Origin of the sequence: Candidatus Enterococcus willemsii (genome assembly GCF_009933335.1) — a bacterium.
GTDB classification, from domain to species: Bacteria; Bacillota; Bacilli; order Lactobacillales; family Enterococcaceae; genus Enterococcus_F; species Enterococcus_F willemsii.
On the sequence record NZ_MAEL01000032.1, the window covers coordinates 1 to 56,417 of the forward strand.

A 56,417-nucleotide genomic window follows, 5' to 3' on the forward strand; every position below is an offset into this window, starting at 1 on the left:
ATTTCTAATAAAATAAATAAAGCAGATTATGAATTGTTAGGTGTTAATGATGAAATGAAAATCGAAATGAATGATACCCAAAGGCTGTATATGGAAAATCATAGAAATTCGTTTTATTAGATTGATTACAATGAGTAACAGATAAATGTATTTAATCTATCCACTTAAAATAACAAAAGACAAACTTCTATGTGAGATTTAAATTGCTTCGTAAAATATGGATTGTTACTTTTTGCATAAGAAAACCTCTGAAACCCTTGATATAAAAGGATTTCAGAGGTTGGAATTATTACTCCCACTCCACAGTTGCAGGTGGTTTACTTGTAATATCATACACGATGCGGTTGACGTGATCCACTTCGTTTACGATGCGGACAGAAATTTTTTGCAAGACATCCCAAGGGATACGAGCGAAGTCGGCTGTCATACCATCGATTGATGTTACGGCACGGATACCAACTGTGTAATCATAGGTACGACCATCACCCATGACACCAACTGAACGGATACCTGGTAAGACGGTAAAGTATTGCCAGATGTCGCGGTCTAAACCAGCAGCAGCGATTTCTTCACGTAAGATAGCATCAGAATTGCGAACAACTTCTAATTTTTCTTCGGTGATTTCACCTAAGACACGGATACCAAGACCAGGACCAGGGAATGGTTGGCGCCATACGATTGAGTCTGGCATGCCTAATTCTGTTCCTAATGCACGAACTTCATCTTTGAACAATGTATTTAATGGTTCAATTAATTCAAATTGCATTTCTTCAGGAAGTCCACCAACGTTATGGTGAGATTTGATTGTTTGTGCTGTTTCAGTACCAGATTCAATGATATCTGTATACAATGTACCCTGAGCTAAGAAGGCAACACTGCCATCGCTGGCGATTTTAGTTGCTTCATCGTCAAAGACATAGACAAATTCATTACCGATAATTTTACGTTTTTGTTCTGGATCAGAGACACCAGCTAATTTATTTAAGAAACGTTCGCGAGCATCGACTTTGATGATGTTTAAGCCGAATTTTCCGCCTAACATATCCATTACTTGTTCTGCTTCGCCTTTACGCAATAGACCGTGGTCAACGAAGATACATGTTAATTGGTCACCAATTGCTTTTTGTAGCAATACACCAACAACTGATGAGTCAACCCCACCAGATAAACCTAGCAAGACTTTTTTGTCGCCGACAGTTTGTCTGATTTCTTCGATTTGCATGTCAATAAAGTTTTCCATGCTCCAGTCAGCTGCACATTCGCAGACATCTAAAGCGAAATGTCTTAATAAATCATTTCCGTATTCCGAATGACGGACTTCTGGATGGAATTGAACGCCATACATATTACGTTCAGTATTTTGAATAGAAGCGATCGGGCAGTCTTTGCTAGTTGCGACAACATCAAAACCAACTGGTGTTTGTGTAACTAAGTCTCCATGACTCATCCACACTGTTTGTTTTTCAGGTGTGCTAGCAAATAAATGGGCATTTGAACTAGTAATTTCTAATTCAGCCTTGCCATATTCTTTATTAGCTGCCGGTTCAACTTTTCCACCTAATTTGTGTGTAATTAGTTGCATCCCGTAGCAAATTCCTAATACTGGAATGCCTAATTCTAAAATTTCTTCATCGATACCAAAAGAACCTTCATCATAAACACTGTTCGGTCCGCCAGATAAAATAATTCCTTTTGGATTGATGGCCTTTACTTCTTCCGCAGTAATACGGTGGCTCATTAACTCTGAAAAGACACCAAATTCACGGATACGACGTGTAATCAATTGATTATACTGGCTACCGTAATCCAAAACGATAATCTTTTCAACGCTTGGTAAATGGTCAACGTTTGTCACTATAAATTACCTCTATTCTATTTGATTTATGAAAAATAAATTTTCAAACTGAATTGAACTGCCTTCATGATAAATGAGGCCTATGAAATTTGCAAAAACAACGGACTGATACTCAGTATTTTCTTAGCAAGACGTAATCAATCATATGTTTTTCGGTTTTATGAAGAATAATATCTGCCCGACTGCGTGTGGGTAAGATATATTCTGTTAAATTCTTGAGATTGACATTCTTCCAAACCGACTGTGCCATTTTAATGGCATCTTGTCGATCGCCAATCGCGAACTTGTAATAGTAGTTTGTTGGGTCTTGAAAGGCAGTATCTAGCAGTGATTCGAATCGTTCAAGATACCATTTTTCAATTAATTTTGGTTCAGCATCCACAAAAATAGAGAAGTCAAAAAAGTCACTAATATAAATTTGTTGGTTTGCCGGGAGCTGTAAGACATTAATTCCTTCCACAATCAGAATATCTGGTTGTGAAATCGTCTGATACACACCTTCGACTATATCATATACACTATGCGAATACGTAGGAATCTGAATATTGTCTTCTCCTGATTTGACACTGTTCAAAAATTGAATCAATCGTTCCATATCATAGCTTTCTGGAAATCCTTTGCGTTCCATAATCCCACGTTCTTGCAAAACATGATTGGGATGCAAAAAACCATCGGTGGTAATTAATTGTACATTTCGTCTTGGAAATAATCGAGAAAGCAAGGTTTGTACAAGTCGAGCTGTTGTACTCTTACCCACTGCCACACTTCCAGCAATCCCGATAATAAATGGAGGGACTTTTACATAGCGATGTAAGAATAATCCTTTACTCAATGTCAATGACTCAAACTCTTTCATATAAAGATGAATCAAATGACACAAAGGGATATAGACATCTTCTACGTCTTGCATTGAAATACGGTCATTTAAACTTTTAATGCTATCTAATTCTTCTTGCGTCAATGGCATGTGTGCACGTGTATAAAAACTTTGCCATTCTTCCCGAGGAATTTGATAATAATTCATCTGTTCCTTCATAGGAAACCTCCTTCAATCACTGGCAATAGTGTAACATAAAAAACTTTTGTCTTACAGAAGAACTCAAGAAAAAACAAAATTTCTTCGCTTGAACAAGGAAAGATAGTTTACAAGGAGAAATTTTTCGGTATGATGGAAGAAAACAACAGATAAAAGAGGGACGTTATGAGCAATCATTATTACAGCCAAAAACCAGATACTGCGCACGATTTCGAAGAATGGTCATTTGAATTAAAAGGGAAAACTTTTCGTTTTGTAACTGACAGCGGAGTGTTCTCAAGAGATACCGTTGATTATGGATCACGTGTATTAATTGATGCATTTACTTGGGAAGAATTACCCGAAGGCACAATTTTAGATTTAGGGTGCGGTTATGGGCCGATTGGGTTATCCATTGCTTATGCCAGTGGTCGTCAAGTAGAGATGGTTGATGTCAATGAACGAGCACTGGATTTAGCACAACGAAATGCGCAACGCAACCAAATTGATACGGTGGATATACATGCTTCATATATTTATGATAACTTGAATCAAACGCAATACGCTGCGATTATCAGCAATCCACCTATTCGTGCAGGAAAACAAGTGGTCCATCAAATTTTGACCGATAGTTATCCTCTACTAAAAACTGGTGGTACATTAACAATTGTCATCCAAAAGAAACAAGGAGCGCCAAGTGCGCAGAAAAAAATGCAAGAAACTTTTGGCAATGCTGAAATTATCAAAAAAGATAAGGGATACTACATCATTCAAAGTGTGAAAGAGTAGGAGGAAAAAGATGAAGCTAACGATTCGACAAATTGCGGAAATGGCAGGTGTTTCAGTCACTACTGTTTCGCAAATCTTGAATAACAAAGGAAGTCGTTTTAGTGATGCTACGCGAAAGAAAGTTTGGGATATTGTTAACGAGCACCAATATAAACCTGATTTTTTTGCTTCTAATTTAATTACACGTCACTCGAAAACAATAGGTATGATTGTGCCAGATGTAACAGATTTTTTCTTTTCTAAAATTGTTGAAGGAGCAGAAGCCTACATGAATCCATTAGGCTATATGCTGATTTTATGTAATTCTCATCAAACGTTGGAAAAAGAAACTCAGCTTTTAAGACAATTGGCACATCGTTCAGTCGATGGCATTATTTTGGCAACGCCGAATCAGTTACCAGAAGAGTATTCACTCAAAAGTGACCGATACAAAAAAATGCCCTTAATTTTAGTCGATCGGGGAATCAATCAGCGCGAAGCAGGTCGCTTAATTGTCAAAGAGTATGAAGGTGCTTATCAAGCAGTTTCTTATCTCATCAAAAAAGGACACCGTGATATAGGTATGCTGAAAGAAAGTACCGGCTACTATCAGTTAGAAGAACGGTACAATGGGTATCGTCATGCCCTGAAAGATGCAGGTATCCCTTTTCGTCGACAATGGGTTGTCCCAGGTCCATTAACCATTGAAGGAGGCTACAATGCTGCAAAAGAATTGGTGCGCAAAGGAGTAACAGCGATTTTTTGTGGCAATGATGCGATGGCAATGGGCTGTTACCAAGCTATTTATGAGCAAGGAAAAAAAATTCCTGAAGATATTTCTGTCGTTGGCTTTGATGGATTAAAGCTTTCTCAATATACGACCCCACCGTTAACCACTGTCGAGCAACCGACGTTTGATATTGGCTTTACAGCTGCAAAATTTTTAGTTGATGCGATTGAGTTTCCAGAGCATCGTATCCCTAATAAAATCTTTGATACAAAATTAATAATTCGTGAGAGCGTGAAAGATAAAACAATTGAAAATGATGAGAGATGAAAACGGTCAAAGATTATATTTGACAATTCATTTGTCATCATGTATTCTTTCTTTGAAAAGGTTTACAATTGTTTGTTTCGTTAAGTAAAACAGTTTACTAAAGTGTTTTACCGAAGTAGAAAATATTGTATAATACAAGGGATATAGGAAGAGAGGTTCAAGTCTATGCGAATGGTGGATTTGATTGAAAAAAAACGCGATGGGGGCGTGTTGTCAGAGCAAGAGATTCGTTATATTGTCGATGAATATACTAAGAATCAAATACCTGACTACCAGATGAGCGCTTTACTCATGGCGATTTTTTATGAAGACATGACAGATGAGGAAATTACAGCACTGACCTTGGCAATGGCAGAATCGGGAGAAGTAATTGATTTGTCTTCAATTGCAGGGATTAAAGTAGATAAACATTCAACAGGTGGTGTGGGCGATACAACCACCTTAATTCTTGCGCCATTGGTGGCAAGTGTGGGAGTACCAGTTGCAAAAATGTCTGGACGTGGCTTAGGGTATACCGGTGGTACATTAGATAAATTAGAATCAATTCCAGGATTTAAAATTGAATTATCTGAAGCAGAATTTATTCGGTTAGTCAATGATTCGCAAGTCGCAGTAATCGGTCAATCAGGTAATTTGGCACCTGCGGATAAAAAACTTTATGCCTTACGTGATGTGACAGCGACAGTCAATTCGATTCCATTAATTGCTAGCTCGATTATGAGTAAGAAAATTGCAGCTGGAGCAGATGCGATTGTATTAGATGTGACGACAGGCGATGGTGCGTTTATGAAGAATTTAGATGATGCTCGTCGTTTAGCACATACGATGGTACGAATTGGTAAACTAGCAGATCGTCAAACCATGGCAATTATTTCTGATATGTCACAACCGTTAGGAGAAGCGATTGGGAATAGTTTAGAAATTGTTGAAGCGATTGAAACCTTACAAGGAAAAGGCCCTGAAGATTTAGTGGAAATGTGCTATGTCTTGGGTAGTCAAATGGTTGTGTTAGCGAAAAAAGCCGAAACGCTAGAAGAAGCTCGTCAACTACTTGAAGAAGCATTGAATAGTGGTGCTGCTTTTGAAAAATTCAAAGAAATGATTCGTCAACAAGGTGGCGATGTCACATATATCGATGAACCGGACCGCTTGCTAACTGCCACACACCAAATTGAGTTGCCAGCAAAACAAACGGGTGTGGTGACGAAACTTGTTGCCAATGAATTAGGGATTGCTGCCATGATGCTTGGTGCTGGACGACGGACAAAAGAAGAATCAGTTGACCATGCTGTTGGTCTGAAATTACACAAAAAAGTTGGTGAAGCTGTCCAAGAAGGTGAAGCGTTATTGACGATTTACAGCAACACAGACGCTATCGACGACGTCGTAGAGCTGTTATACCAAAACATTGAAATCGGTCAAACTGGAGAAGAACCTCCATTGATTCACGAAATAATTACAGAATAGGAAGTGCAAAACATGGAATTAAATCGAATGATGGACCATACTATTTTAAAAGCTGATACACCAAGAGAAGAAGTACTACGAATTATTGAAGAAGCGAAAAAATATCACTTTTACTCTGTCTGTGTGAATCCAGTATGGGTATCACTAGCAGCAGAAGAATTAAAAGGTGAACCAGTAGCTGTTTGTACTGTAATTGGTTTTCCTTTAGGGGCAACAACAAGTGAGACGAAAGCATTCGAAACAGAAAATGCGATTAAAAATGGTGCGGATGAAGTGGATATGGTTATTTCTGTCGGTCAATTAAAAGCCGGCGAATATGAAGCTGTTCAAAAAGATATCGAAGCAGTTGTTGCTGCAGCGAAGGATCGTGCCTTAGTCAAAGTAATTATTGAAAGTTGCTTATTAACAGATGAAGAAATCGTAAAAGCTTGTGAATTAGCAAAAGCAGCGGGAGCAGATTTTGTTAAAACATCGACTGGTTTTTCAACAGGAGGCGCAACGACGGACGCTGTTCGTATCATGCGTGAAACAGTTGGACCTGAAATGGGTGTCAAAGCTTCTGGTGGGATTCACAACGAAGCAGAAGCTTTATCAATGGTTGAAGCTGGTGCAAGCCGCTTAGGAACAAGTGCAAGTGTTGCAATTATTTCTGGTAGTAACGGTACTGGATATTAAAGAGGTGTAAAAATGTCAAAAGCGCAGAAACAATGGATTGATACAGCAGTAGCAGCATTAGATAAAGCGTATGTGCCATATTCTAAATTTCCAGTGGGAGCATGCTTAGTCACAGAAGATGGGAAAATCTACCAAGGTTTAAACATTGAAAATGCTTCGTATGGCTTGAGTAATTGTGCTGAACGTACAGCAATTTTTAAAGCTGTTTCTGAAGGGGAGCGAAACTTTCAGCATTTAGTCGTTGCAGGACATACACCGAACCCGATTTCACCATGTGGGGCTTGTCGTCAAGTAATCGCAGAATTTTGTTCGCCGGATATGGTTGTTACCTTGATTGGTGACAATGGTGTTGAAAAAGAAATGACGGTTGCAGAATTATTGCCGTATTCGTTTACAGATGAAGATTTATAACAGATTTTATGGCTTTAAATTCATACAGTCAGTGGCTGTTGAAAAATAAAAACTATTTTATAGGGGGCTTTACAGAGATGAAAAAAGCAAAGTTATTTAGTTTAGGCGCAGTAGCAATGGTCAGCGCGTTAGTATTAGGCGCATGTGGCAATGGTGGCACAGATGATTCAAAAGGTGATTCATCAGAAAAACCAGCAGCAACAATCGCATTAATTACCGATACTGGTGGGGTTGACGACCGTTCATTCAACCAATCAGCATGGGAAGGATTCAAATCATGGGGGGAAGCGAACAAGCTTTCTGAAGGAAACAATGGCTACAAATACTTCCAATCTTCAAATGAATCTGATTATGTACCAAATATCGACCAAGCATTAAATGCAGGTTTCAATACAATTTTCGGAATTGGTTATAAATTAAAGCCAGCGATTGAAGAACAAGCTGGGTTAAATCCAGATACGAACTTTGTAATTGTCGACGAAGTAATTGATGCACCAAACGTGGCTTCTGCGACATTTAAAGACCAAGAAGCTTCTTATTTAGCAGGTGTAGCAGCTGTGTATTCAACAAAAACAAATAAAGTTGGTTTCATCGGTGGGGTAGAAAGTACGGTTATTGACCGTTTTGAAGCTGGTTTTAATGCAGGTGTGAAAGATGCATCAGCGGAATTAGGCAAAGATGTTAAAGTAGAAAATCAATATGCCGGCGATTTTGCTGCCCCAGATAAAGGTCGTTCAATTGCACAAGGTATGTACGCACAAGGCGCAGATATTATTTTCCATGCATCAGGTGGTACTGGTAATGGTATCTTCCAAGAAGCAAAAGCCCGCAACGAAGCTGGTGGCGAAAAAGTTTGGGTTATCGGTGTTGACCGTGACCAATCAGATGAAGGTGGCTACAAAGTTGATGGTAAAGAAGAAAACTTCACGTTAACTTCAGCATTGAAACAAGTTGGAACAGTTGCTCAAGATTTAGCGCAACGTGCATTAGATGGCAAATTCCCTGGTGGCAAACATGAAGTGTACGGTTTAAGTGAAGATGGTGTTGGCTTAACAGATGGTCAATTATCTGATGAAGCAAAAGCAGCAGTTGAAGCAGCGCGCGAAAAAATTGTAGCTGGTGAGATCGAAGTACCAGAAAAACCTGAATAGTTATTCAAAAAAACAAAGATGTAGCAAGTTTACAGGGGGATTTAACACAAATGAAGAGAACAAAATTATTTGGCTTAGGCGTCATGACAATGCTAAGTGCGCTTGTTTTAGGTGCATGTGGCAATGGCGGCACAGATTCATCTGACAAAGAAGTATCTGAAAAACCAGCAGCGACAATTGCGTTAATTACTAACGCAGGAGGTGTAGATGACCGTTCCTTTAACCAATCAGCTTGGGAAGGATTCCAAGCTTGGGGGAAAGAAAATGGTTTTTCTGAAGGAAATGATGGTTACAAGTATTTCCAATCAGCGAACGAATCTGATTATGTGCCAAATATTGACCAAGCATTAAGTGCAGGCTTCAATACAATCTTTGGTATTGGATATCGTCTAGCACCAGCGATTCAAGAGCAAGCAGAATTGAATCCTGATAAAAACTTTGTCATGGTGGATGAAGTGATTGATTTACCAAACGTAGCCTCTGTAACCTTTAAAGACCACGAAGCTTCTTATTTAGCAGGTGTGGCAGCAGCCTATACGACTAAAACCAATAAAGTTGGTTTTATCGGTGGGATTAAAGGTGAAGTAATTGGACGCTTTGAAGCAGGGTTTAACGCTGGTGTTCAAGATGCAGCAAAAACTTTAGGTAAAGACATTACAGTCGAAAACCAATATGCAGGAAGCTTTGACTTACCAGATCGTGGACGTTCTATTGCTCAAGGCATTTATGGTCAAGGTGCAGATGTCATTTTCCATGCGTCAGGTGGAACGGGTAGTGGAATCTTCCAAGAAGCTAAAGCACGCAATGAGTCAGATAGTGAGAAGGTCTGGGTAATTGGGGTTGATAGTGACCAAGAATCCGAAGGTGAGTATCAAAAAGATGGAAAAGCGGATAATTTTACGTTGACATCAACACTAAAAGGTGTAGGAACAGTTGCGCAAGACTTAGCTCAAAAAGCATTAGATGGTGAATTCCCTGGTGGTGAGCACCAAGTATATGGCTTGAAAGAAGACGGTGTCGATTTAACCGCTGGACATTTATCAGATGAAGCGAAAGCTGCAGTTGAAGAAGCCCGTGAGAAAATTATTTCAGGTGAAATTGAAGTACCAGAAAAATAAGCAGTAATCAATCATCGTCTTGTAAAAGACAAGGCGATGATTGTCTTTCAAAAGAGCTCTTTTTTTAAAAGAGTTCTTTTGAGAGAAGACCTCTCAGTTATTGCTATTATTGATTTGTTATTGTCGTTGTATTTATAAAAGGGATGTGAGAATTGTGGCAGAAGAAAACTTTGTCATAGAAATGCGGAACATCACCAAAAGTTTCGGAACATTCAAAGCAAATGATCAGATTAATTTGCAAATTCGAAAAGGTGAGATTCATGCATTGCTTGGCGAAAATGGGGCTGGAAAGTCCACGTTAATGAATGTCTTATCAGGGTTATTGGAACCAACATCAGGCGAAATTTTGATGGATGGCAAGGCGGTGAATATCACAAGTCCTACAAAAGCAAACCAGCTGGGGATTGGCATGGTACATCAACATTTTATGCTGGTTGATGCTTTTACAGTAACTGAAAACATCATTTTAGGTAACGAGCCTAATCGTTTAGGTGTACTTGACCGTAAAAATGCGCGGAAAGAAATTCAAGAATTGTCGGAACGTTATGGTTTATCGGTCAATCCGGATGCGTACATTCGTGATATTTCAGTTGGAATGCAACAACGTGTGGAAATCCTAAAGACATTGTATCGTGGCGCGGATATTTTAATCTTTGATGAACCAACAGCAGTGCTAACACCACAAGAAATTGATGAATTAATTGTCATTATGAAAGGTTTAGTGCGTGAAGGAAAATCAATCATTTTAATTACGCACAAATTAGATGAGATTAAGGCTGTGGCCGATCGTTGTACTGTTATTCGTCGGGGACAAGGGATTGGTACGGTTGACGTGGTGGATGTTTCTTCACAAGAATTAGCCGATATGATGGTTGGTCGTTCGGTATCGTTTAAAACGGATAAAAAAGCAGCGAATCCACAAGAAGTCGTTCTTTCTATCGAAAATCTTGTTGTGAAAGAAAATCGTGGTATCGAAGCAGTTAAGAACTTAAGTTTAACTGTTCATGCAGGTGAAATCGTTGGGATTGCTGGAATTGACGGCAATGGTCAATCGGAGTTAATCCAAGCATTGACTGGTTTGAGAAAAGTCGAAAGTGGTCGGATTTTATTAGAAGACAAAGATATCACGAATTTACGTCCGCGAAAAATTACTGAAGCGGGCGTCGGACATGTGCCAGAAGATCGACATAAATATGGCTTGGTATTAGATATGTCTTTAGCAGAAAACATTGCTCTACAAACCTATTATCAAGAACCATTCAGTAATATGGGAGTTTTAAATTATACAGAAATCAATGACCATGCCCGTGATTTGATTCAAGAATTTGATGTGCGGACGGTCAATGAAGTGGTTCCAGCCAAAGCATTATCTGGTGGGAATCAGCAAAAAGCGATTATTGCTCGTGAAATTTATCGTGACCCAGAATTATTAATTGTTGCGAATCCCACTCGTGGATTAGATGTTGGTGCGATTGAGTTTATTCATAAACGTTTGATTGAACAACGTGATCGTTTTAAAGCTGTTTTATTAATTAGTTTTGAATTAGAGGAAATTTTAAACGTTTCGGATCGGATTGCAGTCATTCATGATGGTGAAATCGTTGGTGTTGTGAAACCAGAAGAAACTTCAGAACAAGAATTAGGCTTATTGATGGCAGGCTCCTCTTTAGAAAAAGCAAAAGAAGAATTAGCAAAACAGGAGGTGGCAGTCAATGAATGATCGTAATGAAAAAATTCGTAATCTACTTGTACCGATTTTATCAGTGGTTATTGGCTTATTATTAGGTGCAATCATTATGTTGGCGTTTGGCTATAATCCAGTGACTGGTTATAGTTCAATGTTAGATGCAGCATTAGGTACGAAACGTGGGATGGGTGAAACCTTGCGTCAGGCGACACCATTGATTTTTACGGCATTAGGTTTTTCTGTGGCAAACTCAGCCGGATTTTTCAACATCGGGTTATCCGGACAAGCACTTTGTGGTTGGATTGTAAGTATTTGGGCGGCATTGGCCTTTCCAGATTTACCGAAAGTTGTTTTGTTGCCACTAGTTGTTATTTTAGGAGCTTTGGCTGGAGCGATTGCAGCAGCAATTCCAGGTTTGTTACGTGCATTCTTCGGTACAAGTGAAGTTATTGTAACGATTATGATGAACTATATCTTGCTATATTCAAGTACATTTATGTTACAAGATGTGATGCCTGAAAGTTTTCGTTCAAGTTTAGATTCAACGGTACCAATTCCTGAAGGTGCTAGCTTACGCTTGCCTTGGTTAACGCAATTTTTTGCTGGCTCACGTGTAAGTAGTGGGTTGTTCTTAGCGTTAGTGATGTTAGTTGTTGTTTGGTTCTTAATGAAGAAAACAACTTTAGGTTATGAAATTCGTTCCGTTGGTTTGAATCCATTTGCTTCAGAATATGCGGGGATGAGCAGTAAACGGACAATTGTGTTATCAATGGTAATTTCAGGAGCGTTAGCCGGCCTTGGTGGTGTGGTGGAAGGTTTAGGAACTTACCACAATTTCTTTGTTCAAACAGCTTCTTTAAGTATTGGTTTCGATGGTATGGCTGTTTCCTTATTAGGTGGCGGTACCTCAATCGGTATTTTACTTTCAGCATTATTATTCAGTATTCTAAAAATTGGTGGCTTGGGTATGCAGACAGTTGCAGAAGTGCCATTTGAAATTGTCAATGTGTCAATCGCCTTGATTATTTTCTTTGTTGGTATTAACTTTGTCATTCGTCTAGGATTGGCAAAATTATGGCCAGATAAAAAGCAAGTTGAAATCGTAGAGACATTAGAGACACCAAGTGATCAAAGTCAAGAAGGGGGAGAATTGTAATGTCAGTAGTCGGATTATTCGCTTTGATTTTAACTTCTACCTTAGTATACTCAACTCCTTTGATTTTGACTTCTCTGGGTGGTACATTCTCTGAGCGTAGTGGGATTGTTAATGTAGGATTAGAAGGAATTATGGTTATGGGTGCCTTTAGTGCGATTGTTTTCAATTTAACAATGGCTAGTTCGCTAGGCGCATGGACCCCATGGCTTGGTATCTTAGTTGGTGGTGCGGTTGGTGTGTTGTTTTCTTTACTCCATGCTGTGGCAACAGTTAGCTTCCGTGCCGATCATATTATTAGTGGGACAGTGATTAACTTGATGGCACCGGCTTTAGGTGTGTTTTTAATTAAAGCTTGGTATGGAAAAGGGCAAACGGATAATATTTCCTATAATTTAGGATATTATTCTTTCCCAGTGTTAAAAGATATTCCGGTCATTGGTGAAATTTTCTTTAGAAATACCTTTTTACCAGCGTATTTAGCGATTTTAGTAGCGGTGCTTTCTTGGTATATTATCTTTAAAACGCGCTTTGGTTTACGCTTGCGTTCTGTTGGTGAAAACCCACAAGCTGCGGATACGTTGGGAATCAATGTTTATAAATTCCGCTATGCTGGTGTATTAATTTCTGGTTTATTAGGTGGTATGGGTGGTGCAATTTTCGCTCAGTCTATCTCAGGAAACTTCTCGGTCGGCACGATTGTCGGACAAGGGTTTATCTCAATGGCTGCGATGATTTTTGGTAAATGGAATCCATTAGGAGCGATGGGCGCAGCATTGTTCTTCGGTTTTGCTCAAAGTTTGAGTATTATCGGAGCGCAGTTGCCAGTTATTTCTGCTATTCCATCCGTCTTACTACAAATTGCGCCATATCTATTAACAATTATCGTGTTAGTTTTATTCCTAGGAAAATCTTCAGGACCAAAAGCTGGCGGTAAAAATTATATTAAATCAAAATAATGTTTATCAAAGGGTGGGACTAAGGGACAATGTTGCTTTGTCCTGCCTTTTTCAATAAAATAGTGTTAGGATAAACTTAAGAAAGTAGGTTGAGAAGATGTTTAAACGAGTACATTTAATCGTCATGGATTCTGTGGGAATTGGGGAAGCTCCTGATGCAGATAAATTCAATGACAAAGGTGCGGATACATTAGGTCATATTGCTGAAGAAGCTGGATTAACCATTCCGCATTTGGAACAATTAGGTCTAGGTACGATTCGTCCGTTAGAAGGCGTGCAAGCTGTGGAAGATCATCAAGGGTATGCGACTAAGTTAGAAGAAATCTCTGTTGGTAAAGATACTATGACAGGGCACTGGGAAATCATGGGCTTGGATATTCAAACACCATTCCGTGTTTTTCCAGAAGGATTTCCAGAAGAGTTATTAAAGAAAATTGAAGAATTTTCTGGTCGTAAAATTGTCTGCAACTTACCTTATTCAGGAACGGCAGTTATTGACGATTACGGCAAACACCAAATGGAAACAGGGGATTTAATTGTCTATACATCAGCAGATCCTGTTTTACAAATTGCAGCACATGAAGACATTATTCCGTTGGAAGAATTGTATCGTATTTGTGAATACACTCGTGAAATCACCAAAGATGATCCATACATGATCGGTCGTATTATTGCGCGTCCGTATGTAGGTGAACCAGGAAACTTCAAACGTACAAGCAACCGTCATGATTACGCCTTGGATCCATTTGGTAAAACAGTCTTAGATTCATTGAAAGACAACGGCAAAGATGTGATTGCAGTTGGGAAAATCAATGATATTTTCAACGGACAAGGAATTACTGAATTTGTTCGTACAAAAGACAATATGGACGGCGTAGACAAATTATTAGAAGTCATGAAAAAAGATTTTACAGGGCTAAGTTTTACGAACCTTGTTGATTTCGATGCGTTATTTGGGCACCGTCGCGATGTCGAAGGGTATGCTCGTGCAATTGAAGATTTCGATGGCCGCATCTCAGAAATTTTAGCAGCCATGGAAGAAGATGACTTGCTAATGATTACCGCAGACCATGGGAACGACCCAACTTTCCCAGGGACCGATCATACAAGAGAATATGTGCCATTGCTAGTTTATAGCAAAAAGTTTGCAGGACAAGGCAAATTGCCACAAGGATTTTATGCAGATATTTCTGCAACGATTGCGGAGAACTTTGGTGTGCCAGCCACTGAAAATGGTGAAAGTTTCTTAAACAATTTAAAATAGGAGTGACGACATGACAAAATTACAAGAGCAACTAGTAGACACAACCAAGTTTTTGAAAGAACAGGGCGTCAAAGAGATTGAGTTTGGTTTAATTTTAGGTTCAGGTTTAGGTGAATTAGCAGATGAGATTGAAAATGCAATTGTGATTCCTTACCATGATATTCCTCATTTTCCAGTATCGACTGTTGTTGGCCATGCGGGGCAATTAGTTTACGGTACATTATCAGGTAAAAAAGTATTAGCGATGCAAGGTCGTTTCCACTATTATGAAGGACATTCTATGCAAACAGTGACTTATCCAGTCCGTGTCATGGCAGCAATGGATGCTCATTCGATGATTGTGACAAACGCATGTGGTGGCGTGAATGAAACATTTGCACCAGGTGACCTAATGCTGATTACTGACCACATTAATTATACTGGTGATAATCCATTAATTGGAGAAAACGTAGAGGAAATGGGTCCACGCTTCCCTGACATGAGTCATGCCTATACACCAGAATATCGTGACATTGCCAAAGAAGTGGGCGCTAAGAAAGGTCTGCATCTTAAAGAAGGTGTTTACATGGGATGGTCTGGTCCAACATATGAAACACCAGCTGAAGTTCGTATGTCACGTATTATTGGGGCAGATGCTGTGGGGATGTCAACTGTTCCTGAAGTGATTGTAGCTGCTCATAGTGGTTTGAAAGTCTTAGGTATCTCATGTATTACGAACTTAGCTGCTGGCATGCAAGCGAGCTTGAATCATGCAGAAGTAGTAGAAACAACAGAACGTGTCAAAGCAGAATTTAAAGCGTTAATTAAAGAAACATTAAGCGCGTTATAATAGACAAGGAGCGGAGAGAATGAGCGTCCATATTGAAGCACAAGTCGGTGAAATTGCCGATAAAATTTTGTTACCAGGAGATCCGTTACGTGCAAAATACATTGCTGAAACTTTTTTAGAAGATCCAATTTGTTATAACAATGTTCGTGGGATGTTGGGTTATACCGGTGTCTATAAAGGCGAACGTATCTCAGTTCAAGGGACTGGAATGGGTATGCCATCAGCAACTATTTACGCCCACGAACTAATCAATTCTTATGATGTGAAAAAATTAATTCGTGTAGGAACGTGTGGTGCGATTTCTAAAGATGTTCATGTACGTGACTTAGTAATTGCCCAAGGTGCAGTAACGAGTTCATCAATGATTCAAAAGAATTTTAACCAATTTAATTTTGCGCCAATTGCTGATTTTCAACTATTGAAAACAGCGTATGAGATTGCCCAAGAACAAGGATTCACAACGCATGTCGGCAATATTTTGTCAGAAGATAGTTTTTACAAAGATGACATGACAGAAACATTGAAATTGGCCGAATTAGGTGTAATGGGTGTCGAGATGGAAGCTGCTGCGTTGTACTATTTAGGTGCGAAGTTCCATGTCCAAACATTAGCTATTTGTACAGTCAGTGATCATATTATCACTGGGGAAGAAACAACTGCTGAAGAACGCCAAACAACATTTGATGATATGATTAAAGTTGGGTTGGAAACAGCGATTAAATAAACAATAAAAGATTGGAGATTTCTTCAATCTTTTTTGTATTTACAATTAAGGAGGAATTTTGATGGAAAACTTTAACTTTCATGTGACAACCGATATTCGTTTTGGAAAAGACCGTTTATCCGAATTGCCTGAAGTATTAAATGTTTTTGGAAAAAAAGTGCTACTTGTTTATGGTGGTGGAAGTATTAAGCGTAATGGATTATATGATAGAGTGGTTCAATTACTAACCGATAATGGTAGTACAATTGTTGAGCTGTCAGGAGTAGAACCAAATCCACGAATTGAAACAGTAACAAAAGGTGCTCAGCTATGTAGAGCGCATCAAATCGATGTGATTTTAGCTGTTGGTGGTGGCTCTGTAATTGATTGTAGTAAAGCAATTGCTGGCGGAACCTTTGTTGAAGGTGACTTGTGGGAAAATCTGGTTTTGAAACGTCGCTATAATGGACCAGCGCTACCATTAGTAACTATTTTGACATTAGCAGCCACTGGTAGTGAAATGAACAGTGGTGGGGTCATCTCCAATATGGCAACCCAACAAAAATTAGGAATGGGTGGTAAAAACTTATTACCAAAAGCCTCGTTCTTAGATCCAACGAATACGTTTACGGTGAATGCTTATCAAACCACAGCCGGTTCGGCAGATATTTTTAGTCATTTGATGGAGAATTATTTTAATGCCACTCCGGGAACGGATGTACAGGATGGCGTAGCAGAAGGTTTGATGAAAACAGTGATTAAAAATTTACCGATTGCATTAAAAGATCCTGAAAATTATGATGCACGTGCTAATTTAATGTGGGCGAGTACCTTAGCGTTAAACGGTTTAACAGGAAGTGGCAAGCAAGGAACTTGGTCTTGTCATGCCATGGAGCATGAATTGAGTGCTTTTTATGATATTACGCATGGAATGGGCTTAGCTATTTTAACCCCGCGTTGGATGGCGCACATTTTAAATGACGTAACAGTGCCAAAATTTGCCCGTTTTGCTAAAGAAGTCTGGGGCATTCAAGACGAAAACCCGGAGCAAGCTGCGAAGAAAGGTATCCAAGCACTATATGACTTTTTCTTAGAAAATGGGGTGCCAATGACGTTACCAGCAGTTGGTATTGACACGGAAAAAGATTTTGAAAAAATGGCCCAACAAGCGGTCGCTCACAGTACCATTGCTACAAGTGCCTTTGTACCATTGAGTGAAAAAGATGTTGTTGCTATTTATCAAGCGTGTATGAGTGAATCAACATTTGTATAAATGAAAATCCCCTCGACCTAATGTGGCCGAGGGGATTTTCTATTCTCTTATAAATAATATTTTTCAATTACTGTCAAATCATCATTTAATTCATAAACAAGTGGTTTACCCGTTGGAATTTCTAAGTCCATGATATCTTCATCAGAAATACCTTCAATGTGTTTTGCTAAGGCACGTAAAGAGTTACCATGTGCAGCAACTAAAACTGTTTTACCATCTAATAAAGCTGGGGCAATTTGATCTTGCCAGAATGGCAATGCGCGTTCTAACGTTACTTTTAAGTTTTCTCCACCAGGAACATCACGAGGGTCTAAGTTTGCATAGCGACGATCTGGAGTAGCGTCAGATAATGGAGGTAACGTATCGTATGAACGACGCCAGATGTGAACTTGTTCGTCACCATATTTATCACGAGTTGCTTGTTTGTTTAATCCTTGTAACGCACCATAATGGCGTTCGTTTAAGCGCCAAGACTTGATTGTAGGCACCCATAATTGATCAGAGTACTCTAAAATGTAGTTACAAGTTTTGATAGCACGAGTTAATACGGAAGTATAAGCAATATCGAATTCGATGCCTGCTTCTTTAATTTTACGGCCACCTTCTTTAGCTTCTTCTACACCTTCTGGGGCTAAGTCAACATCTGCCCAGCCAGTAAACTGATCTAATTTGTTCCATTCACTTAATCCATGACGAGAAAATACTAATTTTGGCATATAAAAATCTCCTTTATACATATAATTAAAATTCCGTTTCATATTTATTATACACCTGATGTCTGGATAATTGCCAATATTTCTATTATTAGGTGGCAATTATTGTGATTAGCAAACTATTTTTTATTAAAAACACCACAAGGGTATTTTACTAACAAACTAATTAATGATATTATAGTAACGCTGAATATACGTCTGTAGAGGACCTTTTATACAAAGGAATTAAAACTCAGCAAGCAGTGCATATTTTTATAAAATGTAGATGAAAAACACAGAAAGTAGGAGCAAAATGCAAAAGAAACCTGTAATTTTAATGATTTTAGACGGTTATGGATTAAGAGATGAAACAGTCGGAAACGCTGTTGCATTAGCTGACACACCAAATTTTGATAAATACTGGAAAAACTACCCTCACAGTACATTAAAAGCATCTGGACTAGATGTAGGTCTGCCAGAAGGGCAAATGGGTAATTCTGAAGTAGGGCATACAAATATTGGTGCTGGACGTATTGTGTACCAAAGCTTAACTCGTATTGATAAATCTATTTCAGATGGTGATTTTTCAACACAACAAGTGATGTTAAATGTGTTTGATCACGTGAAAAAGAATCAATCAAACTTACACTTAATGGGATTGGTTTCAGATGGTGGTGTGCACAGTCATATCAATCATTTATTTGCTTTAATTGAAGAAGCAAAGAAACATGAAGTGCCTGTATTCATCGATGTTATCTTGGATGGTCGTGACGTATCGCCAACTTCTGGTATCAAATATGTCAAAGAACTACAAGCGAAACTAGCTGAATTAAACTATGGTAAAATTTCTTCTATCTCAGGAAGATACTATGCAATGGACCGTGACAAACGTTGGGAACGTGTGGAACAATATTACAACGTTGCTGTTCATGGCGAAGGTCAAACAGGAACAGATGCCGCAGAAATCGTTGAAAAAAGCTATGAAGCTGGTGTAACAGATGAATTCTTATTACCAACAGTTCTTGTAGAAAATGGTCAACCAGTTGCACCAATTTCAGACAATGATGGTGTGTTATTCTTCAATTTCCGTCCAGATCGTGCATTACAAATGTCTCAAGCATTAACTGAAACGGACTGGGAGCATTTTGATCGCGGTGAAGCACCTAAAAACGTAAAATTAGTGACAATGACTCGCTATGCAGATACGTTGGATTGTGAAGTAATCTTCCCGCCAATTTCAATGGATAATGTATTAGGGAAAGTGCTTGAAACAAATGGCATGAATCAATTAAGAATTGCAGAAACAGAAAAATATCCACACGTAACCTTCTTCTTTAATGGTGGTTCAAATGATGTCTTTACAGGCGAAGAACGTATCTTAATTAACTCACCAAAAGTTGCAACATACGACTTGCAACCTGAAATGAGCATTTATGAAGTCACAGATGCATTAGTAAATGCCATCAATGAAGACAAATACGAAGCGATTATTTTGAACTTTGCAAACCCTGATATGGTTGGTCACTCTGGCATGGTAGAACCAACAATCAAAGCTATTGAAGCGGTAGATGAATGTCTAGGACGCGTTGTAGAAACAATTTTAGGCAAAGAAGGTTTTGCAATCATTACTGCAGACCACGGAAATTCAGAAACATTAATCGATGAAACTGGCAATCCACATACAGCACATACAACAGTGCCAGTACCAGTTATCGTTACAAAAGATGAAGTTGAATTACGAACGGATGGTCGTCTAGCAGACTTAGCGCCAACAATGTTAGATTTATTAGACATTGAGTTACCTGCTGAAATGACTGGTGAAAGTTTAATTAAATAGAACAAAAAAACCAAAATCGATTCGATTTTGGTTTTTTCTCTTATTTGTTGCCTAGTAAGAGTTGGGCATCTTCTTCATTCAAATGAATGTATTTGTAACATGTGCCGATTGATACTTGGCATAAAGTGGCAATCGTTTGAATCGATTCTTTTTTCTCGAAGAAAAGGAAACGAATTTTTGCAACAGTTTTGGGATCGATTTTTGGTCGACCACCGATTTTTCCTTGTTGGCGTGCTTTATTTAAGCCGACCAATGTGCGTTCTTTTAGTAATGCACGTTCCATTGTTGCCATGTGATTCATCCATTGGAAGTACAATTTACCGGCTGCTTCACGAGTATCAATCTGTTCGTTTAGGCATACAAGATTGAGTTGTCGCTCTTCTAAAATCATCATCCATTCTGCTAATTGTCGAGTGGACTTTCCTAAACGTTGCAATTGATCCACAACGATTACATCCCCAGCTTGCATTTCTGCAAGAACTGTCTCAAGTGTGACTGGTCCTGGGTTTACGCAGTCTTCGTGGAAAATTTTTGCACAACCGTAAGCTGTTAATTGTGCTAGCTGTGCTTGTGGATCGCCGTCAGTGATTGTTGTGCGGATATATCCAAATAAATTCATGTTCATCCCGTCCTATTATAGAAGATAAATAATATGAAGAATAGCACAAAAAGTAAGAAATAGATAGTCTTTTTTTGTGTGAAATGAAAATATTTTTTTGTTTAACGAATCGCCTCAATCGTCTCTGCGCCAGTTGTTCGACCAACAATGACTGTTTCTACTATGTTTAAAAATAGTCCGTGTTCCACAACGCCAACCAATTGGTCTAATTCTGTTGCTAAAGCTTCTGGGTTTTCAATTGTTTCTAAATGTAAGTCAATGATAGAATGTCCACAATCAGTGACTTTCTTTTCTGTTTCTGTCGCCATTCTAAAGGTAGGGTTGTAGCCTTTTTCTTTAAATAAGCGGAAGAGTTGTTCTTCGCCATAAGGAACGACTTCAACGGGTAAGGGGAATTTTCCAAGTGTTTGGACCATTTTCGATTCGTCCACAATCCAAATGGTATGATCAGAGTAAGTAGCAACGACTTTTTCAAATAATAAAGCTGCGCCACCGCCTTTGATACCGTTGAAGTTTTTATCAATTTCATCTGCGCCATCAATAGTTACATCAACCTTCTGTACTTCATCAATCGTTTTAACAGGAATGCCTAATTCTTGTGCTTGTTCACGAGAAGCAAAGGAAGTCGGAACACCAACAATCGAAAGGTTTTCTTCCTTCACACGACGTCCTAATTCTTCAATCATGTAGTAGGCTGTTGAGCCTGTACCGAGACCAACTGTCATCCCGTCTTTTACATAACTTGCTGCTTGAATACCCACCATTTTTTTTAAATTCACGCGATTCGCCACCTTTGGTTAGTTAAATTTATTACTATCCATAGTATAGCGTGATTGTTTTCAAAAGGGTAGTCAATGAAATGAAAAAAGTTATGAAAAAAATAAGTAAAAGTATTGACGATGTAGAAAAACCATGCTATTCTACTAGAGGTGCTTTATGAACAGGTCTCTGGATAGAGACGTGCTGACTGTAAATCAAAGTACAATCTGATAAAGGTGCAAGTTATTGCATTATTTTTTATCGCCAAAAAAGAACCACCTGGATGTGTGGAACTATAAAGCGAATCAAGGAAGGAGGAAAACAAGGAATGCCTACAATTAACCAATTAGTACGTAAACCTCGTAAATCCAAGGTTGAAAAATCAAATTCACCTGCATTGAACAAAGGATATAATAGTTTCAAAAAAGCTCAAACAAACGTGAGCTCACCTCAAAAACGTGGGGTAGCTACTCGTGTCGGAACAATGACACCTAAAAAACCGAACTCGGCTTTACGTAAATATGCTCGTGTTCGTTTGTCTAACTTGATTGAAGTAACAGCTTATATCCCAGGTATCGGACATAACTTACAAGAACACAGCGTGGTATTATTACGCGGTGGACGTGTAAAAGACTTACCAGGGGTACGTTATCATATCGTTCGTGGTGCATTGGATACGGCTGGTGTAAATGACCGTAAACAATCTCGTTCTAAATATGGTACGAAAAAACCTAAAGCTTAATTTAATCTACAAACTAAATCGACTATTTAAATAAAACCACTTTCGGAAGGAGGAGTTACGGATGCCTCGTAAAGGTCCTGTTGCAAAACGTGATGTATTACCAGATCCTATTTATAACTCAAAATTAGTAACTCGTTTAATCAACCGTGTAATGGTTGACGGTAAACGCGGAGTTGCTGCGAATATCATCTACAACTCATTTGATATTATTAAAGAATCTACAGGCAATGATCCATTGGAAGTCTTTGAACAAGCAATGAAAAATATCATGCCAGTATTAGAAGTAAAAGCTCGTCGTGTTGGGGGTTCTAACTATCAAGTGCCCGTTGAAGTTCGTCCAGAACGTCGCACAACATTAGGCTTACGTTGGGTTGTTAACTACGCTCGTTTGCGTGGAGAACACACAATGGAAGAACGCTTAGCGAAAGAAATCATGGATGCTGCTAACAATACAGGTGCTTCAGTTAAAAAACGTGAAGACACTCATAAAATGGCAGAAGCTAACCGTGCATTTGCACACTATCGTTGGTAAGATTCTGAATACTTGTTTAAGTATCAGATATATTTACTACAATCAGAGAGGAGAACAATCTCACAATGGCAAGAGAATTTACGTTGGAAAACACTCGTAATATTGGTATCATGGCCCATGTTGATGCTGGTAAAACAACAACAACAGAACGTATCTTGTATTACACTGGTAAAATCCATAAAATTGGTGAAACTCATGAAGGAGCTTCTCAAATGGACTGGATGGAACAAGAACAAGAACGTGGGATTACGATTACTTCTGCTGCAACTACTGCACAATGGAAAGGTAACCGTGTAAATATCATCGATACACCAGGACACGTGGACTTCACAATTGAAGTACAACGTTCTCTACGTGTACTTGATGGAGCTGTAACTGTATTGGACTCACAATCAGGTGTAGAACCACAAACAGAAACAGTTTGGCGTCAAGCGACTGATTACCGTGTACCACGTGTTGTATTCTGTAATAAAATGGATAAATTGGGTGCTGACTTCTTATATTCAGTATCTACATTGCATGATCGCTTACAAGCGAATGCACATCCAATCCAATTACCAATTGGTGCAGAAGATGACTTTACAGGAATTATTGACCTTGTAAAAATGAAAGCTGAAATTTATACAAATGACTTAGGAACAGATATCGAAGAAACTGATATTCCTGAAGAATACGTTGAATTAGCTGAAGAATGGCGCGAAAAATTAATCGAAGCTGTAGCTGATACAGATGAAGATTTAATGATGAAATTCTTGGAAGGTGAAGAAATCACTGAAGAAGAATTAAAAGCTGGTATTCGTAAAGCTACTTTAACTGTTGATTTCTTCCCAGTTATGTGTGGATCAGCCTTCAAAAATAAAGGTGTACAATTGATGTTGGATGCAGTTATTGATTACTTACCAGCACCAACTGATGTACCTGCAATCAAAGGGATTAACCCTAAAACTGAAGAGGAAACAACTCGTCCTTCTTCAGACGACGAACCATTTGCTTCATTGGCATTTAAAGTTATGACTGACCCATTCGTAGGTCGTTTAACATTCTTCCGTGTTTACTCTGGTGTACTTAACTCAGGTTCATACGTATTAAATGCTTCTAAAGGCAAACGCGAACGTGTTGGACGTATCCTACAAATGCATGCGAATACTCGTGAAGAAATTCAAACAGTTTATTCTGGTGATATCGCTGCAGCTGTTGGTTTGAAAGACACAACTACTGGGGATACTTTATGTGATGAGAAAGCACCAGTTATCTTAGAATCTATCGAGTTCCCTGATCCAGTTATCGAAGTTGCTGTTGAGCCGAAATCAAAAGCTGACCAAGATAAAATGGGTGTTGCTTTACAAAAGCTTGCTGAAGAAGATCCATCATTCCGCGTAACATCTAATGTTGAAACTGGTGAAACAGTTATCGCTGGTATGGGTGAACTTCACTTAGACGTCTTAGTTGACCGTATGCGTCGTGAATTTAAAGTGGATGCGAACGTTGGTGCGCCTCAAGTATCATACCGTGAAACATTCCGCTCTGGTACACAAGCAGAAGGTAAATTTGTACGTCAATCAGGTGGTAAAGGTCAATACGGTCACGTATGGATTGAATTTACACCTAACGAAGAAGGCGCTGGTTTTGAATTTGAAAATGCAATTGTCGGTGGTGTGGTTCCACGTGAATACATCCCAGCAGTTGAAAAAGGTTTAGAAGATGCAATGGCAAACGGTGTATTAGCTGGTTACCCATTAGTTGATATTAAAGCTAAACTTTATGATGGTTCATACCATGATGTCGATTCAAATGAAACAGCCTTCCGTGTTGCTGCATCTATGGCATTACGTGCTGCTGCTAAAAAAGCAAATCCAGCTATTTTAGAGCCAATGATGAAAGTGACAATTACTGTTCCTGAAGATTATCTAGGTGATGTAATGGGACATGTGACTGCTCGTCGTGGACGTGTAGAAGGTATGGAAGCACATGGTAATGCACAAATCGTTAACGCGTTTGTACCATTATCAGAAATGTTCGGATATGCAACAACTCTACGTTCTGCTACTCAAGGTCGCGGAACATTCATGATGGTCTTTGACCACTATGAAGATGTGCCGAAATCTATTCAAGAAGAAATTATTAAGAAAAATGGCGGAAACGCTGAGTAATCTTAATAGTTTATAGGAATTTCTTTCAAATAACTATATTTTTTGAGTTATTTCGTGTACAATAATTACGATGATATGGGCATGGGACAATTTGTCCCATACCTATCAAATAAAAAACAAAAACGTATTTTAGGAGGAACACTTAAAATGGCAAAAGAAAAATTTGACCGTTCTAAATCCCACGTTAACATTGGTACTATTGGCCACGTTGACCATGGTAAAACTACATTAACAGCTGCAATCACAACTGTTTTATCTAAAAAAGGTTGGGCTCAAGCTTCAGCTTATGACCAAATCGATGGTGCTCCAGAAGAGCGCGAACGTGGAATCACTATCTCAACTGCTCACGTTGAGTACGAAACTGAAACTCGTCACTATGCTCACGTTGACTGCCCAGGACACGCGGACTATGTTAAAAACATGATCACTGGTGCTGCTCAAATGGACGGCGCGATCTTAGTAGTATCTGCTGCTGATGGTCCTATGCCTCAAACTCGTGAACACATCTTGTTATCTCGTAACGTAGGTGTTCCATACATCGTTGTTTTCTTAAACAAAGTTGATATGGTTGACGATGAAGAATTATTAGAATTAGTAGAAATGGAAGTTCGTGACTTATTATCAGAATACGATTTCCCAGGCGATGACACTCCAGTTATTGCAGGTTCTGCTTTGAAAGCTTTAGAAGGCGATCCAGTTTACGAAGAAAAAATCTTTGAATTAATGGCTGCAGTTGACGAATATATCCCAACTCCAGAACGTGACAACGACAAACCATTCATGATGCCAGTTGAGGACGTATTCTCAATCACTGGTCGTGGTACTGTTGCTACAGGTCGTGTTGAACGTGGACAAGTTCGCGTTGGTGACGTTGTAGAAATCGTTGGTATCGACGAAGAAACTTCTCAAACTACTGTAACAGGTGTTGAAATGTTCCGTAAATTATTAGACTACGCTGAAGCAGGAGATAACATCGGTGCTTTATTACGTGGGGTTGCTCGTGAAGACATCCAACGTGGACAAGTTTTGTCTAAACCTGGAACTATCACTCCTCATACAAAATTCGTAGCTGAAGTTTACGTTTTAACTAAAGAAGAAGGTGGACGTCATACTCCATTCTTCACTAACTACCGTCCTCAGTTCTACTTCCGTACAACTGACGTAACTGGTGTTGTTGAATTACCTGAAGGCGTTGAAATGGTAATGCCTGGTGATAACGTAACTATCGACGTTGAATTAATCCACCCAATCGCTATCGAAGACGGAACTCGTTTCTCTATTCGTGAAGGCGGACGTACTGTTGGTTCAGGCGTTGTTACTGAAATCAAAGCTTAATTTGATAAATGTAAACGAAATGCTCCAAGCTAGAAATAGTTTGGAGTGTTCTTTTTATTTGATTAATTTTTGTTTTTTCAAATAGCGATCAACATTACTTGCAGGTTTACTTTCAAAATAATCCGCAAATTTTTTCGTCCACGGTTTTGTTTCACGGGCTTCGCCAAATGCTAGCATCGTTTGTTCATAGTCATCAATTACTTTATCTTCATACGGTTTGTAAGTGTCGTAATGAACAACAGCTGCTTCAGGTAACCTCGGTTTCACTTTCATATCAACAATTGGTTTACCAATACTTAAACCAGCAACTGGATAAACATAATCTGGTAAATGTAATAACTCGCTAATTTCTTCGATGTTATTTCGCACACTACCGACAGGGACAACGCCCAATCCAAGTGATTCGCTGGCGATAATTGCATTTTGCAAAGCTAAGCTAGCATCGGTTGTGGCAATGATTAATGGATGTAACCCTTCATCAATAGGATAATTAACATGGTGTCTTTCTGAAATTCGTTGAGTTCGTTTTAAATCGGCTAGAAATAGTAAAAAAACAGAACTTTTCAACATATGAGGATTACCTGGATTCCATTCAACTAACTGCTGACGGATTTTTTTATTTTTAATCACAAGAATCGAGTACATCTGTCCGTTCATCCATGAAGGTGCTTGCCGGGCAGAAGTTAAAATTTGTTGTAGCTCTTCCTCGCTTATTTGGTACTTCTCATCAAAGTTTCGATAACTACGATGGTTTTGTAGTAATTTTAGAGTGTCGTTCATGAGTCATTTCCTTTCTGATTTTATTCGTTACTTTTGCAAATGCTTGTTGAAAAAATGATAATTGCTTATCAGATAATCGTGTGTAATTGATTCTTACAGACATTGTATCATTACTGAATAAAAAAGAGGGAGCTAATAAGAGATTTTCTTCTAAAAATAGTCGCCAATCTTTACGGGTTAATGGTTGATGTTTCCAAGTCAACCAATAATAAAGACCGCCTTGAATGTCAGAAACGACCCAATCTTCTTTGAACGCTGTCGCAATTTGCCGGAACTGTTGGCTTCGTCGGTGTAACTCGGTAAGTAATTGGGTTTGTTGTACGTCGTAATTGTCAGATAATGCTGCTGTTGCTAATAGTTGGGGGAATAAATCAGTGTCACTTTCCATTCGTTTTTTAGCGTTTGCTAGACTGTCAATTAGCGTTTTAGGTGCTAAGAGCCACCCAATTTTAATAGAAGAACCAAACAACTTTGATAATGAACCAACATAGACGACTTGATCGGGTGCTAGACTTTTTAAAGAAGGTAGTGGCGGTTGGAAGCCTAGTTCTCGAAAGACATCATCTTCAATAATTGGTAAATGATATTTTTCGCAGATGGCTAGTACTTCTTTTCGTCGCTTGAGAGACATTGTTTTGCCAGTTGGATTCTGATAATTTGGATTTAAGTAAAGCAAGGTGATTTTTTTTGTTTGAATAGCTGTTTCCAATGCTTGACAATTAATTCCTTCTTCATCTTGTGGTAGGCCGAGTAAACGGATGCCAAGAGAAGCGAACAAAGGTAAAGCGAATAAAAAAGATGGGTCTTCGGTTGCAATGGTGCTACCAGCTTCCGCTAAGACTTGCATTAAGAGATAAATTCCTTGGGTAGAACCCGAAGTAATTAATAACTCTTGTTCCTCCATGGAACAGTCTAGTTGTTCAGCTAGTCGTGTTAATAATAGTTGTTTCAGCGGTTTATAGCCGGTCATGTGCATTTGTTTTTCTTCTTGACGAACTTGCTCCCAAGTGATTGCAGGAAATTGAAAGTCAGGAATTAAATCAGCGGGTAAGTCACCAGTATAGAGATCGAGTCCTGTTATTTGACGCTGTTTTAATTCTGTCAGGTAAGGATCTTCTTTTAAGAAAGGGCTAGACAATAAGGAGCGCCACTGATTCATCACTAATTGTCGACTTCCCCAACGACCTTCGGAAACTTTTGTTCCGCTACCTTGGTGACGTGTAATCCAGCCGAGACTGACGAGTTCTTCGTAAGCTCTTACGACTGTGGAACGATTGATTTGAAATTCGGCGGCTAATTTACGTTCTGGTGGTAATTTATCACCAGGCATGAGCTTTCCTGTCTGGATACTTTGGATGATTTCAGAAGTTAATTGTTGGTACAATGGGATGCTGTTTGTTTTATCAATATTCCACATAGGCTCACCTCGTTAAATTGGATGGTTTAAAAATAAGCCAATTGGTGGTTTTCGTCAAGTGTTCGTTTCGCTATACTAGATAAAAATAGTGAGGTGGACGAGAATGAAGAAAGTATTAACAATTGCTGGCTCGGATTCGACAGGTGGAGCTGGCATCCAAGCTGATTTAAAGACTTTTGAAGAATATGGGGTATTTGGCTTTTCCAGTCTAACGTCCATTGTTACGATGGATCCGTCAGCTGGTTGGTCACATGAAGTAACCGAATTGCCTGAAGAGTTGTTGGAAAAACAATTAGTTTCGGTATTTGCCGGTGAAGGCATAGATGCGCTTAAAACAGGGATGATGGGGAATGAGAAAAATATTCACCTAGCAAGTAAGTATATACAAAAATATGCTGTAGAAAAAGTTGTTGTAGATCCAGTAATTGCTTGTAAAGGCACAGCACAAATTTTACAACCCAAAAGTGTTGTGGGAATTAAAGAATATTTGTTGCCACAAGCATATATCGCTACACCCAATTTAGTTGAAGCAGGTATTCTATCTGAGATGGGTGATTTACTGACAATTGATGATATGAAAAAAGCGGCTGTGAAGATTCATCAACTAGGAGCGCGTCATGTTGTGGTCAAAGGAGGTCATCGTTTAGGGATGAATCGTGCAGTCGATGTATTTTATGATGGCGCTACGTATGATGTTCTAGAAAGTGAATTAATCCAAACAGACTTTAATCATGGTGCTGGTTGTACATTTGCTGCAGCTATTACAGCAGGTCTAGCCAAAGGATATACTGTCAAAGAAGCAGTCGTGTTAGCTAAAGCTTTTGTTGGTGCAGGGATTAAACAAGGAGTACACATTAATCAATTCGTGGGGCATATTTGGCATGGTGCTTATAATCAAGCAGAAAATAGAATGGGAGGGATGATAGATGAGGAAAAATAATATTCAATCAGTCGTTTTTGTGGCTTTGTTCGCTGCCTTGACAGTGATTGGGACAATGATTAAAATCCCGTTGCCAACCGGTGCTTTTGTGCATTTGGGAAATGCGGTGCTATTATTATCCGTTTTATTTTTGGGGTATTTTAAAGGATCTTTAGCTGGTGGCATAGGGTTTGCAATTTTTGATATCATGAATGGTTATGTGACAGAAGCGCCGTATTTTGTGATAGAAAGTTTTGTAGTGGGAGCGGCAGCTTATGGTTGTTTTCTACTATTTAAAAAGCAACCAACCGAGATTTGGCAAATTCTTGTGATTGCATCAGGAACCGGTGTAGCTAAATTGATAATGACGCAAATTAAGAATACGATCATGCAACTGCTTCTAGGAATGGACTTTGCACCAGCAGTTACGGCGGCAGCAACTCGCTTACCGGCTACAATTATTAATGTTTGTTTAACCGGCTTGCTTGTGTCGTTTTTGTATTTTCCATTAAAGAAAGCTTTGGAACGTACAGTAAAATAGTCTATTATATAGTAGGAATAGTTTAATTGTTCTTTGATAGCCGGATGAAAACGAGCTATTGAAGGGCAATTTTTTTATTGAAAATACGGTTGGAAAATTTTTCTGAAAAAAATAAAATTTATCGAAAAAAATGCTTGCTATTCCATTGAATACGTAATATAATCATAAAGGTGCTGCTTACACGCGATGTGTAACGCACTGGTAGAAAATGAATTCTGCCGGCTACGAAACGAGAGGTTGCGACACGCCCGGACGCTTTGCCATGGACGAGCGTGACGGAAAATTTTCGTGGAGCTATGTCTACTTTCAAAATAGACGAAGGAGGGAAAAGAAATGGCAAAACAAAAAATTCGTATCCGTTTAAAAGCGTATGAACACCGTATTTTAGACCAATCAGCGGATAAAATCGTAGAAACTGCAAAAAGAACTGGAGCGACTATCTCAGGTCCGATTCCATTGCCAACTGAACGCAGTCTTTATACAGTTATTCGTGCAACACATAAATACAAAGATTCTCGCGAACAATTCGAAATGCGTACACACAAACGTCTAATTGACATTGTGAACCCAACGCCAAAAACAGTTGATGCTTTAATGAAGCTAGACTTACCATCAGGTGTTAACATTGAAATTAAACTATAATTAAATTGGAGGTGTAATCATGACCAAAGGAATCTTAGGGAAAAAAGTGGGAATGACTCAAATCTTTACAGAATCTGGCGAATTAATTCCAGTAACTGTAGTTGAAGCTACACCAAACGTTGTTTTACAACTTAAAACAGTTGAAAACGATGGTTACGAAGCTGTTCAATTAGGTTACCAAGATTTACGTGAAGTTTTAAGTAACAAACCTGCGAAAGGTCATGTTGCAAAAGCAAACACGGCTCCTAAGCGCTTCATTCGCGAATTCAAGGATGTTGAGCTAGAGGGCTTAGAAGTAGGATCAGAAATTAAAGTTGATGTATTCCAAGCTGGAGACATCGTTGATATCACAGGAACTTCAAAAGGTAAAGGATTCCAAGGCGTTATCAAACGTCACGGACAATCTCGTGGACCAATGGCTCACGGTTCTCGTTACCACCGTCGTCCTGGATCAATGGGTCCAGTTGCTCCTAACCGCGTGTTCAAAGGTAAAAAACTTGCAGGACGTATGGGTGGCAATCGCGTAACAATCCAAAACTTGGAAATTGTACGTGTAGATGCTGAACGTAATGTTATCCTAATTAAAGGTAACGTTCCTGGCGCGAAAAAATCATTGATTACAATTAAATCAGCTGTGAAAGCTAAATAATTAGATAGGAAGAAAGGAGGAACTAAGGAATGCCGAATGTAGCATTATTTAAACAAGATGGAAGCCAAAATGGCGAAATTACTTTAAACGAAGAAATCTTCGGAATCGAACCTAATGAATCAGTTGTCTACGATGCAATCATCATGCAACGTGCTTCATTAAGACAAGGAACACACGCTGTTAAAAATCGCAGTGCAGTTCGTGGCGGTGGTCGTAAACCATGGCGTCAAAAAGGAACTGGTCGTGCCCGTCAAGGTTCAATCCGCTCACCACAATGGCGTGGAGGTGGCGTTGTCTTTGGACCAACACCACGTTCATACAGCTACAAACTTCCTAAAAAAGTTCGTCGCTTAGCAATGAAATCTGTTTTATCAGAAAAAGTTGCTGAAAATAACTTGGTAGCTGTTGAAGGATTAAACTTCGATGCACCAAAAACTAAAGAATTCAAACAAGTTCTTGCTAACTTGTCTATTGACTCTAAAGTATTAGTAGTATTAGAAGAAGGTAACGACTTTGCAGCATTATCTGCTCGTAACTTACCAAACGTTTCTGTTGTCGCTGCTAATAACGTAAGTGTCTTAGACGTTGTTTCAAACAACAAAGTGTTGGCAACTCAAACTGCTCTTACTCAAATTGAGGAGGTGCTTGCATAATGAACTTACTAGACGTAATTAAACGCCCGGTGATCACTGAAAAATCTATGCTTGCTATGGATGAAAAGAAATATACTTTCGAAGTTGACACTCGCGCGAACAAAACATTAGTAAAACAAGCTGTTGAAGCAGCATTTGGTGTTGATGTAAAAAACGTAAACATCATCAACGTGCGTCCGAAATTCAAACGCATGGGTAAACATGCAGGATACACAAGAAAACGTCGCAAAGCAGTTGTAACTTTAACTGAAGCTTCAAAAGAAATCGAAATTTTCTCAGCTGAATAAGCTACAAACAGAATAAAATAGGAGGGAAACAGAAGTGGCAATCAAACATTATAAGCCTACCTCAAATGGTCGCCGTAATATGACTTCTTCTGATTTTGCAGAAATCACTGCTTCAAAACCAGAAAAATCATTATTAGCACCATTGAAAAACCATGCTGGTCGTAACAACAACGGTCGCATCACTGTACGTCACCAAGGTGGCGGTCACAAACGTCAATACCGTTTAATCGACTTCAAACGTAACAAAGATAACGTTGTTGCAGTCGTTAAAACAATCGAATACGATCCAAACCGTTCTGCTAACATCGCGTTAGTGCATTACGAAGATGGGGTCAAAGCATATATCTTAGCACCTAAAGGATTACAAGTTGGAATGACTGTTTTCTCTGGACCAGATGCAGATATTAAAGTTGGGAATGCTTTACCACTAGAAAATATTCCAGTAGGTACTATCGTTCACAACATCGAAATGAAACCAGGTAAAGGCGGACAATTAATCCGTTCAGCTGGTACAAGTGCTCAAGTACTTGGTAAAGAAGGAAAATACGTACTAGTTCGCTTGAACTCAGGCGAAGTTCGTATGATCTTAGCAACTTGCCGTGCGACAATTGGTTCTGTTGGTAACGAACAACACGAATTAATCAACATCGGTAAAGCAGGTCGTTCTCGTTGGATGCGTAAACGCCCAACTGTTCGCGGTAGCGTAATGAACCCTAATGATCACCCACACGGTGGTGGTGAAGGTAAAGCTCCAGTCGGACGTCCAGCTCCAGTATCACCTTGGGGTCAACCAGCTATTGGTTACAAAACTCGTAACAAAAAAGCTAAATCAGACAAACTTATCGTTCGTCGTCGTAAAAACAAATAATTACATTAACCATGTGTTGCACATTTTGAGAGGAGGTTCACCATGGGTCGTAGTTTAAAGAAAGGACCTTTTGTCGATGACCATTTGATGAAAAAGGTCGAAGCACAAGAAGGCGCTGAAAAGAAAAAAGTAATTAGAACGTGGTCTCGTCGTTCTACAATCTTCCCAAGTTTTATCGGATTTACCATTGCAGTTTATGATGGTCGTAAACATGTACCAGTTTATATCCAAGAAGACATGGTAGGACATAAATTAGGTGAATTTGCACCAACTAGAACTTATCGCGGTCATGCGGCTGACGATAAAAAGACAAGACGCTAATCTGAGGGGAGGATATACAAATGGCAGAACAAATTACTTCAGCGAAAGCTATTGCTAAAACAGTTCGTGTTTCCCCTCGTAAATCACGTCTAGTTATTGACTTAATTAGAGGGAAAAACGTTGCTGAGGCAATTGCAATCCTAAAGTTCACACCAAATAAAGCAGCTGGAATCATCGAAAAAGTATTGATGTCAGCAATCGCTAATGCAGAAAACAACTTTGACTTAGATGTTGAAAACTTAGTAGTATCTGAAGCCTTTGTAAACGAAGGACCAACAATGAAACGTTTCCGTCCTCGCGCGAAAGGTTCAGCATCTCCAATCAACAAACGTACAAGTCATATTACGGTAGTTGTATCAGAAAAATAAGGAGGGATAATCAGTGGGTCAAAAAGTACATCCAATAGGTATGCGTGTAGGCATCATCCGTGACTGGGATGCTAAATGGTATGCTGAAAAAGAATATGCAGACTTTTTACACGAAGATTTAAGAATTCGCAAATTTATCGCGACTAAACTTGCTGATGCGGCTGTGTCAACAGTTGAAATCGAACGCGCTGCAAACCGCGTGAACGTATCAATCCACACAGCACGACCAGGTATGGTTATCGGTAAAGGTGGTTCTGAAGTTGAGAGCCTAAGAAAAGAATTAAACAAATTAACTGGTAAGAGAGTACACATCAACATTGTAGAAATCAAAAAACCAGATTTAGATGCTAAATTAGTCGGTGAAGGAATTGCACGTCAATTAGAAGGTCGTGTTGCTTTCCGTCGTGCACAAAAACAAGCCATCCAACGCTCAATGCGTGCTGGCGCTAAAGGAATCAAAACTCAAGTATCAGGTCGTTTGAACGGTGCAGATATCGCTCGTGCAGAAGGATACTCAGAAGGAACAGTTCCTTTACACACATTACGTGCGGATATTGATTACGCATGGGAAGAAGCAGATACAACATACGGAAAACTAGGAGTTAAAGTGTGGATCTATCGTGGAGAAGTTCTTCCAACTAAAAAGAACACTGGGAAAGGAGGGAAATAAACATGTTAGTACCTAAACGTGTAAAACACCGTCGTGAATTCCGCGGTAAAATGCGTGGAGAAGCTAAAGGTGGTAAAGAAATCGCATTTGGTGAATACGGCTTACAAGCTGTTGAATCACACTGGATTACAAACCGCCAAATCGAAGCATCTCGTATTGCAATGACTCGTTACATGAAACGTGGCGGAAAAGTGTGGATTAAAATTTTCCCTCACAAATCTTATACAAGTAAAGCCATTGGGGTTCGTATGGGTAAAGGTAAAGGGGCTCCTGAAGGATGGGTATCACCAGTTAAACGTGGTAAAATCATGTTTGAAATTGCTGGCGTACCTGAAGAAGTGGCGCGCGAAGCACTACGTCTTGCTTCACACAAATTACCAATGAAAACTAAAATCGTAAAACGTGAAGAAATGGGTGGTGAATCGAATGAAGGTTAAAGAAATCAGAGAATTAACCACTGCCGAAATGCTAGATCAAGAAAAACAATTAAAAGAAGAATTGTTTAATCTTAGATTCCAATTAGCTACAGGTCAACTAGAAAACACTGCACGTATCCAAGAAGTACGTAAATCGATTGCACGCATCAAAACTGTTTTGCGTGAACAAGCTAAGTAATAGTGGAAGGAGGCCATTTAGCGTATGACTGAAGAAAGAAATCAACGCAAAGTTTATCAAGGTCGCGTGGTATCCGATAAAATGGATAAAACAATTACAGTAGTAGTTGAAACTAAGAAAAACCACCCTATCTACGGTAAACGCATGAAATATTCTAAGAAATACAAAGCACATGATGAAAACAACGAAGCAAAAGTTGGTGACATCGTGAAAGTTATGGAAACTCGTCCATTATCAGCTACGAAACGTTTCCGTCTAGTAGAGATTGTTGAAAAGGCAGTGATTATTTAATCACACGAGATTTTCCTATATAGATTGAATTTCAAAATCTGAAAGGAGGATACACATCGTGATCCAACAAGAAAGTCGTTTAAGAATTGCTGACAACTCAGGCGCACGCGAAATTCTAACAATCAAAGTCCTTGGTGGCTCAGGCCGTAAGACTGCCAATATCGGTGACGTTATTGTTGCTACGGTTAAACAAGCAACGCCAGGTGGAGTTGTTAAAAAAGGTGACGTAGTTAAAGCTGTTATCGTTCGTACGAAATCAGGCGCTCGCCGTGCAGACGGTTCTTATATCAAATTTGATGAAAATGCTGCGGTTATTATCCGTGATGATAAGAGCCCACGTGGAACTCGTATCTTTGGACCAGTTGCTCGTGAATTACGCGAAGGCAACTTCATGAAGATCGTTTCCCTAGCACCAGAAGTACTATAATTGTTATCCATTATCAAAGGAGGTGCGAAACAGTAATGTTTGTTAAAAAAGGCGATAAAGTTAAAGTTATCACTGGGAAAGACAAAAACAAAGAGGGCATCGTTTTAGAAGCTCTACCTAAAAAAGATAAAGTTGTTGTTGAAGGTGTTAACATCATTAAAAAACACCAAAAACCTTCTCAAGCTGCACCACAAGGTGGAATCGTTGAGGTTGAAGCGCCAATTCACGTTTCTAACGTAATGTTGATTGACCCTTCTACAGGCGAAGCTACACGTATCGGCTACAAAGAAGTTGACGGCAAAAAAGTCCGTGTTTCTAAAAAAACCGGAGAAGTTATCGATAAATAATCATATTAAGGAAGGAGGGGCTTACTGAATGAACCGCCTTAAAGAAAAATATACAAAAGAAGTTGTTCCATCATTAATGGAAAAATTTGAATATAATTCTGTAATGCAAGCACCAAAAGTTGATAAAATCGTTATTAACATGGGTGTGGGTGATGCAGTATCTAATGCTAAAAACTTAGACAAAGCTGTTGAAGAATTAGCTCTAATCTCTGGTCAAAAACCATTGATTACAAAAGCCAAAAAATCAATCGCTGGATTCCGTTTACGTGAAGGAATGCCAATCGGTTGTAAAGTAACTCTACGTGGAGAAAGAATGTATGAGTTCTTAGACAAATTAGTTTCAGTTTCATTACCACGTGTACGTGACTTCCACGGTGTTAGTAAAAAAGCGTTCGATGGACGCGGTAACTACACATTAGGTGTCAAAGAACAATTAATCTTCCCAGAAGTTGATTACGACTTGGTAGATAAAGTACGTGGAATGGATATCGTTATTGTAACTACTGCCAACACAGACGAAGAGTCTCGTGAATTGTTAACTCAATTAGGCATGCCATTCCAAAAATAAAAAAAGGAGGCGAACTACGTGGCTAAAAAATCAATGATTGCTAAAAACAAACGCCCTGCAAAACACTCAACTCAAGAATACACACGTTGCGAACGTTGCGGACGTCCACATTCAGTTTATCGTAAATTTAAACTTTGCCGTATTTGCTTCCGCGAACTTGCCTATAAAGGTCAAATTCCCGGCGTGAAGAAAGCTAGCTGGTAAACAAGTAAACTCGCATAAAGGAGGTAAATCATCTAATGGTCATGACAGATCCAATTGCAGATTTTCTAACACGCATTCGTAATGCCAACATGGTAAAACACGATGTATTAGAAGTGCCTGCTTCAAAAATCAAACGTGATATCGCTGAAATCTTGAAAAAAGAAGGTTTCATTCGCGATGTTGAATATATCGAAGATGACAAACAAGGCGTTATCCGCGTATTTCTTAAATACGGTAAAAATGGGGAACGTGTTATCACTAACTTGAAACGTATTTCTAAACCAGGTCTACGTGCTTATGTTAAAGCTGACGAAGTACCAAAAGTATTAAACGGTTTAGGTATTGCAATCATCTCAACTTCTGACGGTGTAATCACTGATAAAGAAGCTCGAGTTAAAAATGTTGGCGGCGAAGTTGTCGCTTATGTATGGTAATTTAAAATAATACACAAGGAGGTGTCTCTACGTGAGTCGTATCGGTAATAAAGTAGTCGTTCTTCCTGCTGGCGTTGAAGTTAAGCAAGATGGAAATGACATTACAGTTAAAGGACCTAAAGGTGAATTAACTCGTACTTTTTCTTCAGATATTAAAATGAATATCGAAGGAAACGAAGTAACTTTCACTCGTCCAAATGACAGCAAAGAAATGAAAACAATCCACGGAACTACTCGTGCAAACTTCAATAACATGGTTGTTGGTGTAAGCGAAGGTTTCAAAAAAGGATTAGAACTTATCGGGGTTGGGTACCGTGCACAATTACAAGGTTCAAAACTTGTTTTAAACGTGGGTTACTCAAATCCTGTTGAAATGAACGCTCCTGCTGGATTGACAGTAGAAGTTCCATCTAATACATCTATCGTTGTATCAGGAACTAGCAAAGAAATGGTTGGCGAATTTGCAGCTAACATTCGCGGTGTTCGTCCTCCAGAACCTTATAAAGGTAAAGGTATTCGCTATGTTGGTGAATTCGTACGCCGTAAAGAAGGTAAAACTGGTAAATAATCGTAAACTAAGTTTACGATTCGCGGCTTAGGCTAGCAAATATAAAGAGGTGACAATTGTGATTACAAAACCAGATAAAAATAAAACACGTCAAAAGAGACATCGTCGTGTACGTAACAAAATCTCTGGTACTGCTGAGTGCCCACGCTTGAACGTTTTCCGTTCTAACAAAAACATCTACGCGCAAATTATTGATGACGTAGCGGGTGTGACGCTAGCAAGTGCCTCTGCCTTGGATAAAGATATTTCAGGTGGAACAAAAGTTGAGCAAGCACAAGCTGTTGGTAAATTAGTAGCAGAACGTGCAGCAGCAAAAGGTATTAAAGAAGTAGTCTTTGACCGTGGTGGATACCTTTACCATGGCCGTGTAGCAGCTTTAGCTGAAGCAGCTCGCGAAAATGGACTAGAATTTTAGAAGAAGGAGGAACACCATTCATGGTTTATATTGATCCAAAACACTTGGAATTAGAAGACCGCGTTGTTGCGATTAACCGTGTAACAAAAGTTGTAAAAGGTGGACGTCGTTTACGTTTCGCAGCTTTAGTTGTTGTCGGTGACAAAAACGGACATGTGGGATTTGGTACTGGTAAAGCCCAAGAAGTTCCAGAAGCAATCCGTAAAGCAGTTGAAGACGCTAAGAAAAACTTGGTTGAAGTGCCAATGGTTGGTTCTACAATCCCTCACGAAGTTATCGGAGTATTCGGTGGTGGACGTATCTTAATGAAACCTGCAGTAGAAGGTTCTGGGGTAGCCGCTGGTGGACCTGTTCGTGCCGTATTGGAATTAGCTGGGGTAGCTGATATCACATCTAAATCTTTAGGTTCAAACACTCCTATCAACGTTGTTCGCGCAACTGTTGAAGGTTTAAAACAATTAAAACGCGCTGAAGAAGTGGCAGCACTTCGCGGCAAATCAGTTGAAGAATTAATCGGTTAAGGAGGACAAAAATAATGACTGAATTAAAAATTACTTTAAAACGCAGTGTTATCGGCCGTCCTCAAAACCAACGCGATACTGTTAAAGCGTTAGGTCTAGGTAAAGTGAACAGCACAGTTGTTAAACCAGCTAACGATGCAATCAAAGGCATGGTTAACACTATCTCTCACTTAGTGGACGTAGAAGAAGTATAAATATCATTTGAATAGATTTACTTTGATTAAGGAGGTGCCAAACCATGAAACTTCATGAATTAAAATCTGCAGAAGGATCACGTCACGTACGAAACCGTGTTGGTCGTGGTACATCATCTGGTAATGGTAAAACAGCTGGACGTGGACAAAAAGGTCAAAAAGCTCGTTCAGGTGGTGGAGTACGTTTAGGTTTTGAAGGTGGACAAACACCATTGTTCCGTCGTTTACCAAAACGTGGTTTTACAAACATTAACCGTAAAGAATACGCAGTTGTCAATCTTGACGCCCTAAATCGCTTTGAAGATGGAACTGAAGTAACTCCAGTCACTTTAGTTGAAGCTGGTATCGTGAAAAACGAAAAATCAGGAATCAAAGTGTTAGGAAACGGCGAATTAACTAAGAAATTAAATGTGAAAGCAGCTAAATTCTCTAAAGCAGCTGAAGAAGCAATCGTTGCTGCTGGTGGAACAATCGAGGTGATCTAATGCTATCACTTTTAAAGAATGCTTTTAAAGTCAAAGATATTAGATCCCGGATTTTTTTCACTATTGGAATTTTGTTTGTTTTTCGTTTAGGTACGCATATTACCGTACCTGGCGTTGACGTCAATCGTTTGTTAAGTATTTCCGACTTACCATTTTTAAACATGTTAGATTTGGTTAGTGGGAGTGCTATGCAACGTTTCTCTATTTTTTCCATGGGAGTTTCGCCTTATATTACTGCATCAATTATCGTTCAATTGATGCAAATGGATATTGTGCCGAAATTTGTTGAGTGGTCAAAACAAGGAGAAGTGGGTCGGAAGAAATTAAATCAGGCAACACGCTATATCACATTAGTCTTAGGATTTTTGCAATCAATGGCGCTAGTAACCGGATTCCAATTTTGGACCCAATTTGAGTTCTTACCTAATCCAAATGTTTCAACATACGTCACTATCGGAATTATCCTGACAACTGGTACGATGTTTGTCACTTGGTTAGGGGAACAAATCACTGAAAAAGGTATCGGAAATGGTGTGTCGATGATTATCTTTGCGGGTATCATCTCACGCTTACCAGTCGATGTGAAAGAATTAATTGAAGACTACTTTATTAATATTGATTCTGCGGATTTGTGGAAATCAGTCATTTTTATGATTGTTTTAGTTCTTGCAATTTTGGCAATTGTTACGTTTGTAACCTATTTCCAACAAGCAGAACGTAAAATTCCGATTCAATATACAAAACGAGTAGCAGGAGCACCAACTAGCAGTTACCTTCCGTTGAAAGTAAATGCAGCAGGGGTTATCCCAGTTATCTTCGCTAGTTCATTGATTACTTTACCGAATTCAGTGTTACAAGCTTTTGGTTCATTCAAAGGAGAAGCTTGGTTTGAAATTGTCACAACGCTTTTTGATTACAATACTGTCCCTGGGGCAATTTTGTATACCACATTAATCGTTGGATTTACGTTCTTCTATGCATTTGTTCAAGTCAATCCAGAGAAATTAGCTGAAAACTTGCAAAAACAAGGCAGCTATATTCCAAGTGTGCGACCAGGCAAAGGAACAGAAGAATATGTCTCAAAACTTTTGATGCGTTTGAGTACAGTAGGTGCTCTTTTCTTAGGACTTGTAGCACTATTGCCTATTATTGCTCAAATGTTGTGGAATTTACCACAGTCAATTGGTTTGGGAGGAACAAGTTTATTGATCGTTATTGGTGTAGCTCTAGAAACTGCTAAACAGTTAGAAGGACTAATGCTAAAACGTAAATATACTGGTTTCATCAATTAAAGTTTTATGAGGTGTTGGGGATTTCCTCAACACTGTTCAGAAACTTATTGGAGGAGTTAATATGAACCTCATTTTAATGGGACTACCCGGTGCTGGAAAAGGCACTCAAGCAGAACGAATTATTGCTGAGTACAATATTCCGCATATTTCTACGGGCGATATGTTTCGTGCGGCAATGGCAAATGAAACAGCCCTAGGATTAAAAGCAAAATCATACATGGATAACGGTGATTTAGTACCTGATGAAGTGACCAACGGGATTGTAAAAGAACGTTTAGCAGAATCAGATACAGATAAAGGTTTCTTATTGGATGGTTTCCCTCGTACATTGGATCAAGCGCAAGCGTTAGATGCAATGATGAAAGACCTAGGAAAAGAAATTGATGCTGTCATCGAAATCAATGTCCCTGAAGAAATTCTTGTTGATCGTTTAGCTGGTCGCTATATGTGTCGTGATTGCGGTGCAACTTATCATAAAGTATTTAATCCTACGAAAGTAGAAGGTACTTGTGATCGTTGTGGCGGACATGATTTCTATCAGCGAGAAGATGATAAGCCTGAGACGGTCAAAAATCGTCTAGCTGTCAATGTGAAAAGTAGTGAACCAATCTTAGCATATTACAAAGAAAAAGGTTTATTGCAGTCTATTGATGGTAATCGTGAAATCGATGCTGTATTTGCAGATGTAAAAAATATCATCGAGTAACGATCGATTGCCCGCATTCCGACTTGCAATTTGGTAACTTTCTCTTGCTAAGTATGATATATTGTGATAGAATATATCAGTCCGACTTCTAAGAAATTAGAAGATTGTTTTGAGAATCTACGGTGGGAGCAAAGGTTTCCGCCATTTTATCGTGTGAAAATGCGAAACAAGTACAAGGAGGTACTGTGCGTGGCAAAAGAAGATATGATTGAAGTCGAAGGTACAGTCGTCGAAACTTTGCCGAATGCAATGTTTAAAGTCGAATTGGAAAATGGACACCAAGTTCTTGCTACAGTTTCCGGTAAAATTAGAATGCATTACATTCGTATTTTGCCAGGAGATAAGGTGACAGTAGAATTGTCGCCGTATGACTTGAGCCGTGGCCGTATTACGTATCGTTTTAAATAATTGTACTCCGTAAAACCACAGGAGGTATTATCATGAAAGTAAGACCATCAGTAAAACCAATGTGTGAACATTGTAAAGTAATTCGTCGTAATGGACGCGTTATGGTGATTTGCCCAGCAAATCCAAAACATAAACAACGTCAAGGATAATCGGAGGTGTAACAAAATATGGCTCGTATTGCAGGAGTAGATATTCCTCGTGATAAACGCGTAGTAGTTTCTCTTACTTATATTTATGGTATTGGTAACACTACAGCTAAAAAAGTTCTAGCTGACGCTGGCGTTTCTGAAGATGTTCGTGTTCGTGACTTAACGAATGAACAAACAGACGCTATTCGTTCAGAAATTGACAAATTAAAAGTTGAAGGCGACCTACGTCGTGAAACTAACTTGAACATCAAACGTTTGATGGAAATCGGTTCTTACCGTGGTATCCGTCATCGCCGTGGATTGCCAGTTCGTGGTCAAAACACGAAAAACAATGCACGTACTCGTAAAGGCCCGACTAAAACAGTCGCAGGCAAGAAAAAATAATTCCTAAGTGAAGGAGGTTAAAACTTCATGGCAGCAAAAAAAGTGAGTCGTAAACGCCGTGTGAAAAAGAATATTGAATCAGGTATCGCGCATATCCATTCAACATTCAATAATACAATCGTGATGATCACTGATACTCATGGTAATGCTTTAGCATGGTCATCAGCTGGTGCATTAGGTTTCAGAGGAAGCAGAAAATCAACACCTTTTGCCGCTCAAATGGCAGCAGAAACTGCAACAAAAGCAGCAATGGAACACGGATTAAGAACTGTTGATGTAACTGTTAAAGGTCCTGGTTCAGGACGTGAAGCAGCAATTCGTTCATTACAAGCAGCAGGTTTAGAAGTGACTGCAATCCGTGACGTAACTCCAGTTCCTCATAATGGATGCCGCCCTCCAAAACGCCGTCGTGTTTAATGAGTGCCGCTCATTTTGAGTATCAATAATTACGTCATTGAACAAGACACTTTTCGTTTTGAAAGGGGTAAGAGATAAGAATGATTGAATTCGAAAAACCAAGAATTGCCAAAATTGATGAAGAGAAAGATTATGGAAAGTTCATTGTTGAACCTCTTGAAAGAGGTTATGGAACTACTTTAGGAAATTCCCTACGTCGCATTTTGTTATCTTCTCTACCAGGTGCAGCAATTACTAATATTCAAATTGATGGAGTCTTACATGAATTCTCAACTATTAAGGGTGTTCGAGAAGACGTTGCTCAAATCATCTTGAATATCAAAGGTCTTGCATTAAAAATGTACGGTGAAGAAGAAAAGACCCTTGAAATCGATATTACTGGACCAGCTACAGTAACTGCCGGCGATATTATCGTTGATAGTGATGTAGAAATCCTTAATAAAGACATGTACATTTGTACTGTTTCTGAAGGAACAACTTTCCATGCTCGTCTAACTGTTAGACCGGGTCGCGGATATGTTCAAGCAGACGAAAATAAAAAAGAAGATATGCCAATTGGTGTACTTCCAGTTGATTCAATCTACACACCTGTACGTCGTGTGAACTACCAAGTAGAAAATACACGTGTTGGTCGTCGTGATGATTTCGACAAATTAACGATGGAAATTTGGACAGATGGTTCTATTGAGCCGTTAGATGCAATGAGTTTAGCTGCAAAAATCATGACTGAACATTTAGACATCTTTGTTAACCTAACTGATGAAGCGAAAAACGCTGAAATCATGGTTGAAAAAGAAGAAACACAAAAAGAAAAAATGTTGGAAATGACAATTGAAGAATTAGACTTATCTGTACGTTCATATAACTGTCTAAAACGTGCAGGAATTAATACTGTACAAGAATTGACAAATAAATCTGAACCAGAAATGATCAAAGTTCGTAATTTAGGTCGTAAATCTCTTGAAGAAGTGAAAGCCAAATTACATGATTTAGGTTTAGGATTACGTAAAGACGATTAATTTTTACGAAGGAGGGAAACCACGTGAGTTATCGTAAACTAGGACGCACATCTAGTCAACGTAAAGCGATGTTGCGTGATTTAACAACTGATTTATTCATTAATGAACGCATCGTTACGACTGAAGCTCGTGCGAAAGAAGTTCGTTCAACTGCTGAAAAAATGATCACTCTAGGAAAACGCGGTGATTTACATGCACGCCGTCAAGCTGCTGCATACGTTCGCAATGAAGTAGCAAGTGTCCGTGAAGAAAACGACGAAATCGTTATCGAATCAGCTTTACAAAAGCTATTCAATGATATCGCTCCTCGTTACACTGAACGCCAAGGTGGCTACACACGTATCTTGAAAACAGAACCAAGACGCGGAGATGCTGCACCAATGGTTATCCTAGAATTAGTTTAAAATCACACTTACTAAACGGATTACCGTTTAGCATCACTTTGTAGATGAACTTTAGAGTGTTATGATGTTGGAAGGCAACTTCCGAGTCTAGCTCGGCGCTACCCCCTGAAATTATTTCAGGGGGTATGCACTCATCATAAAAGTGTTTTTTTTTTATCCTCGAATAAGTGTCAAGACACTTTGGGTTATTGGAGAATGAAAAAAAGCAGGTATTTTCCATGAAAGCCTTCAGAACAATTGAAATCTTCCTTTTTTTTTGGTAGTGTTAGTTAGAATCAATTTGGAATATCAGTTATACTTAGCTAAAACCAAGTGAGGAGTACGTATGAAACCAATTATTGAATTAAATAACCTTACATTTAAATATCAGCAAACGGATAGTCGTCCGGCATTAGCAGATGTGTCACTTTCCATTAATCAAGGGGAGTGGGTCGCAATTATCGGTCATAATGGCTCAGGTAAATCAACATTAGCCAAAACAATTAATGGGTTACTACTTCCTGAAAGCGGTACGGTTGCCGTAGGTGGTAATGTGTTGAATGAAGAGAATATTTGGTCGATTAGAAGAATGGTCGGCATGGTCTTTCAAAACCCAGATAACCAATTTGTTGGAGCAACTGTTGAAGATGATGTTGCCTTTGGAATGGAGAATCAAGGGGTGCCACGTGATGAAATGATTCAACGTGTGAATGATGCACTTAATCAAGTTCGTATGTCAGATTTTGCAACACGTGAACCGGTCCGTCTTTCTGGTGGACAAAAACAACGTGTAGCGATTGCGGGTGTCGTTGCTTTACGCCCGGATATTATTATTTTAGATGAGGCAACGAGCATGCTAGATCCCGAAGGTCGGGAAGAAGTCATTACGACAATTAAGCAAATTAAAGAAGAAAACAATTTGACAGTTATTTCAATTACCCATGATATTGACGAAGCAGCAAATGCTAATCGTGTCTTAGTGATGCGCCAAGGGCAATTAGTTGATGAAGGAACTCCAGAAAAGATTTTTTCTGCCGGACCTAAATTAGTAGAAATGGGCTTAGATTTGCCATTTCCTGAAAAACTGAAACAATCGCTAAAAGAACGTGGGATTGATGTGCCGCAAGAATATCTAACTGAAGAAGGGATGGTCGAATGGCTATGGACATCCGTTTTGAAAAAGTAAATTTTACGTATCAACCACATTCTCCTTTTGAACAGAAGGTTTTATTTGATATCGATTTGGATATCAAAGAAGGCTCTTATACAGCACTCGTTGGTCATACAGGAAGTGGTAAGTCAACGTTGTTACAACATTTAAATGCATTGTTAAAACCGACAGAGGGCAATGTAACGATTGGTGATCGTGTGATTACACCAGATACAAACAATAAAAATTTAAAACCGATTCGTAAAAAAGTCGGGATTGTCTTTCAGTTCCCCGAAGCGCAATTATTTGAAGAAACGGTAGCAAAAGATATTGCGTTTGGACCAAAAAACTTTGGGGTTTCTGAAGAAGAAGCATTAAAGTTAGCGACTGAAAATTTGTCATTGGTTGGTTTAGATGATTCTTATTTAGAACGTTCACCCTTTGACCTTTCTGGGGGGCAAATGCGTCGTGTAGCAATCGCTGGGGTCTTGGCTATGGAACCTGAAGTTCTTGTCTTAGACGAGCCAACAGCGGGCTTAGATCCACAAGGGCGTAAAGAGATGATGGAAATGTTTGAGCGTCTTCATAAGGAAAAAAATATCACGATTGTTTTAGTTACCCATTTAATGGATGATGTGGCAAATTTTGCCGATTATGTGTATGTCCTAGAAAAAGGAAGAGTTGTCAAATCTGGTGAACCAGCTGTCGTGTTTCAAGATGTAACATGGTTACATGAAAAGCAATTAGGAGTGCCGACAGCTGCTGAATTTGCTCAACGTTTAATGGACAAAGGGTTGGTCTTTGATCAATTACCATTAACTTCAGAAATGCTAGCAGATGCTATTCTTGCACAAGGAGGATTTGCTCATGATGAATAAATTAATATTAGGGCGCTATATTCCGGGCGACTCATTGATTCATCGGTTGGATCCTCGTGCAAAACTAATCGCTAGTTTTTATTTTATTGGTATTATCTTTTTTGCAAACAATTGGCAAAGTTACCTCTTTTTAACGTTATTTACACTAGGTAGTATTTATTTATCTAAAGTAGATATAGGTTTCTTTATTCGGGGCGTGCGTCCGTTGCTTTGGTTGATTTTATTCACCGTCGCTCTACAAATCTTCTTTACAAGTGGAGGCGAAGTATACTGGCGTTGGGGTGTCTTTCAGTTGACTGAATTTGGCTTACGTAACGGAATATTTATTTTTTGTCGTTTTGTCTTGATTATTTTTATGTCAACATTACTAACATTGACGACACCACCGTTGGAATTATCTGATGCGATTGAGTATTTGTTACGTCCGTTGAAAGCTATTAAGTTTCCCGTACATGAAATCTCTTTGATGCTATCAATTGCTTTGCGTTTTGTTCCAACATTAATGGATGAAACGGAAAAAATCATGAATGCGCAACGTGCGCGCGGAGTAGATTTTAGTGAAGGTAATTTAGTGCAAAAGATGAAAGCAGTGGTACCATTATTGATTCCTTTGTTTGTAAGTAGCTTTAATCGTGCCGATGATTTAGCAACGGCCATGGAAGCCAGAGGATACCAAGGTGGCGAAGGCCGTAGTAAATATCGGGTCTTGCATTGGGAATTAAGAGATACTGTAACCATTATCGCCTTTATTATTTTGACAATTGGTTTAATTTATTTAAGAAATTAGAACTGGGACAGAACGGCAAGTGAGCATATCTAGCCATTGTTAGATAGGTCATGAAGGTTCTGTCGCAGTTTTTTTGAAAGGAAGCAATTTATGATTCGATATAAAGCAATTATTGCCTATGACGGCACGAATTTTAACGGATTTCAACGTCAACCGCAAGGGCGAACCGTCCAAGAAGAAATCGAAAAAACATTGAGTAAAATGGCTAGTCAGAGAATTGAAATTCATGGATCAGGACGCACAGATGCAGGAGTTCATGCACACGGTCAAGTTATCCATTTCGATTTTCCTTATGAACGGCCATTAGAAAAAATGCGTTTTGGCTTAGATACACAAACACCAGATGATATTGCTGTGAAAGATGTTGAAATTGTTGCAGAAGATTTCCATTCACGGTATTTAGTCAAAGAGAAAATTTATGAGTTTCGTGTGGATATTGGCAAACCACGTAGTCCTTTTCGTCGTTTTTATGCTAGTTATTTCCCATACCCGATTGATGTTGAAAAAATTCAACAAGCCTTGCCTGATTTTTTAGGTACGCATGATTTTACATCATTTTGTTCAACAGGCAGTTCGGTAGAAGATAAGACGCGAACGATTTATGAAGCGAAATTAGCGGTAAACGAAGCAGGCGATGAATTAGTCTTTACTTTCCGTGGTGATGGGTTCTTGTATAAAATGATTCGGATTATGGTCGGCACGTTATTGAAAATAGGCAATGATCGTTTACCAACAGATAGTATTCCAAGCATTATTGCTGGGAAAGATCGTAATTTAGCTGGACCAACAGCTCATCCGGAAGGGCTATATTTAAAAGAAGTACGCTATTAAAGCAAATCAAAAGTCATTTCATTTTGAAGTGGCTTTTTTTGCTGCAAAAAAGCGAATGGAATCAATCCATTCGCTTTTCATAATATCTTGTAAAGAGGATAAACAAAATCATACAGAGAACAAAAAGAGTCAAGCCAATGAGAAAGCCTTGTGGTAAATACGATAGCTGAATGTCGTGGGTACCTTTGGGGATTGTTAGACTAACAAAAGCATCTTGAAAGGCGGTAATAGGGACTTTTTTGCCGTCAATCGTTGCTGACCATCCTTTGTCATACGGAATCGTCGTAATTAATTGCTGTGACGTTTCTGTGGTTACTTGACCAGAAGCACTTCGTTTGCCAGTAGTTAACGAGACGCTTTTGCTTTTAATACTGTCAATCGTCCGTTGGTACGCTTGTGTATCTAAAGTGACGACTTGTGGATTTTGGAAAGAGACTTCTTTCGTACCGTAAAAACTAGCCGTCACTTGCACAGTGGTTGGTGTATCGTAATAACCTAAATCGTAATATTGACCATTGATGTTGATTTGCGTTTTTCGTTGTTCACCATTGACGGTAATGGTAGCTGTCGAGCTTTCTAATTGAGCAAAATTTGTCGGATATAGGCTTAAATATGCTTGCGAGTGTGCGGGAACTTGGACTTCCCAAGTCACATTTTTAGCTACATTGCTCGTTTGCTCGGTAAATTTCGTGTGATTTCCTTGTTGCGTCATGTTCGTGTTTTCGGTTTTAATGACGGTTAAGGGATGGAAATGATAAAAAGTTTCATTTTGTCCGGATAACCCATTCATTAAATTGGTTTGGCTGCTCAAATTATCATTTTCGAATTGTGTAATATCTTGAATGCTCGCATCTGCTAAGAAACCAAGCGGTAAGGCATTTTTATTTTCGTAAAGGAGATAATCACCACTAGTTGCAAGTGGTTCGAAGCCGTATTTATGAATCGCTTGTTTTGCAATATTGTATTTAATGCCGACGAAGCCATCCATCAGCAAAGTGTTGTTCGGATAGCGGATATTTAGATTTGTTCCTCGCGAACGGAAGCCTAATTGGTCAAGGTAACTAGAAGAATGACGATTGCGAATAGATGAAAACATCCCGACGCCGCTGTAACCATAATTGATACTGTCATTAGAAGAGACCGGATCTAAATTTTCTAAACGATAGAAGGCCTCATTGTCGGCTTTCGCCTGTTCTATGAGCGTATGAATATCTTTGTATGGCTGAGTATAAAGACTACGAGAAGCATAGTTCCAGTCTGCTAGGATGCCACGCAACATGCCATTAGTATTTAAAGTCATTTCTAAAGAAACAAATAATACCATGAATAATGCGAAGTGTTTTTTTGTAAAACGACCAGATTGGTAAAAACCAATGATTAGCGTGTAGACCACCAAAAAAACAACTGTTAATACAAAGGAAAGAATTGTTACATACTCATATTTTTCTTTTGGAAGAAATCCGTACACAACGCTAAAAATTGCAATCCAAATCAATAAAATAGCAATCATCTTGCCGTGATCTTTCGGCTTGAATTGCTCCCACCCATAGCCTGCTAACATCAGAAGTAAGAATGAAAGCAAATAAGCATAGCGGAATAAAAACATATTAGGTGCATGCATCCCATGCCAAAATAAATTTAAAGGAACAATATAAAAACTAGCCATTAAAATAGCAAACAAGCAAGCATTGAAAAATTTTTGTTTCCAAGGGATGTTTGATACAAAATACAAGGTGGCAAATGCTAAAGGCAAGAGACCGATATAAATGAAGGGGATGGAACCATATTTCGTGGTATCGTAAACCCCAATCATATTTTTAATAAAAAAGTCGAAACCGCTCGTTGCTGCTGTTTTAAAAGAGGTAATGGCAGTTAATTCTTCTCCGTTGGTTCGTAAATCTAAAATCGCCGGTAAAATAATAATCATGGATGCGCCACCAGCTAGTAGAGAAGTAATACCATAAGGAATTACGCGTGTTTTATACTTAGACCAATGACTGAATAGTTGACTAAGAAAATATAAAAAAGAGAAAATCCCAATCATAAATCCCATATAAAAGCTGGAAAAAAAGAGCATAAAATAACTGATAAATAATAATTTGGGTTTTTTATTTTGTAGTAAACGATCGATACCCCAAATAATTAATGGGAGATAGACGAAGGCATCTAACCACATGACCAATTCGGAATGTGCGGTAATAAAGGACATTAAAGCATAACAAACAGCTAAGGTAACCTGATGCCAAGGCTGAATCTTAAACGTGTGTTTTGCATAAAACCAAAAAGCCAGACCAGCACTTCCGATTTTTAATAACGTAAGGAAATAAAGGGCATCTGGCATCCATTGATTTGGAAAGAGCAAGACAAGTGGCGTAAAGAATCCACCTAAATAATAAGAAATTAAGGAGAGATAGTTTAAGCCGAGTGACGCATTCCAAGAATAAAAAATACTTTGTTTTCCAAGTAATACGTTTCGAAAACTTGCGTGAAAATTAGAGAATTGAGAAAACGCATCGCTTGCCAAAACGCTTCGGCTACTTCCAGGGAAAATACCTAAGGTTAAATAAACAAAAGCCATCAATAGTAAAGGAATAAAAAAGCTGGCAAAGATATAACGCTTATTTTGTTTATAGAATTCTTTGATTGTTACCAATAAAAGGGCCTCCTAATCTGATTAAAATAGTGAATTAAGTGTACCATAGAATAAGTAATAGGAAAAAGAAATACTGATAATCCAATGAGTGTTTTAACCTCATTTTAAAGAGTAAAAAAAGGAAAGCGATAAAATTCGCTTTCCTTTTTTACTATCTGTCACGCAAGGCAACAGGTTTGTCTAAAATCTCTTTGTAAATCATCGCCTGAGCTAAATTTTTCTTTTCTAATGTAAAGCTTTTGGTTTTAGCTTTTTTGACTGAAGCAACTTTTGGTTTAGGTGGCGATGGCGAAACTTGTAAAGTAGTTGTTGCTTCACGAGCTTCTCGTTCCGCTAAAATTCGTTGCTTGGTTGCTTCTTGCTGTTGTTTTTGCTCAGCAGAGAGGTGCTTTTTTTGGACAACATGTTGATTGCGTTTCGGAATGTTCTGTTGTTCTCTGACATCATCGGCTAATGATTGAATCTCTTGTTTTAATTCTGTAAAGAGTGCTTTCTTTGTTTGTGGTTGTTGTGACTTTGTTGATTGTGCCTGTTCGTGATTACGTGGTGCATATTGTGGCGCACGAGTTACTTGCGTGTTGTGACGCTGTATCTTTTGATTGCGTCTTCGACTAGCTTGGACTGCTCGTAAAATAAGCGCAACAATAATAACAACTGGCACAATACTAAATAAGAAACTAAACAACAATGAAATAATGATATACATAGGAATCACGCTTCTTCATCTGAAGAGTCTGCTTGTTCAGAAATTGCCGTTCTCATTTCTGTGTCGGCATTAACATTTTGCATTTTGTAATAGTCCATCACACCTAAATTCCCACTGCGTAATGCTTCTGCCATTGCCAATGGTACTTCCGCTTCGGCTTCCACAACTTTCGCTTGCATTTTTTGGACTTCGGCACGCATTTCTTGTTCTTGGGCAATCGCCATTGAACGACGTTCTTCCGCTTTAGCTTGCGCAATGTTTTTATCCGCTTCGGCTTGGTCTGTTTGTAATTGTGCACCGATGTTCCGTCCGACATCAACGTCTGCAATATCAATCGATAGAATTTCAAAGGCAGTTCCTGAATCAAGTCCTTTACTTAAAACGGTTTTGGAAATTGAATCGGGATTTTCTAACACTTCCGCATGGAGTGCAGAGGAACCTACCGTTGTAACAATCCCTTCACCAACACGAGCGATGATGGTATCTTCGCCGGCACCACCAACTAAGCGTTCGATATTTGCACGAACAGTAACTTTGGCTTTAACGATGATTTCAATCCCGTTTTTAGCTACAGCTGCAATTTTTGGTGTTTCGATAACTTTTGGGTTAACGGATACTTGTACCGCTTCAAATACATCACGACCAGCTAAATCAATCGCTGCCGCTTTTTCAAATTCCAAGTCAATATCTGCACGTTGTGATGCAATGAGTGCATCAATAACACGGTTTACATTCCCTCCAGCAAGGTAATGTGCTTCTAACTGATTGGTTGAAAGTACTAAGCCAGCTTTGGTTGCTTTGATTAATGGCTGAATAATTTTTTGAGGGTTGACGCGTCGTAAACGCATTCCGATTAATGTACCAATACTTACTTTTACGCCTGAAAAGTAAGCTGTAATCCACAGTCCAACAGGGACAAATCGTAAAAATATTGTCAGGGCTACTAAGACAACAACTGCTGCAATTATTAGACCAATAATACCGCTGTCAAATCCTTCTTGTGTTGTATACATGTGTTAATCATCACCTTCCGTAAATTTTCTAACTAAAATTTTGGTTCCTTGAATTTTTTCAATAATAATTGAAGTGTGAATATCAATCAGTCCTTCCGCACTTAAAACATCATATAAAGGACTCGCATCACCAAATGTCGCTTTTCCGGAAGGACGTAATGGGGTTTGTGCTTCGCCAATTAGTCCAGGGTATAAAACGACTTGATTGTCCTCGGCTAATACTTCATTATCTGGCGGTAAATCGGTTTTTAAAACAAATTGACTAACACCAGCCAGTGTATAACCATTGCGTACAAGAAAGACAATGACAGCAGCTACACTGATGATTGCCATACTTAAGTCACGTACTGTTTGAAAAATATCGCCAGTCGTATAGTAAAGTCCGAGAGCGAGTAAAATACCGCCAAGCACACCAACAAAACCAAATCCAGGAATGAGGACTTCAAAAAGGACAAGCAATAAACCAGCACTAAATAAAATAAAGGGCAACCATTGTTCTAACCCGAGTAGATCAAAGTAGAAATAAAAACTGACTAGTGTAACGAGCGTTCCGGTTTTGGTCCATGAAGTCAGCAGTGCACAAGCAAGACCAACAAACCCGAGTGCAAGTAACAAGCCTTCCATAAAAATAACCTCCTTTTTTATTTTGCCTTTCTAATAGTAATCATATCATTTTCTTGACGCCTTGTCATACTGCTAGGGTAGGATATTTATTGAGATAATAAGGAAATAGACGAGTATTCTTTCTGATAAAACAAAAACATCGAAGAGACAACATATTAATGTGTCTCTTCGATGTTCATTTTTTGATAGAAAAAAACCGCTCGTAGTCGAACGGTTGGTCAATTGTGTTTTTAATTAAACGCGCTCAACTTTTCCAGATTTCAAAGCACGAGTTGAAACCCAAACTTTTTTAGGTTTTCCGTCGATTAATACGCGAACTTTTTGCAAGTTAGGTTTAACAGTACGTTTTGAAGCGTTCATTGCGTGAGAACGGTTATTACCACTTGATGTTTTACGACCAGTAAAGTAGCAAACTTTTGCCATTGTTTATTTCCTCCTTTGCCTTGATGTTGGAGCGCTAAAAATCGGCTCATACTAATTGAATTTATCATAAATTTCATTTATTTGCAAGTACATTTTTTTTCATTTATTGACTTTTTTGTAAGAACATTGTAAATTAGATAGGGTTTTAAACTCGTAGCGTGATAGATTTGTGGCGTGTTTTAGTAGCTCTCTTCTTTTATTTATAGGGTAGCTATGTTAAAATACTATAGAAGAAAATAGACGAAAGGTCTGTTAAGGATGCCAGTTTTACTAAACTGCAATCAAAGTGAGTAAAATGGTATACGGCGTTCCGATCGAATTAAAATTTTGTAAACAAAAATTTTACTACACTATAAGGAACAAGGAGGCTTTATCATGGCTGTAAAAATTAAAACATCATCCGGTACAATCGAAATTTCTAACGAGGTTATCGCAACTGTCGTTGGCGGTGCAGCAACTGATGTATTCGGAGTTGTTGGTATGGCAAGTAAAAATCAAATTAAAGATAACATCAATGAAATATTGCGCAAAGAAAACTTTTCTCGCGGCGTCGTTGTACGTCAAGAAGAAAATGGCATTGCAGTAGATGTCTACACCATCGTCAGCTACGGAACGAAAATTTCTGAAGTATCTCGCAACGTTCAAGAAAAAGTGAAATACAATCTTGAAACAATGTTAGGTGTCGTAGCGAATTCAGTGAACGTCTTTGTTCAGGGTGTGCGCGTATTGCCGGATTAGGCAGACAACACGCTGTTATGCAGCGGTTGATCATAAGGAGGATTTATCAGTGAAAGTAACGAATATTAGCGCAGGTCAGTTCCAAGAAATGGTTCAAGCTGGCGCCAATCGTCTACAAACAAATGCAGAATTTGTTAACTCATTAAATGTATTTCCCGTTCCCGATGGAGATACAGGAACAAATATGAACTTGTCAATGACAAGTGGAGCAAAAGCAGTAGCTGATGCTTCATCAGAAAAAGTAGGCGAATTAGCTACAGGATTATCAAAAGGTTTATTAATGGGCGCACGAGGAAACTCTGGCGTTATTTTGTCTCAATTATTCCGAGGATTTGCTAAACAAATTCCTGATGTTGAAACATTGGAAGCGACAGATTTAGCCAAAGCATTTTCACGTGGGGTTGAAACAGCATATAAAGCTGTGATGAAACCTGTGGAAGGTACAATTTTAACAGTTGCTCGTGTCGCTGCCGAGTTTGGTGAGCGCAAAGCAGCAGAAACAGATGATTGTGTAGAAGTGATGACGGCAGTTGTCAAAGGTGCAAAGCGTGCCTTAGCTAAAACACCAGATTTGTTGCCTGTTTTAAAAGAAGTAGGGGTTGTCGATAGTGGCGGTCAAGGGCTATTATTTATTTATGAAGGCTTTTTGAGCGCATTGAACGGCGATTATGTATTAGAAGAAAACTTTGTCACACCAGCAGCGATGGAAGAAATGGTCAATGCTGAACATCATCGTAGTGTTCAAGGTCAATTAGCAACCGAAGATATTCATTTTGGTTACTGTACTGAAATTATGGTGAAAATTGGCGAAGGTCCAACGGTAGATAGTAAATTCGATTACGATACATTCCGTAACTATTTAAATGAACTCGGGGACTCTTTGTTAGTCGTAAATGACGATGAAATTATTAAAGTTCATGTTCATACTGAACATCCTGGTGAAGTGATGAATTACGGTCAAAAGTTTGGTTCATTAGTGAAAATTAAAGTTGATAATATGCGTCTACAACACGAAACTTTATTGGAAAACGATGCACCAAAAGAAAAACAACCACGTGTACCTTATGCAATTATTGCGATTGCTGCTGGTAGTGGGGTGCAACAATTATTTACCAGTCTAGGCGCTGCCCATGTTATTAGTGGTGGCCAAACAATGAATCCAAGTACAGAAGATATTGTGAAAGCAATTGAGCAAGTCAATGCCGATCAAGTAATCATTTTACCAAATAATAAAAATATCTTTATGGCAGCTGATCAAGCAGCAGAAGTCGCAGATATCCCAGTAGTGGTTGTTCCTTCACGCACAATTTCTGAAGGGATGACAGCAATGTTAGCCTTTAATGATCAAGTGACGTTAGCTGAGAACAAAGAAGCAATGACTGAGATGTTAGCAAGTGTAGTTAGCGGTTCGGTCACTCACGCCATTCGTGATACAAGTATTGATGGCATCACAATCAAAGAAGGTGACTTCTTAGGAATGATCGGTGGTAAAATTGTCGTTTCTAAACCAGATGTCGATGAGGTATCTCTTGAAACATTGAAACAAATGATTACAGAAGATACTGAAATCGTGACAATTATTATTGGTGAAGAAGGTTCGCAAAAAGCCGCAGAAAAATTAGAAGAATCACTATTAGCGATTAATGATGAATTAGAAATTGAAATCCATACAGGAGATCAACCAGTATATCCATACTTATTTGCAGCTGAATAAAAAATAAATGATTTGCGTATACTATTAAGTGGGTACGCAAGAGATAAGTGGTAGAAAGCTCGGTCACCCTCTTAGGAGAGACTGGGCTTTCTCTTTGTACGGAAAAAGGAGGCAGGACATGTTACAACAATCCATTCAAGTATTATCTGGTGTAGGAGAAAAACGAGCCAAAGACTTAGCTGATTTGGGGATTGAAACTATCGAACAGTTGTTGTCGTATTATCCTTTCCGTTACGATGATATTCAAGAACGACAATTGTCTGAAATCCAAGACCAAGAGAAAGTGACGATTAAAGGCGTGGTTGTTTCACCAGCAGTTGTAAGCCGTTTTGGGTATAAAAAATCACGTCTACAATTTCGAATGATGCAAAATCATGATGTTTTTAGTGTGTCATTCTTTAATCAACCGTATTTAAAAGATAAAGTAGAAGTGTCTGAGGATATTGCTGTTTATGGCAAATGGGATGCGAAGAAGAAATCATTGTTAGGAATGAAAATTCTTGGCAGCAACAGTGAAGGCGATTTTGCGCCGATTTACCATGTCAGCAAAGCAGTTCGTCAAGCGACCTTAATTACCTTGATTCGTCAAGCGTTTGATGCATATGGTGCCGAAATTGAAGAAAACTTACCGCTTTCTTTGATTGAAAAATATCGACTGTTATCTCGGAAAGAAGCGATGTATGCGATGCATTTTCCAACAGATCGAAAACAGCATCATCAAGCAAAACGCCGAGTCGTGTTTGAAGAATTTTTCCTTTTCCAAATGCGAATACAAGGGTTGAAAAAAGCGGAAAAAGCCGAAGTAAACGGTCTAGCTGTTTTGTATGATGTAGATCGTCTAAAAGAATTTACCCGTTCATTGCCATTTGAATTGACCCATGCTCAAAAACGGGTGACCAACGAAATT

General features: G+C 38.8%; 69 protein-coding genes (1 of these 69 running past the window's edge). 57 read left to right on the top strand and 12 right to left on the bottom strand.

The genetic code is table 11. The annotated features are described in order from the left end of the window. Positions 1–289: 289 nt before the first annotated feature. Complete coding sequence (guaA, locus tag BAU17_RS04805; protein ID WP_161901692.1) at positions 290–1,855, bottom strand: glutamine-hydrolyzing GMP synthase; 1,566 nt, start codon at positions 1,853–1,855, stop codon at positions 290–292. Between the two features lie 112 nt (positions 1,856–1,967). After that, the gene (gene coaA, locus BAU17_RS04810) at positions 1,968–2,891 is read right to left on the bottom strand and encodes a type I pantothenate kinase (protein WP_161901693.1); all 924 of its coding nucleotides are present in this window, start codon (positions 2,889–2,891) and stop codon (positions 1,968–1,970) included. 165 nt (positions 2,892–3,056) lie between these two features. Here coaA and BAU17_RS04815 point away from each other — a divergent pair, with 165 nt between their 5' ends. The 14 genes from BAU17_RS04815 to BAU17_RS04880 all read left to right on the top strand — a co-directional run bounded on the left by BAU17_RS04815 (position 3,057) and on the right by BAU17_RS04880 (position 17,385). Further along, positions 3,057–3,659: a class I SAM-dependent methyltransferase gene (locus BAU17_RS04815; protein WP_161901694.1), complete on the top strand. Its 603-nt coding sequence runs from the start codon at positions 3,057–3,059 to the stop codon at positions 3,657–3,659. 10 nt (positions 3,660–3,669) lie between these two features. Beyond that, on the top strand, positions 3,670–4,695 hold the full coding sequence (locus BAU17_RS04820) for a LacI family DNA-binding transcriptional regulator (RefSeq protein WP_161901695.1): 1,026 nt from the start codon (positions 3,670–3,672) through the stop codon (positions 4,693–4,695). Positions 4,696–4,860: 165 nt separating this feature from the next. Continuing rightward, positions 4,861–6,162 carry a pyrimidine-nucleoside phosphorylase gene (locus BAU17_RS04825; RefSeq protein ID WP_161901696.1) on the top strand — a complete coding sequence of 434 codons (1,302 nt, stop codon included), beginning with the start codon at positions 4,861–4,863 and terminating at the stop codon, positions 6,160–6,162. Positions 6,163–6,174: 12 nt separating this feature from the next. After that, positions 6,175–6,837, top strand: a complete 663-nt coding sequence (gene deoC, locus BAU17_RS04830) for a deoxyribose-phosphate aldolase (RefSeq protein ID WP_161901697.1) — start codon at positions 6,175–6,177, stop codon at positions 6,835–6,837. Between the two features lie 12 nt (positions 6,838–6,849). Then, positions 6,850–7,248: a cytidine deaminase gene (locus BAU17_RS04835; protein WP_161901698.1), complete on the top strand. Its 399-nt coding sequence runs from the start codon at positions 6,850–6,852 to the stop codon at positions 7,246–7,248. 77 nt (positions 7,249–7,325) lie between these two features. After that, positions 7,326–8,399 carry a BMP family lipoprotein gene (locus BAU17_RS04840; protein WP_161901699.1) on the top strand — a complete coding sequence of 358 codons (1,074 nt, stop codon included), beginning with the start codon at positions 7,326–7,328 and terminating at the stop codon, positions 8,397–8,399. Between the two features lie 50 nt (positions 8,400–8,449). After that, a complete protein-coding gene (locus tag BAU17_RS04845) occupies positions 8,450–9,517 on the top strand; it encodes a BMP family lipoprotein (RefSeq protein ID WP_161901700.1) in 1,068 nt (355 codons plus the stop codon). Positions 9,518–9,671: 154 nt separating this feature from the next. Then, a complete protein-coding gene (locus tag BAU17_RS04850; protein ID WP_161901701.1) occupies positions 9,672–11,237 on the top strand; it encodes an ABC transporter ATP-binding protein in 1,566 nt (521 codons plus the stop codon). Next, a complete protein-coding gene (locus BAU17_RS04855) occupies positions 11,230–12,360 on the top strand; it encodes an ABC transporter permease (protein WP_161901702.1) in 1,131 nt (376 codons plus the stop codon). Before BAU17_RS04850 ends, BAU17_RS04855 begins: the two co-directional genes overlap by 8 nt. Then, the gene (locus tag BAU17_RS04860; RefSeq protein ID WP_161901703.1) at positions 12,360–13,316 is read left to right on the top strand and encodes an ABC transporter permease; all 957 of its coding nucleotides are present in this window, start codon (positions 12,360–12,362) and stop codon (positions 13,314–13,316) included. The genes BAU17_RS04855 and BAU17_RS04860 overlap by 1 nt, the downstream gene beginning before the upstream one ends. Before the next feature lie 97 nt (positions 13,317–13,413). Next, positions 13,414–14,580, top strand: a complete 1,167-nt coding sequence (deoB, locus tag BAU17_RS04865) for a phosphopentomutase (protein ID WP_161901704.1) — start codon at positions 13,414–13,416, stop codon at positions 14,578–14,580. Between the two features lie 10 nt (positions 14,581–14,590). Further along, on the top strand, positions 14,591–15,409 hold the full coding sequence (locus tag BAU17_RS04870) for a purine-nucleoside phosphorylase (protein WP_161901705.1): 819 nt from the start codon (positions 14,591–14,593) through the stop codon (positions 15,407–15,409). A gap of 19 nt (positions 15,410–15,428) precedes the next feature. Continuing rightward, positions 15,429–16,133, top strand: a complete 705-nt coding sequence (gene deoD / locus BAU17_RS04875; protein ID WP_161901706.1) for a purine-nucleoside phosphorylase — start codon at positions 15,429–15,431, stop codon at positions 16,131–16,133. 61 nt (positions 16,134–16,194) lie between these two features. After that, complete coding sequence (locus tag BAU17_RS04880; protein ID WP_161901707.1) at positions 16,195–17,385, top strand: iron-containing alcohol dehydrogenase; 1,191 nt, start codon at positions 16,195–16,197, stop codon at positions 17,383–17,385. A gap of 47 nt (positions 17,386–17,432) precedes the next feature. Here the strand turns inward: BAU17_RS04880 and gpmA are convergent, their stop codons facing one another. Further along, a complete protein-coding gene (gene gpmA / locus BAU17_RS04885) occupies positions 17,433–18,101 on the bottom strand; it encodes a 2,3-diphosphoglycerate-dependent phosphoglycerate mutase (RefSeq protein ID WP_161901708.1) in 669 nt (222 codons plus the stop codon). Between the two features lie 289 nt (positions 18,102–18,390). Here gpmA and gpmI point away from each other — a divergent pair, with 289 nt between their 5' ends. Next, entirely contained in the window at positions 18,391–19,914 is a 1,524-nt protein-coding gene (gene gpmI / locus BAU17_RS04890; protein ID WP_161901709.1) for a 2,3-bisphosphoglycerate-independent phosphoglycerate mutase, read from the top strand. 40 nt (positions 19,915–19,954) lie between these two features. Here the strand turns inward: gpmI and BAU17_RS04895 are convergent, their stop codons facing one another. After that, positions 19,955–20,533 carry a recombinase family protein gene (locus BAU17_RS04895; protein ID WP_161901710.1) on the bottom strand — a complete coding sequence of 193 codons (579 nt, stop codon included), beginning with the start codon at positions 20,531–20,533 and terminating at the stop codon, positions 19,955–19,957. Positions 20,534–20,634: 101 nt separating this feature from the next. After that, on the bottom strand, positions 20,635–21,312 hold the full coding sequence (gene rpiA / locus BAU17_RS04900) for a ribose-5-phosphate isomerase RpiA (RefSeq protein WP_161901711.1): 678 nt from the start codon (positions 21,310–21,312) through the stop codon (positions 20,635–20,637). Between the two features lie 308 nt (positions 21,313–21,620). On the opposite strand from rpiA, the gene rpsL reads away from it, so the two are divergent. The 4 genes from rpsL (at position 21,621) to tuf (ending at position 26,051) form a co-directional block, all read left to right on the top strand. After that, complete coding sequence (gene rpsL / locus BAU17_RS04905) at positions 21,621–22,034, top strand: 30S ribosomal protein S12 (protein ID WP_161901712.1); 414 nt, start codon at positions 21,621–21,623, stop codon at positions 22,032–22,034. Positions 22,035–22,095: 61 nt separating this feature from the next. Beyond that, positions 22,096–22,566, top strand: a complete 471-nt coding sequence (gene rpsG / locus BAU17_RS04910) for a 30S ribosomal protein S7 (protein ID WP_016176308.1) — start codon at positions 22,096–22,098, stop codon at positions 22,564–22,566. 65 nt (positions 22,567–22,631) lie between these two features. After that, complete coding sequence (fusA, locus tag BAU17_RS04915) at positions 22,632–24,716, top strand: elongation factor G (RefSeq protein WP_161901713.1); 2,085 nt, start codon at positions 22,632–22,634, stop codon at positions 24,714–24,716. Positions 24,717–24,863: 147 nt separating this feature from the next. Further along, the gene (gene tuf, locus BAU17_RS04920) at positions 24,864–26,051 is read left to right on the top strand and encodes an elongation factor Tu (RefSeq protein ID WP_161901714.1); all 1,188 of its coding nucleotides are present in this window, start codon (positions 24,864–24,866) and stop codon (positions 26,049–26,051) included. Between the two features lie 54 nt (positions 26,052–26,105). Here the strand turns inward: tuf and BAU17_RS04925 are convergent, their stop codons facing one another. Both BAU17_RS04925 and BAU17_RS04930 read right to left on the bottom strand, forming a co-directional pair. Further along, entirely contained in the window at positions 26,106–26,831 is a 726-nt protein-coding gene (locus BAU17_RS04925; protein WP_161901715.1) for a nitroreductase family protein, read from the bottom strand. Further along, positions 26,794–28,248 carry an aminotransferase-like domain-containing protein gene (locus BAU17_RS04930; RefSeq protein ID WP_161901716.1) on the bottom strand — a complete coding sequence of 485 codons (1,455 nt, stop codon included), beginning with the start codon at positions 28,246–28,248 and terminating at the stop codon, positions 26,794–26,796. Before BAU17_RS04930 ends, BAU17_RS04925 begins: the two co-directional genes overlap by 38 nt. A gap of 103 nt (positions 28,249–28,351) precedes the next feature. Between BAU17_RS04930 and thiD the strand changes: the two genes are divergently transcribed. The 35 genes from thiD (at position 28,352) to truA (ending at position 47,639) form a co-directional block, all read left to right on the top strand. Continuing rightward, complete coding sequence (thiD, locus tag BAU17_RS04935) at positions 28,352–29,188, top strand: bifunctional hydroxymethylpyrimidine kinase/phosphomethylpyrimidine kinase (protein WP_161901717.1); 837 nt, start codon at positions 28,352–28,354, stop codon at positions 29,186–29,188. Then, complete coding sequence (locus BAU17_RS04940; protein ID WP_161901718.1) at positions 29,175–29,708, top strand: ECF transporter S component; 534 nt, start codon at positions 29,175–29,177, stop codon at positions 29,706–29,708. Before thiD ends, BAU17_RS04940 begins: the two co-directional genes overlap by 14 nt. 333 nt (positions 29,709–30,041) lie before the next feature. Then, on the top strand, positions 30,042–30,350 hold the full coding sequence (gene rpsJ / locus BAU17_RS04945) for a 30S ribosomal protein S10 (RefSeq protein ID WP_161901719.1): 309 nt from the start codon (positions 30,042–30,044) through the stop codon (positions 30,348–30,350). Positions 30,351–30,369: 19 nt separating this feature from the next. Continuing rightward, complete coding sequence (gene rplC / locus BAU17_RS04950) at positions 30,370–30,999, top strand: 50S ribosomal protein L3 (protein WP_161901720.1); 630 nt, start codon at positions 30,370–30,372, stop codon at positions 30,997–30,999. Between the two features lie 29 nt (positions 31,000–31,028). Then, the gene (gene rplD / locus BAU17_RS04955) at positions 31,029–31,652 is read left to right on the top strand and encodes a 50S ribosomal protein L4 (protein WP_161901721.1); all 624 of its coding nucleotides are present in this window, start codon (positions 31,029–31,031) and stop codon (positions 31,650–31,652) included. Continuing rightward, entirely contained in the window at positions 31,652–31,939 is a 288-nt protein-coding gene (gene rplW, locus BAU17_RS04960; protein ID WP_161901722.1) for a 50S ribosomal protein L23, read from the top strand. Before rplD ends, rplW begins: the two co-directional genes overlap by 1 nt. A gap of 34 nt (positions 31,940–31,973) precedes the next feature. Further along, positions 31,974–32,807 carry a 50S ribosomal protein L2 gene (gene rplB / locus BAU17_RS04965; RefSeq protein WP_161901723.1) on the top strand — a complete coding sequence of 278 codons (834 nt, stop codon included), beginning with the start codon at positions 31,974–31,976 and terminating at the stop codon, positions 32,805–32,807. Positions 32,808–32,849: 42 nt separating this feature from the next. Next, on the top strand, positions 32,850–33,128 hold the full coding sequence (rpsS, locus tag BAU17_RS04970; protein WP_161901724.1) for a 30S ribosomal protein S19: 279 nt from the start codon (positions 32,850–32,852) through the stop codon (positions 33,126–33,128). A 20-nt stretch (positions 33,129–33,148) separates the two neighbouring features. Then, positions 33,149–33,496, top strand: coding sequence for a 50S ribosomal protein L22 (rplV, locus tag BAU17_RS04975; RefSeq protein ID WP_161901725.1), 348 nt, complete (start codon positions 33,149–33,151; stop codon positions 33,494–33,496). Positions 33,497–33,509: 13 nt separating this feature from the next. Continuing rightward, a complete protein-coding gene (gene rpsC, locus BAU17_RS04980; protein WP_161901726.1) occupies positions 33,510–34,166 on the top strand; it encodes a 30S ribosomal protein S3 in 657 nt (218 codons plus the stop codon). Positions 34,167–34,168: 2 nt separating this feature from the next. After that, positions 34,169–34,603 carry a 50S ribosomal protein L16 gene (rplP, locus tag BAU17_RS04985; protein ID WP_161901727.1) on the top strand — a complete coding sequence of 145 codons (435 nt, stop codon included), beginning with the start codon at positions 34,169–34,171 and terminating at the stop codon, positions 34,601–34,603. Further along, the gene (gene rpmC, locus BAU17_RS04990; RefSeq protein WP_016176286.1) at positions 34,593–34,781 is read left to right on the top strand and encodes a 50S ribosomal protein L29; all 189 of its coding nucleotides are present in this window, start codon (positions 34,593–34,595) and stop codon (positions 34,779–34,781) included. Before rplP ends, rpmC begins: the two co-directional genes overlap by 11 nt. A gap of 24 nt (positions 34,782–34,805) precedes the next feature. Beyond that, the gene (rpsQ, locus tag BAU17_RS04995; RefSeq protein ID WP_016176285.1) at positions 34,806–35,072 is read left to right on the top strand and encodes a 30S ribosomal protein S17; all 267 of its coding nucleotides are present in this window, start codon (positions 34,806–34,808) and stop codon (positions 35,070–35,072) included. Positions 35,073–35,130: 58 nt separating this feature from the next. Further along, a complete protein-coding gene (rplN, locus tag BAU17_RS05000) occupies positions 35,131–35,499 on the top strand; it encodes a 50S ribosomal protein L14 (protein WP_161901728.1) in 369 nt (122 codons plus the stop codon). Between the two features lie 35 nt (positions 35,500–35,534). Next, positions 35,535–35,846, top strand: coding sequence for a 50S ribosomal protein L24 (rplX, locus tag BAU17_RS05005; RefSeq protein WP_161901729.1), 312 nt, complete (start codon positions 35,535–35,537; stop codon positions 35,844–35,846). Between the two features lie 28 nt (positions 35,847–35,874). Continuing rightward, positions 35,875–36,414, top strand: coding sequence for a 50S ribosomal protein L5 (gene rplE, locus BAU17_RS05010; RefSeq protein ID WP_161901730.1), 540 nt, complete (start codon positions 35,875–35,877; stop codon positions 36,412–36,414). Positions 36,415–36,432: 18 nt separating this feature from the next. Further along, positions 36,433–36,618: a type Z 30S ribosomal protein S14 gene (locus BAU17_RS05015; protein ID WP_007207616.1), complete on the top strand. Its 186-nt coding sequence runs from the start codon at positions 36,433–36,435 to the stop codon at positions 36,616–36,618. A 35-nt stretch (positions 36,619–36,653) separates the two neighbouring features. Next, entirely contained in the window at positions 36,654–37,052 is a 399-nt protein-coding gene (gene rpsH, locus BAU17_RS05020; RefSeq protein ID WP_161901731.1) for a 30S ribosomal protein S8, read from the top strand. Positions 37,053–37,083: 31 nt separating this feature from the next. Then, entirely contained in the window at positions 37,084–37,620 is a 537-nt protein-coding gene (gene rplF, locus BAU17_RS05025; protein WP_161901732.1) for a 50S ribosomal protein L6, read from the top strand. A 58-nt stretch (positions 37,621–37,678) separates the two neighbouring features. Beyond that, positions 37,679–38,035: a 50S ribosomal protein L18 gene (rplR, locus tag BAU17_RS05030; RefSeq protein WP_161901733.1), complete on the top strand. Its 357-nt coding sequence runs from the start codon at positions 37,679–37,681 to the stop codon at positions 38,033–38,035. Positions 38,036–38,055: 20 nt separating this feature from the next. Next, entirely contained in the window at positions 38,056–38,556 is a 501-nt protein-coding gene (gene rpsE, locus BAU17_RS05035; protein ID WP_161901734.1) for a 30S ribosomal protein S5, read from the top strand. A gap of 14 nt (positions 38,557–38,570) precedes the next feature. Beyond that, positions 38,571–38,750 carry a 50S ribosomal protein L30 gene (rpmD, locus tag BAU17_RS05040; RefSeq protein ID WP_231474563.1) on the top strand — a complete coding sequence of 60 codons (180 nt, stop codon included), beginning with the start codon at positions 38,571–38,573 and terminating at the stop codon, positions 38,748–38,750. Positions 38,751–38,794: 44 nt separating this feature from the next. After that, the gene (gene rplO / locus BAU17_RS05045; protein WP_161901735.1) at positions 38,795–39,235 is read left to right on the top strand and encodes a 50S ribosomal protein L15; all 441 of its coding nucleotides are present in this window, start codon (positions 38,795–38,797) and stop codon (positions 39,233–39,235) included. Continuing rightward, positions 39,235–40,527, top strand: a complete 1,293-nt coding sequence (secY, locus tag BAU17_RS05050) for a preprotein translocase subunit SecY (RefSeq protein WP_161901736.1) — start codon at positions 39,235–39,237, stop codon at positions 40,525–40,527. The genes rplO and secY overlap by 1 nt, the downstream gene beginning before the upstream one ends. A 61-nt stretch (positions 40,528–40,588) precedes the next feature. Beyond that, a complete protein-coding gene (locus tag BAU17_RS05055; protein ID WP_161901737.1) occupies positions 40,589–41,233 on the top strand; it encodes an adenylate kinase in 645 nt (214 codons plus the stop codon). A 189-nt stretch (positions 41,234–41,422) separates the two neighbouring features. Beyond that, the gene (gene infA, locus BAU17_RS05060; RefSeq protein WP_010767960.1) at positions 41,423–41,641 is read left to right on the top strand and encodes a translation initiation factor IF-1; all 219 of its coding nucleotides are present in this window, start codon (positions 41,423–41,425) and stop codon (positions 41,639–41,641) included. 32 nt (positions 41,642–41,673) lie between these two features. Further along, positions 41,674–41,790: a 50S ribosomal protein L36 gene (gene rpmJ / locus BAU17_RS05065; protein ID WP_010742772.1), complete on the top strand. Its 117-nt coding sequence runs from the start codon at positions 41,674–41,676 to the stop codon at positions 41,788–41,790. 18 nt (positions 41,791–41,808) lie between these two features. After that, positions 41,809–42,174, top strand: a complete 366-nt coding sequence (gene rpsM, locus BAU17_RS05070; RefSeq protein WP_161901738.1) for a 30S ribosomal protein S13 — start codon at positions 41,809–41,811, stop codon at positions 42,172–42,174. Between the two features lie 27 nt (positions 42,175–42,201). Then, on the top strand, positions 42,202–42,591 hold the full coding sequence (gene rpsK / locus BAU17_RS05075) for a 30S ribosomal protein S11 (RefSeq protein WP_161901739.1): 390 nt from the start codon (positions 42,202–42,204) through the stop codon (positions 42,589–42,591). 80 nt (positions 42,592–42,671) lie between these two features. After that, complete coding sequence (locus BAU17_RS05080) at positions 42,672–43,610, top strand: DNA-directed RNA polymerase subunit alpha (RefSeq protein ID WP_161901740.1); 939 nt, start codon at positions 42,672–42,674, stop codon at positions 43,608–43,610. A 23-nt stretch (positions 43,611–43,633) separates the two neighbouring features. Further along, entirely contained in the window at positions 43,634–44,014 is a 381-nt protein-coding gene (rplQ, locus tag BAU17_RS05085; RefSeq protein ID WP_161901741.1) for a 50S ribosomal protein L17, read from the top strand. Between the two features lie 325 nt (positions 44,015–44,339). After that, on the top strand, positions 44,340–45,179 hold the full coding sequence (locus BAU17_RS05090) for an energy-coupling factor ABC transporter ATP-binding protein (RefSeq protein WP_161901742.1): 840 nt from the start codon (positions 44,340–44,342) through the stop codon (positions 45,177–45,179). Further along, on the top strand, positions 45,155–46,021 hold the full coding sequence (locus BAU17_RS05095) for an energy-coupling factor ABC transporter ATP-binding protein (protein ID WP_161901799.1): 867 nt from the start codon (positions 45,155–45,157) through the stop codon (positions 46,019–46,021). The genes BAU17_RS05090 and BAU17_RS05095 overlap by 25 nt, the downstream gene beginning before the upstream one ends. Beyond that, positions 46,011–46,808 carry an energy-coupling factor transporter transmembrane component T family protein gene (locus tag BAU17_RS05100; RefSeq protein ID WP_161901743.1) on the top strand — a complete coding sequence of 266 codons (798 nt, stop codon included), beginning with the start codon at positions 46,011–46,013 and terminating at the stop codon, positions 46,806–46,808. Before BAU17_RS05095 ends, BAU17_RS05100 begins: the two co-directional genes overlap by 11 nt. Before the next feature lie 90 nt (positions 46,809–46,898). Continuing rightward, complete coding sequence (gene truA, locus BAU17_RS05105) at positions 46,899–47,639, top strand: tRNA pseudouridine(38-40) synthase TruA (RefSeq protein ID WP_161901744.1); 741 nt, start codon at positions 46,899–46,901, stop codon at positions 47,637–47,639. A gap of 61 nt (positions 47,640–47,700) precedes the next feature. Here the strand turns inward: truA and BAU17_RS05110 are convergent, their stop codons facing one another. From BAU17_RS05110 to rpmB, 5 genes are all read right to left on the bottom strand, one after another. Continuing rightward, positions 47,701–50,292 carry a YfhO family protein gene (locus BAU17_RS05110; RefSeq protein WP_161901745.1) on the bottom strand — a complete coding sequence of 864 codons (2,592 nt, stop codon included), beginning with the start codon at positions 50,290–50,292 and terminating at the stop codon, positions 47,701–47,703. Between the two features lie 151 nt (positions 50,293–50,443). Continuing rightward, positions 50,444–50,998: a hypothetical protein gene (locus BAU17_RS05115; protein ID WP_161901746.1), complete on the bottom strand. Its 555-nt coding sequence runs from the start codon at positions 50,996–50,998 to the stop codon at positions 50,444–50,446. Between the two features lie 5 nt (positions 50,999–51,003). Beyond that, positions 51,004–52,011 (bottom strand): flotillin-like protein FloA, encoded by a 1,008-nt coding sequence (gene floA / locus BAU17_RS05120; RefSeq protein WP_161901747.1) that lies wholly within the window; start codon positions 52,009–52,011, stop codon positions 51,004–51,006. A gap of 3 nt (positions 52,012–52,014) precedes the next feature. Next, complete coding sequence (locus BAU17_RS05125; RefSeq protein WP_161901748.1) at positions 52,015–52,635, bottom strand: NfeD family protein; 621 nt, start codon at positions 52,633–52,635, stop codon at positions 52,015–52,017. A gap of 234 nt (positions 52,636–52,869) precedes the next feature. Further along, positions 52,870–53,058, bottom strand: a complete 189-nt coding sequence (rpmB, locus tag BAU17_RS05130) for a 50S ribosomal protein L28 (protein ID WP_016176256.1) — start codon at positions 53,056–53,058, stop codon at positions 52,870–52,872. Between the two features lie 375 nt (positions 53,059–53,433). Here rpmB and BAU17_RS05135 point away from each other — a divergent pair, with 375 nt between their 5' ends. From BAU17_RS05135 to recG, 3 genes are all read left to right on the top strand, one after another. After that, positions 53,434–53,796 carry an Asp23/Gls24 family envelope stress response protein gene (locus tag BAU17_RS05135; protein WP_161901749.1) on the top strand — a complete coding sequence of 121 codons (363 nt, stop codon included), beginning with the start codon at positions 53,434–53,436 and terminating at the stop codon, positions 53,794–53,796. A 49-nt stretch (positions 53,797–53,845) separates the two neighbouring features. Then, positions 53,846–55,510: a DAK2 domain-containing protein gene (locus BAU17_RS05140; protein WP_161901750.1), complete on the top strand. Its 1,665-nt coding sequence runs from the start codon at positions 53,846–53,848 to the stop codon at positions 55,508–55,510. A gap of 118 nt (positions 55,511–55,628) precedes the next feature. Continuing rightward, positions 55,629–56,417: the beginning of an ATP-dependent DNA helicase RecG gene (gene recG, locus BAU17_RS05145; protein WP_161901751.1), read on the top strand. Its footprint extends 1,239 nt past the window's final position; the window shows 789 of its 2,028 coding nt (coding positions 1–789); the start codon lies at positions 55,629–55,631; the stop codon falls past the right edge of the window.

What these genes read in the sequence shown, in the direction of transcription:
- BAU17_RS04835 (WP_161901698.1), top strand. Translation starts at nt 6,850, where the DNA reads ATGTCAAAAGCGCAGAAACAATGGATTGATACAGCAGTAGCAGCATTA.
- BAU17_RS04940 (WP_161901718.1), top strand. Translation starts at nt 29,175, where the DNA reads ATGAGGAAAAATAATATTCAATCAGTCGTTTTTGTGGCTTTGTTCGCT.
- rpsL (WP_161901712.1), top strand. Translation starts at nt 21,621, where the DNA reads ATGCCTACAATTAACCAATTAGTACGTAAACCTCGTAAATCCAAGGTT.
- rpsM (WP_161901738.1), top strand. Translation starts at nt 41,809, where the DNA reads ATGGCTCGTATTGCAGGAGTAGATATTCCTCGTGATAAACGCGTAGTA.
- rpmD (WP_231474563.1), top strand. Translation starts at nt 38,571, where the DNA reads ATGACTGAATTAAAAATTACTTTAAAACGCAGTGTTATCGGCCGTCCT.
- coaA (WP_161901693.1), bottom strand. Translation starts at nt 2,891, where the DNA reads ATGAAGGAACAGATGAATTATTATCAAATTCCTCGGGAAGAATGGCAA.
- BAU17_RS04825 (WP_161901696.1), top strand. Translation starts at nt 4,861, where the DNA reads ATGCGAATGGTGGATTTGATTGAAAAAAAACGCGATGGGGGCGTGTTG.
- rplP (WP_161901727.1), top strand. Translation starts at nt 34,169, where the DNA reads ATGTTAGTACCTAAACGTGTAAAACACCGTCGTGAATTCCGCGGTAAA.
- rpsG (WP_016176308.1), top strand. Translation starts at nt 22,096, where the DNA reads ATGCCTCGTAAAGGTCCTGTTGCAAAACGTGATGTATTACCAGATCCT.
- BAU17_RS05100 (WP_161901743.1), top strand. Translation starts at nt 46,011, where the DNA reads ATGATGAATAAATTAATATTAGGGCGCTATATTCCGGGCGACTCATTG.
- rpmJ (WP_010742772.1), top strand. Translation starts at nt 41,674, where the DNA reads ATGAAAGTAAGACCATCAGTAAAACCAATGTGTGAACATTGTAAAGTA.
- BAU17_RS04815 (WP_161901694.1), top strand. Translation starts at nt 3,057, where the DNA reads ATGAGCAATCATTATTACAGCCAAAAACCAGATACTGCGCACGATTTC.
- gpmA (WP_161901708.1), bottom strand. Translation starts at nt 18,101, where the DNA reads ATGCCAAAATTAGTATTTTCTCGTCATGGATTAAGTGAATGGAACAAA.
- rplV (WP_161901725.1), top strand. Translation starts at nt 33,149, where the DNA reads ATGGCAGAACAAATTACTTCAGCGAAAGCTATTGCTAAAACAGTTCGT.
- rplW (WP_161901722.1), top strand. Translation starts at nt 31,652, where the DNA reads ATGAACTTACTAGACGTAATTAAACGCCCGGTGATCACTGAAAAATCT.
- BAU17_RS05095 (WP_161901799.1), top strand. Translation starts at nt 45,155, where the DNA reads ATGGACATCCGTTTTGAAAAAGTAAATTTTACGTATCAACCACATTCT.
- rpsE (WP_161901734.1), top strand. Translation starts at nt 38,056, where the DNA reads ATGGTTTATATTGATCCAAAACACTTGGAATTAGAAGACCGCGTTGTT.
- gpmI (WP_161901709.1), top strand. Translation starts at nt 18,391, where the DNA reads ATGCAAAAGAAACCTGTAATTTTAATGATTTTAGACGGTTATGGATTA.
- BAU17_RS05090 (WP_161901742.1), top strand. Translation starts at nt 44,340, where the DNA reads ATGAAACCAATTATTGAATTAAATAACCTTACATTTAAATATCAGCAA.
- deoD (WP_161901706.1), top strand. Translation starts at nt 15,429, where the DNA reads ATGAGCGTCCATATTGAAGCACAAGTCGGTGAAATTGCCGATAAAATT.
- rpsQ (WP_016176285.1), top strand. Translation starts at nt 34,806, where the DNA reads ATGACTGAAGAAAGAAATCAACGCAAAGTTTATCAAGGTCGCGTGGTA.
- BAU17_RS04855 (WP_161901702.1), top strand. Translation starts at nt 11,230, where the DNA reads ATGAATGATCGTAATGAAAAAATTCGTAATCTACTTGTACCGATTTTA.
- thiD (WP_161901717.1), top strand. Translation starts at nt 28,352, where the DNA reads ATGAAGAAAGTATTAACAATTGCTGGCTCGGATTCGACAGGTGGAGCT.
- rpmB (WP_016176256.1), bottom strand. Translation starts at nt 53,058, where the DNA reads ATGGCAAAAGTTTGCTACTTTACTGGTCGTAAAACATCAAGTGGTAAT.
- deoB (WP_161901704.1), top strand. Translation starts at nt 13,414, where the DNA reads ATGTTTAAACGAGTACATTTAATCGTCATGGATTCTGTGGGAATTGGG.
- rplX (WP_161901729.1), top strand. Translation starts at nt 35,535, where the DNA reads ATGTTTGTTAAAAAAGGCGATAAAGTTAAAGTTATCACTGGGAAAGAC.
- fusA (WP_161901713.1), top strand. Translation starts at nt 22,632, where the DNA reads ATGGCAAGAGAATTTACGTTGGAAAACACTCGTAATATTGGTATCATG.
- rpmC (WP_016176286.1), top strand. Translation starts at nt 34,593, where the DNA reads ATGAAGGTTAAAGAAATCAGAGAATTAACCACTGCCGAAATGCTAGAT.
- BAU17_RS04880 (WP_161901707.1), top strand. Translation starts at nt 16,195, where the DNA reads ATGGAAAACTTTAACTTTCATGTGACAACCGATATTCGTTTTGGAAAA.
- tuf (WP_161901714.1), top strand. Translation starts at nt 24,864, where the DNA reads ATGGCAAAAGAAAAATTTGACCGTTCTAAATCCCACGTTAACATTGGT.
- BAU17_RS05080 (WP_161901740.1), top strand. Translation starts at nt 42,672, where the DNA reads ATGATTGAATTCGAAAAACCAAGAATTGCCAAAATTGATGAAGAGAAA.
- BAU17_RS05115 (WP_161901746.1), bottom strand. Translation starts at nt 50,998, where the DNA reads ATGTATATCATTATTTCATTGTTGTTTAGTTTCTTATTTAGTATTGTG.
- BAU17_RS04930 (WP_161901716.1), bottom strand. Translation starts at nt 28,248, where the DNA reads ATGTGGAATATTGATAAAACAAACAGCATCCCATTGTACCAACAATTA.
- BAU17_RS05135 (WP_161901749.1), top strand. Translation starts at nt 53,434, where the DNA reads ATGGCTGTAAAAATTAAAACATCATCCGGTACAATCGAAATTTCTAAC.
- BAU17_RS04895 (WP_161901710.1), bottom strand. Translation starts at nt 20,533, where the DNA reads ATGAATTTATTTGGATATATCCGCACAACAATCACTGACGGCGATCCA.
- secY (WP_161901736.1), top strand. Translation starts at nt 39,235, where the DNA reads ATGCTATCACTTTTAAAGAATGCTTTTAAAGTCAAAGATATTAGATCC.
- truA (WP_161901744.1), top strand. Translation starts at nt 46,899, where the DNA reads ATGATTCGATATAAAGCAATTATTGCCTATGACGGCACGAATTTTAAC.
- BAU17_RS04845 (WP_161901700.1), top strand. Translation starts at nt 8,450, where the DNA reads ATGAAGAGAACAAAATTATTTGGCTTAGGCGTCATGACAATGCTAAGT.
- rpsJ (WP_161901719.1), top strand. Translation starts at nt 30,042, where the DNA reads ATGGCAAAACAAAAAATTCGTATCCGTTTAAAAGCGTATGAACACCGT.
- rplO (WP_161901735.1), top strand. Translation starts at nt 38,795, where the DNA reads ATGAAACTTCATGAATTAAAATCTGCAGAAGGATCACGTCACGTACGA.
- rplE (WP_161901730.1), top strand. Translation starts at nt 35,875, where the DNA reads ATGAACCGCCTTAAAGAAAAATATACAAAAGAAGTTGTTCCATCATTA.
- BAU17_RS05125 (WP_161901748.1), bottom strand. Translation starts at nt 52,635, where the DNA reads ATGGAAGGCTTGTTACTTGCACTCGGGTTTGTTGGTCTTGCTTGTGCA.
- rpsK (WP_161901739.1), top strand. Translation starts at nt 42,202, where the DNA reads ATGGCAGCAAAAAAAGTGAGTCGTAAACGCCGTGTGAAAAAGAATATT.
- BAU17_RS04820 (WP_161901695.1), top strand. Translation starts at nt 3,670, where the DNA reads ATGAAGCTAACGATTCGACAAATTGCGGAAATGGCAGGTGTTTCAGTC.
- rplC (WP_161901720.1), top strand. Translation starts at nt 30,370, where the DNA reads ATGACCAAAGGAATCTTAGGGAAAAAAGTGGGAATGACTCAAATCTTT.
- BAU17_RS04925 (WP_161901715.1), bottom strand. Translation starts at nt 26,831, where the DNA reads ATGAACGACACTCTAAAATTACTACAAAACCATCGTAGTTATCGAAAC.
- deoC (WP_161901697.1), top strand. Translation starts at nt 6,175, where the DNA reads ATGGAATTAAATCGAATGATGGACCATACTATTTTAAAAGCTGATACA.
- BAU17_RS04870 (WP_161901705.1), top strand. Translation starts at nt 14,591, where the DNA reads ATGACAAAATTACAAGAGCAACTAGTAGACACAACCAAGTTTTTGAAA.
- BAU17_RS04840 (WP_161901699.1), top strand. Translation starts at nt 7,326, where the DNA reads ATGAAAAAAGCAAAGTTATTTAGTTTAGGCGCAGTAGCAATGGTCAGC.
- rplD (WP_161901721.1), top strand. Translation starts at nt 31,029, where the DNA reads ATGCCGAATGTAGCATTATTTAAACAAGATGGAAGCCAAAATGGCGAA.
- rpsH (WP_161901731.1), top strand. Translation starts at nt 36,654, where the DNA reads ATGGTCATGACAGATCCAATTGCAGATTTTCTAACACGCATTCGTAAT.
- BAU17_RS05055 (WP_161901737.1), top strand. Translation starts at nt 40,589, where the DNA reads ATGAACCTCATTTTAATGGGACTACCCGGTGCTGGAAAAGGCACTCAA.
- BAU17_RS04860 (WP_161901703.1), top strand. Translation starts at nt 12,360, where the DNA reads ATGTCAGTAGTCGGATTATTCGCTTTGATTTTAACTTCTACCTTAGTA.
- floA (WP_161901747.1), bottom strand. Translation starts at nt 52,011, where the DNA reads ATGTATACAACACAAGAAGGATTTGACAGCGGTATTATTGGTCTAATA.
- rpsS (WP_161901724.1), top strand. Translation starts at nt 32,850, where the DNA reads ATGGGTCGTAGTTTAAAGAAAGGACCTTTTGTCGATGACCATTTGATG.